Origin of the sequence: Allotabrizicola aquatica (SeqCode) (assembly GCF_965194375.1) — a bacterium.
GTDB classification, from domain to species: Bacteria; Pseudomonadota; Alphaproteobacteria; order Rhodobacterales; family Rhodobacteraceae; genus Tabrizicola_A; species Tabrizicola_A aquatica.
Genome location: NZ_CBDAEL010000001.1, coordinates 56,584 through 113,432, shown reverse-complemented (window position 1 = coordinate 113,432; position 56,849 = coordinate 56,584). Strand labels below are relative to the sequence as shown.

Annotated in this window: 54 protein-coding genes (2 of these 54 only partly in view); 41 read left to right on the top strand and 13 right to left on the bottom strand. The window is 60.6% G+C overall.

All coding sequences use genetic code 11. From position 1 onward, the window contains the following. Positions 1 to 136, top strand: the final stretch of a protein-coding gene (gene secB / locus AC72UB_RS00540; RefSeq protein WP_505188052.1) for a protein-export chaperone SecB. It extends 347 nt beyond the left edge of the window; only the last 136 of its 483 coding nucleotides appear in the window; its start codon lies beyond the left edge, outside the window; the stop codon is at positions 134 to 136. 37 nt (positions 137 to 173) lie between these two features. On the opposite strand, the gene dnaQ is transcribed toward secB, so the two are convergent. The 4 genes from dnaQ to AC72UB_RS00520 are packed head-to-tail and all read right to left on the bottom strand — an operon-like array spanning position 174 to position 2,893. After that, entirely contained in the window at positions 174 to 872 is a 699-nt protein-coding gene (gene dnaQ / locus AC72UB_RS00535) for a DNA polymerase III subunit epsilon (RefSeq protein ID WP_505188051.1), read from the bottom strand. Then, a complete protein-coding gene (coaE, locus tag AC72UB_RS00530; protein WP_505188050.1) occupies positions 865 to 1,461 on the bottom strand; it encodes a dephospho-CoA kinase in 597 nt (198 codons plus the stop codon). The genes dnaQ and coaE overlap by 8 nt, the downstream gene beginning before the upstream one ends. Then, a complete protein-coding gene (locus AC72UB_RS00525; protein ID WP_505188049.1) occupies positions 1,458 to 2,297 on the bottom strand; it encodes a shikimate dehydrogenase in 840 nt (279 codons plus the stop codon). The genes coaE and AC72UB_RS00525 overlap by 4 nt, the downstream gene beginning before the upstream one ends. Continuing rightward, positions 2,294 to 2,893, bottom strand: coding sequence for a Maf family protein (locus AC72UB_RS00520; protein WP_505188048.1), 600 nt, complete (start codon positions 2,891 to 2,893; stop codon positions 2,294 to 2,296). The genes AC72UB_RS00525 and AC72UB_RS00520 overlap by 4 nt, the downstream gene beginning before the upstream one ends. A gap of 388 nt (positions 2,894 to 3,281) precedes the next feature. On the opposite strand from AC72UB_RS00520, the gene AC72UB_RS00515 reads away from it, so the two are divergent. The 7 genes from AC72UB_RS00515 to AC72UB_RS00485 all read left to right on the top strand — a co-directional run bounded on the left by AC72UB_RS00515 (position 3,282) and on the right by AC72UB_RS00485 (position 10,693). After that, on the top strand, positions 3,282 to 3,746 hold the full coding sequence (locus AC72UB_RS00515; RefSeq protein ID WP_505188391.1) for a CopD family protein: 465 nt from the start codon (positions 3,282 to 3,284) through the stop codon (positions 3,744 to 3,746). A gap of 121 nt (positions 3,747 to 3,867) precedes the next feature. Next, positions 3,868 to 5,139, top strand: coding sequence for a transcription termination factor Rho (gene rho / locus AC72UB_RS00510; protein WP_463290815.1), 1,272 nt, complete (start codon positions 3,868 to 3,870; stop codon positions 5,137 to 5,139). Positions 5,140 to 5,167: 28 nt separating this feature from the next. Further along, positions 5,168 to 6,448, top strand: a complete 1,281-nt coding sequence (gene mnmE / locus AC72UB_RS00505; RefSeq protein ID WP_505188047.1) for a tRNA uridine-5-carboxymethylaminomethyl(34) synthesis GTPase MnmE — start codon at positions 5,168 to 5,170, stop codon at positions 6,446 to 6,448. Positions 6,449 to 6,459: 11 nt separating this feature from the next. Continuing rightward, the gene (gene mnmG / locus AC72UB_RS00500) at positions 6,460 to 8,325 is read left to right on the top strand and encodes a tRNA uridine-5-carboxymethylaminomethyl(34) synthesis enzyme MnmG (protein WP_505188390.1); all 1,866 of its coding nucleotides are present in this window, start codon (positions 6,460 to 6,462) and stop codon (positions 8,323 to 8,325) included. Further along, entirely contained in the window at positions 8,325 to 8,957 is a 633-nt protein-coding gene (gene rsmG / locus AC72UB_RS00495) for a 16S rRNA (guanine(527)-N(7))-methyltransferase RsmG (protein WP_505188046.1), read from the top strand. Before mnmG ends, rsmG begins: the two co-directional genes overlap by 1 nt. After that, on the top strand, positions 8,950 to 9,795 hold the full coding sequence (locus AC72UB_RS00490; RefSeq protein ID WP_505188045.1) for a ParA family protein: 846 nt from the start codon (positions 8,950 to 8,952) through the stop codon (positions 9,793 to 9,795). The genes rsmG and AC72UB_RS00490 overlap by 8 nt, the downstream gene beginning before the upstream one ends. After that, positions 9,779 to 10,693, top strand: coding sequence for a ParB/RepB/Spo0J family partition protein (locus AC72UB_RS00485; RefSeq protein ID WP_505188044.1), 915 nt, complete (start codon positions 9,779 to 9,781; stop codon positions 10,691 to 10,693). Before AC72UB_RS00490 ends, AC72UB_RS00485 begins: the two co-directional genes overlap by 17 nt. Positions 10,694 to 10,711: 18 nt before the next feature. On the opposite strand, the gene hemW is transcribed toward AC72UB_RS00485, so the two are convergent. The 3 genes from hemW to rph form a co-directional block, all read right to left on the bottom strand. Continuing rightward, positions 10,712 to 11,875, bottom strand: a complete 1,164-nt coding sequence (hemW, locus tag AC72UB_RS00480) for a radical SAM family heme chaperone HemW (RefSeq protein WP_505188389.1) — start codon at positions 11,873 to 11,875, stop codon at positions 10,712 to 10,714. A 168-nt stretch (positions 11,876 to 12,043) separates the two neighbouring features. Continuing rightward, positions 12,044 to 12,658, bottom strand: coding sequence for an RdgB/HAM1 family non-canonical purine NTP pyrophosphatase (gene rdgB / locus AC72UB_RS00475; protein ID WP_505188043.1), 615 nt, complete (start codon positions 12,656 to 12,658; stop codon positions 12,044 to 12,046). Beyond that, positions 12,655 to 13,371, bottom strand: a complete 717-nt coding sequence (gene rph / locus AC72UB_RS00470; RefSeq protein WP_463290834.1) for a ribonuclease PH — start codon at positions 13,369 to 13,371, stop codon at positions 12,655 to 12,657. The genes rdgB and rph overlap by 4 nt, the downstream gene beginning before the upstream one ends. Positions 13,372 to 13,470: 99 nt before the next feature. Here rph and hrcA point away from each other — a divergent pair, with 99 nt between their 5' ends. Further along, positions 13,471 to 14,541, top strand: coding sequence for a heat-inducible transcriptional repressor HrcA (gene hrcA, locus AC72UB_RS00465; RefSeq protein ID WP_463290809.1), 1,071 nt, complete (start codon positions 13,471 to 13,473; stop codon positions 14,539 to 14,541). A 30-nt stretch (positions 14,542 to 14,571) separates the two neighbouring features. After that, entirely contained in the window at positions 14,572 to 15,120 is a 549-nt protein-coding gene (locus AC72UB_RS00460; RefSeq protein WP_505188042.1) for a nucleotide exchange factor GrpE, read from the top strand. A 3-nt stretch (positions 15,121 to 15,123) separates the two neighbouring features. Here the strand turns inward: AC72UB_RS00460 and mutS are convergent, their stop codons facing one another. Then, positions 15,124 to 17,793, bottom strand: coding sequence for a DNA mismatch repair protein MutS (gene mutS, locus AC72UB_RS00455; RefSeq protein WP_505188041.1), 2,670 nt, complete (start codon positions 17,791 to 17,793; stop codon positions 15,124 to 15,126). Positions 17,794 to 17,919: 126 nt separating this feature from the next. Between mutS and AC72UB_RS00450 the strand changes: the two genes are divergently transcribed. Then, positions 17,920 to 20,175, top strand: coding sequence for an NADP-dependent malic enzyme (locus AC72UB_RS00450; RefSeq protein ID WP_505188040.1), 2,256 nt, complete (start codon positions 17,920 to 17,922; stop codon positions 20,173 to 20,175). 42 nt (positions 20,176 to 20,217) lie between these two features. Here the strand turns inward: AC72UB_RS00450 and msrA are convergent, their stop codons facing one another. Further along, positions 20,218 to 20,841, bottom strand: coding sequence for a peptide-methionine (S)-S-oxide reductase MsrA (gene msrA, locus AC72UB_RS00445; RefSeq protein WP_505188039.1), 624 nt, complete (start codon positions 20,839 to 20,841; stop codon positions 20,218 to 20,220). A gap of 151 nt (positions 20,842 to 20,992) precedes the next feature. Between msrA and AC72UB_RS00440 the strand changes: the two genes are divergently transcribed. Then, entirely contained in the window at positions 20,993 to 21,892 is a 900-nt protein-coding gene (locus AC72UB_RS00440) for a D-amino acid aminotransferase (protein ID WP_505188038.1), read from the top strand. Continuing rightward, positions 21,889 to 22,620, top strand: coding sequence for a sulfotransferase-like domain-containing protein (locus AC72UB_RS00435; protein ID WP_505188037.1), 732 nt, complete (start codon positions 21,889 to 21,891; stop codon positions 22,618 to 22,620). Before AC72UB_RS00440 ends, AC72UB_RS00435 begins: the two co-directional genes overlap by 4 nt. 53 nt (positions 22,621 to 22,673) lie before the next feature. On the opposite strand, the gene AC72UB_RS00430 is transcribed toward AC72UB_RS00435, so the two are convergent. Continuing rightward, complete coding sequence (locus AC72UB_RS00430; protein WP_505188036.1) at positions 22,674 to 23,906, bottom strand: argininosuccinate synthase; 1,233 nt, start codon at positions 23,904 to 23,906, stop codon at positions 22,674 to 22,676. 118 nt (positions 23,907 to 24,024) lie between these two features. On the opposite strand from AC72UB_RS00430, the gene ilvA reads away from it, so the two are divergent. Then, entirely contained in the window at positions 24,025 to 25,272 is a 1,248-nt protein-coding gene (gene ilvA, locus AC72UB_RS00425; RefSeq protein ID WP_505188035.1) for a threonine ammonia-lyase IlvA, read from the top strand. 10 nt (positions 25,273 to 25,282) lie between these two features. Next, positions 25,283 to 26,338 carry a DmpA family aminopeptidase gene (locus AC72UB_RS00420; RefSeq protein WP_505188034.1) on the top strand — a complete coding sequence of 352 codons (1,056 nt, stop codon included), beginning with the start codon at positions 25,283 to 25,285 and terminating at the stop codon, positions 26,336 to 26,338. 31 nt (positions 26,339 to 26,369) lie between these two features. Here the strand turns inward: AC72UB_RS00420 and AC72UB_RS00415 are convergent, their stop codons facing one another. Next, complete coding sequence (locus AC72UB_RS00415) at positions 26,370 to 27,050, bottom strand: type 1 glutamine amidotransferase (protein ID WP_505188033.1); 681 nt, start codon at positions 27,048 to 27,050, stop codon at positions 26,370 to 26,372. A gap of 73 nt (positions 27,051 to 27,123) precedes the next feature. Here AC72UB_RS00415 and AC72UB_RS00410 point away from each other — a divergent pair, with 73 nt between their 5' ends. From AC72UB_RS00410 to AC72UB_RS00385, 6 genes are all read left to right on the top strand, one after another. Beyond that, positions 27,124 to 28,383: a cytochrome P450 gene (locus AC72UB_RS00410; RefSeq protein ID WP_505188032.1), complete on the top strand. Its 1,260-nt coding sequence runs from the start codon at positions 27,124 to 27,126 to the stop codon at positions 28,381 to 28,383. Between the two features lie 31 nt (positions 28,384 to 28,414). Beyond that, positions 28,415 to 29,716 carry a type I glutamate--ammonia ligase gene (locus tag AC72UB_RS00405; RefSeq protein ID WP_505188031.1) on the top strand — a complete coding sequence of 434 codons (1,302 nt, stop codon included), beginning with the start codon at positions 28,415 to 28,417 and terminating at the stop codon, positions 29,714 to 29,716. Between the two features lie 7 nt (positions 29,717 to 29,723). After that, on the top strand, positions 29,724 to 30,035 hold the full coding sequence (locus tag AC72UB_RS00400) for a 2Fe-2S iron-sulfur cluster-binding protein (RefSeq protein ID WP_463289935.1): 312 nt from the start codon (positions 29,724 to 29,726) through the stop codon (positions 30,033 to 30,035). Between the two features lie 108 nt (positions 30,036 to 30,143). Then, the gene (locus AC72UB_RS00395; RefSeq protein ID WP_505188030.1) at positions 30,144 to 31,106 is read left to right on the top strand and encodes a DMT family transporter; all 963 of its coding nucleotides are present in this window, start codon (positions 30,144 to 30,146) and stop codon (positions 31,104 to 31,106) included. After that, on the top strand, positions 31,078 to 31,704 hold the full coding sequence (locus AC72UB_RS00390; RefSeq protein WP_505188029.1) for an HAD family hydrolase: 627 nt from the start codon (positions 31,078 to 31,080) through the stop codon (positions 31,702 to 31,704). The genes AC72UB_RS00395 and AC72UB_RS00390 overlap by 29 nt, the downstream gene beginning before the upstream one ends. Further along, entirely contained in the window at positions 31,701 to 32,600 is a 900-nt protein-coding gene (locus AC72UB_RS00385) for an ornithine cyclodeaminase family protein (RefSeq protein WP_505188028.1), read from the top strand. Before AC72UB_RS00390 ends, AC72UB_RS00385 begins: the two co-directional genes overlap by 4 nt. 110 nt (positions 32,601 to 32,710) lie before the next feature. Here AC72UB_RS00385 and AC72UB_RS00380 read toward each other — a convergent pair whose 3' ends face one another. Then, positions 32,711 to 33,955, bottom strand: a complete 1,245-nt coding sequence (locus tag AC72UB_RS00380) for a flavin-dependent oxidoreductase (protein WP_505188027.1) — start codon at positions 33,953 to 33,955, stop codon at positions 32,711 to 32,713. Positions 33,956 to 34,018: 63 nt separating this feature from the next. Between AC72UB_RS00380 and AC72UB_RS00375 the strand changes: the two genes are divergently transcribed. From AC72UB_RS00375 to AC72UB_RS00365, 3 genes are all read left to right on the top strand, one after another. After that, positions 34,019 to 34,498, top strand: a complete 480-nt coding sequence (locus AC72UB_RS00375) for a DUF3237 domain-containing protein (RefSeq protein WP_505188026.1) — start codon at positions 34,019 to 34,021, stop codon at positions 34,496 to 34,498. 87 nt (positions 34,499 to 34,585) lie between these two features. Further along, on the top strand, positions 34,586 to 36,427 hold the full coding sequence (gene ilvD, locus AC72UB_RS00370; RefSeq protein ID WP_505188025.1) for a dihydroxy-acid dehydratase: 1,842 nt from the start codon (positions 34,586 to 34,588) through the stop codon (positions 36,425 to 36,427). A gap of 171 nt (positions 36,428 to 36,598) precedes the next feature. Then, positions 36,599 to 37,318 carry a GntR family transcriptional regulator gene (locus tag AC72UB_RS00365; RefSeq protein WP_505188024.1) on the top strand — a complete coding sequence of 240 codons (720 nt, stop codon included), beginning with the start codon at positions 36,599 to 36,601 and terminating at the stop codon, positions 37,316 to 37,318. 86 nt (positions 37,319 to 37,404) lie between these two features. On the opposite strand, the gene AC72UB_RS00360 is transcribed toward AC72UB_RS00365, so the two are convergent. Continuing rightward, complete coding sequence (locus AC72UB_RS00360; protein ID WP_505188023.1) at positions 37,405 to 39,393, bottom strand: polysaccharide biosynthesis protein; 1,989 nt, start codon at positions 39,391 to 39,393, stop codon at positions 37,405 to 37,407. A 579-nt stretch (positions 39,394 to 39,972) separates the two neighbouring features. On the opposite strand from AC72UB_RS00360, the gene AC72UB_RS00355 reads away from it, so the two are divergent. The 17 genes from AC72UB_RS00355 to AC72UB_RS00275 all read left to right on the top strand — a co-directional run. Then, positions 39,973 to 41,040 carry a polysaccharide biosynthesis/export family protein gene (locus AC72UB_RS00355; RefSeq protein ID WP_505188022.1) on the top strand — a complete coding sequence of 356 codons (1,068 nt, stop codon included), beginning with the start codon at positions 39,973 to 39,975 and terminating at the stop codon, positions 41,038 to 41,040. 15 nt (positions 41,041 to 41,055) lie between these two features. Then, the gene (locus AC72UB_RS00350; protein ID WP_505188021.1) at positions 41,056 to 41,502 is read left to right on the top strand and encodes an arsenate reductase/protein-tyrosine-phosphatase family protein; all 447 of its coding nucleotides are present in this window, start codon (positions 41,056 to 41,058) and stop codon (positions 41,500 to 41,502) included. A 1-nt stretch (position 41,503) separates the two neighbouring features. After that, positions 41,504 to 43,699 carry a polysaccharide biosynthesis tyrosine autokinase gene (locus tag AC72UB_RS00345; RefSeq protein ID WP_505188020.1) on the top strand — a complete coding sequence of 732 codons (2,196 nt, stop codon included), beginning with the start codon at positions 41,504 to 41,506 and terminating at the stop codon, positions 43,697 to 43,699. Positions 43,700 to 43,945: 246 nt separating this feature from the next. Further along, positions 43,946 to 45,250, top strand: coding sequence for a nucleotide sugar dehydrogenase (locus AC72UB_RS00340; protein WP_505188388.1), 1,305 nt, complete (start codon positions 43,946 to 43,948; stop codon positions 45,248 to 45,250). A gap of 4 nt (positions 45,251 to 45,254) precedes the next feature. Beyond that, complete coding sequence (locus AC72UB_RS00335; RefSeq protein ID WP_505188019.1) at positions 45,255 to 46,199, top strand: Gfo/Idh/MocA family oxidoreductase; 945 nt, start codon at positions 45,255 to 45,257, stop codon at positions 46,197 to 46,199. Then, complete coding sequence (locus AC72UB_RS00330; protein ID WP_505188018.1) at positions 46,196 to 46,780, top strand: acyltransferase; 585 nt, start codon at positions 46,196 to 46,198, stop codon at positions 46,778 to 46,780. Before AC72UB_RS00335 ends, AC72UB_RS00330 begins: the two co-directional genes overlap by 4 nt. Next, positions 46,780 to 47,898: a DegT/DnrJ/EryC1/StrS family aminotransferase gene (locus AC72UB_RS00325; RefSeq protein WP_505188017.1), complete on the top strand. Its 1,119-nt coding sequence runs from the start codon at positions 46,780 to 46,782 to the stop codon at positions 47,896 to 47,898. Before AC72UB_RS00330 ends, AC72UB_RS00325 begins: the two co-directional genes overlap by 1 nt. Then, positions 47,895 to 48,479 carry an acyltransferase gene (locus AC72UB_RS00320; RefSeq protein WP_505188016.1) on the top strand — a complete coding sequence of 195 codons (585 nt, stop codon included), beginning with the start codon at positions 47,895 to 47,897 and terminating at the stop codon, positions 48,477 to 48,479. The genes AC72UB_RS00325 and AC72UB_RS00320 overlap by 4 nt, the downstream gene beginning before the upstream one ends. Continuing rightward, complete coding sequence (locus AC72UB_RS00315; RefSeq protein ID WP_505188015.1) at positions 48,479 to 49,501, top strand: FkbM family methyltransferase; 1,023 nt, start codon at positions 48,479 to 48,481, stop codon at positions 49,499 to 49,501. The genes AC72UB_RS00320 and AC72UB_RS00315 overlap by 1 nt, the downstream gene beginning before the upstream one ends. Positions 49,502 to 49,533: 32 nt before the next feature. Next, a complete protein-coding gene (locus tag AC72UB_RS00310) occupies positions 49,534 to 50,148 on the top strand; it encodes a hypothetical protein (protein ID WP_505188014.1) in 615 nt (204 codons plus the stop codon). Then, positions 50,148 to 51,440: a hypothetical protein gene (locus AC72UB_RS00305; RefSeq protein ID WP_505188013.1), complete on the top strand. Its 1,293-nt coding sequence runs from the start codon at positions 50,148 to 50,150 to the stop codon at positions 51,438 to 51,440. Before AC72UB_RS00310 ends, AC72UB_RS00305 begins: the two co-directional genes overlap by 1 nt. Next, the gene (locus tag AC72UB_RS00300; protein WP_505188012.1) at positions 51,437 to 52,657 is read left to right on the top strand and encodes a hypothetical protein; all 1,221 of its coding nucleotides are present in this window, start codon (positions 51,437 to 51,439) and stop codon (positions 52,655 to 52,657) included. Before AC72UB_RS00305 ends, AC72UB_RS00300 begins: the two co-directional genes overlap by 4 nt. Before the next feature lie 57 nt (positions 52,658 to 52,714). Continuing rightward, positions 52,715 to 53,842, top strand: coding sequence for a glycosyltransferase (locus AC72UB_RS00295; protein ID WP_505188011.1), 1,128 nt, complete (start codon positions 52,715 to 52,717; stop codon positions 53,840 to 53,842). After that, entirely contained in the window at positions 53,826 to 54,812 is a 987-nt protein-coding gene (locus AC72UB_RS00290; RefSeq protein ID WP_463289913.1) for a hypothetical protein, read from the top strand. The genes AC72UB_RS00295 and AC72UB_RS00290 overlap by 17 nt, the downstream gene beginning before the upstream one ends. Before the next feature lie 11 nt (positions 54,813 to 54,823). Beyond that, a complete protein-coding gene (locus AC72UB_RS00285; protein WP_505188010.1) occupies positions 54,824 to 55,756 on the top strand; it encodes a glycosyltransferase in 933 nt (310 codons plus the stop codon). A 48-nt stretch (positions 55,757 to 55,804) separates the two neighbouring features. After that, positions 55,805 to 56,650 (top strand): sulfotransferase family protein, encoded by an 846-nt coding sequence (locus AC72UB_RS00280; RefSeq protein ID WP_505188009.1) that lies wholly within the window; start codon positions 55,805 to 55,807, stop codon positions 56,648 to 56,650. A gap of 4 nt (positions 56,651 to 56,654) precedes the next feature. Then, a protein-coding gene (locus tag AC72UB_RS00275; RefSeq protein WP_505188008.1) for a DegT/DnrJ/EryC1/StrS family aminotransferase crosses the window boundary here: on the top strand, positions 56,655 to 56,849 show its 5' end (the start). Its footprint extends 972 nt past the window's final position; the window shows 195 of its 1,167 coding nt (coding positions 1–195); the start codon lies at positions 56,655 to 56,657; its stop codon lies off the right edge, out of view.

The window sequence follows — 56,849 nt, the reverse complement described above, 5'->3', positions numbered from 1 at the left end:
GCGGCGCATCATTTCGGACGTCACCCGTGATGGTGGCTTCCCGCCGTTGAACATCGATACCGTCGATTTTCTGGCGCTGTATCGTCAGGAAATGGCACGTCGCGCCCAGGCGCAGGCGCAGGCCGTTCCGAACTAAGGCTTTTGAAAAGGCTGGCCCCTTAGCGGGCTGGTCTTTACGCCCGCTTTGTCCAAAGCGCCGCCGCGCCCAGCTTCGCCACCAAAGCTGAGTGCGCTGCGGCTTCATCGGCGGTGATCCGGCGCGCCAGCGGTTCGGGGCGCGGACGGGGTCGCCAATCATCGCTTTGCGCTGATCCGGATGCGTCGTTTTTCGCAGGCTGGCTGGCGAGTGCGAAGTCAGGTTGGCGGCCGCCGATCAGTTCCAGATAAACCTCGGCCAAAATCTCGCTGTCCAAAAGCGCGCCGTGCTTTTCGCGCGCGGAATTGTCGACACCAAAGCGGCGGCAGAGTGCATCAAGCGAGGCCGGAGAACCCGGGAACTTTTGGCGCGAGATTGCCAGCGTATCGATGGCGCGGGGCCAGTCGATGGGGGGCAGGCCAATCAGTTTCAGCTCAAAATTCAGGAACTTGATGTCGAAGGCGGCGTTGTGAATGACCAGCTTGGCGTCGCCGATGAAGTCAAGAAAGGCGCGGCCGATGTCGCGAAAGACCGGCTTGTCGCGCAGGAAGTCATCGCCCAGCCCATGAACTTCGAACGCCTCTTTCGGCATGGAGCGTTCGGGGTTGATATATTGGTGATAGGTGCGGCCGGTGGGCATGTGGTTGAAGAGCTCTACCGCGCCGATTTCCACGATGCGGTGGCCTTCGGAGGGTTCAAAGCCGGTGGTTTCGGTATCCAGAACGATTTCACGCATGGCGGCGGCCTTCGCGGATATGGGTGATAAGCGCGCGAACATAGGCGCGGGTGCTGTCGAGGGACAGAGTTTCCACGATATGCGTGGCGCGGGCGCGCTTTTCGGAATCGGGCATCTGGCGGGCGAGGATGGTTTGAAACTGGTCCTCGGTCAGGGTGCCGCGCGCCATGACGCGGGCCTTTTGCAGCGCGAGGGGCGCGGTGCAGAGAAGCGTGGCGTCCATCTGCGCCTCGGTGCCTTTTTCGAAGAGAAGCGGGATGTCGAGGACGATGATATCGGCCTGGGCCGAGGCAATGAAGGCGTCGCGGTCGGCGGCGACGAGCGGATGAACGATGGATTCAAGCTGTGCCAGCGCGGATGCGTCGGTGCTGATCCAGCGTTTCAGGGCGTTGCGATCAAGCCCGCTGGCGGTTTGGGCCTCAGGGCAAAGTGCCGCAATCGGGGCCACGGCGGCGCCGTTTGGGCCGTAAAGCCGGTGGACGGCGGCATCAGCATCCCAGACGGGCAGCCCTTCCTCGGCAAACATGGCGGCGGTGGTGGATTTGCCCATCCCGATGGAGCCGGTCAATCCAAGGCGAAAGGCTGTCATGCGCTGAGCACGGCTTGGCGGGTGGCCTCATCGACTGCCGGGGTGGGGCCGAACCAGCGTTCAAAGCCGGGGGCCGCCTGATGCAAAAGCATTCCAAGGCCGTCGACGATGGTGGCACCGCGCTGTTCGGCCTCGGCCAGAAAGGTGGTTTTGAGGGGGTTGTAGACCAGATCATTCACCACGGCGCCGGGTTCGATCGCATCAAGCGGCACGCGGAATTCAGGTTTGCCAGCCATGCCCAGAGAGGTGGTGTTGATGACGGTGGCGGCCCCTTCGAGCATATTGGCGGCCTGAACCCAGTCATAAACCACCAGCTTGGCGCCGAAATCTGCGCGGAGCGCCTCGGCTCGCGGGCGAGAGCGATTAGAAATCCGAATTTCCGGCACGCCCACCTCGATCAGCGCGGCGACCACGGCGCGGGCGGCACCGCCCGCCCCAAAGACGGCGGCGGGGCCCGCGGCGGGCACCCAGTGCGGGGCGTTTTGGCGCAGATTGGCGACAAATCCCGCGCCATCGGTGTTGTCGGCGTGGATTTTGCCATCCTTGCGGAAGATCAGCGTGTTGGCCGCCCCGATCAAGGCGGCGCGGTCACTGATGACGTCGGCGATCTTGAGAATGGCCTCTTTGTGCGGAAGGGTGACGTTCAGGCCGACAAAGCCGATCTTAGGCAGATGGCGCAGCGTGGTTTCAAGGTCTGCCGGGGCGACGTCCATGGGGATGTAATGGCCCTTGACCCCATAGCGATGCAGCCAGAACCCATGCAGGGCCGGGGATCGGCTGTGGGCGATGGGGTGGCCGATGACACCGGCGAGGGGGATTTTGGCAAGCTCTGTCATGCCGGAATAAAACCCCGGGTCGCGAGATAGGACAAGAGGGGAAGCAGCGGCAGACCAAGGATGGTGAAATAATCGCCATCGATCCGGCTAAAGAGCCGCACGCCTTCGGCTTCGAGCATGTAGGCACCGACGGAGTGGCTGATGTCGGGCCAGTTTCTGGCGAGGTAATCGTCAAGGTAGGCTTCGCTGAAGTCACGCATGGTAAGGCGGGCTTGGCCGACATGTCGCCAGATCGGCTCACCCCCGTCATAAAGCACGGCAGCGGAGAGGAGGCTGTGGGTCTGGCCGCGCAAAGACAGAAGTTGGGTGCGCGCTTGATATGGAGAGGTGGGTTTGGCGAAGGCTGTCCCTTTGAAATCAAGCACTTGATCGCAGCCAAGGACCAAGCTGCCGGGGGTGCGGCTGGCGATCCGGGCGGCCTTCATCTCGGCCAAGGCATCGGCGATGTCGCGGGGGGTGGCGCCTTCGGCTTCAAGGCTTTGGCGGATGGTCTCCTCATCGACGCGCGCAGCCTGAGCCGTGACGTCAAGCCCCGCGTTGCGCAGGAGCTGGAGGCGGATGGACGAGGTGGAGGCGAGGATCAGGGGGCGGGACATGGCTGTGGATAAGTTACAACGGGATTTGGGGATGAGTGGCAGCTGCGGGGCGCTTGGACGACAAGGTGTTGGCAACTGCGGTCTTGTCAAGATGAATGACAGGGATTGTCCACATGAGGACAACAGGCCAGCCGGGGTTGGGATAGGGCGTTATCCAAGGGCGATGCAATGCCTCTCTGTGGGTAGAAATTTCTGTTAATTATTTGACTTATATGGCATATTTTGCTTGGAACAGACTTTGTCAATTGTTTTCCACAGGGTTTTGCTTGTGGGCATATTTGGGGATGATGTCAGCTGTTCCGATACCCACAGCCCCTACATCTTCATCTTCCATTAAGACTCTATTTCTTTAAGAAGAAGAAAAGCACAGAGAATGGGTAGGGATCAGATGGGCGGGTTTTTGGCGGACTGGTATCTTTGGACCAAGGCGTTGCATGTCGTGTCTGTCATCTCGTGGATGGCGGGCCTGTTTTACCTGCCCCGGCTGTATGTCTACCATGTTGAGGGCCTGAAGAAGCAAGGTGTGGTGGCTGGCAGCGAGATGGATCAGTTGTTCCAGCATCAGGAACGGTTGCTTCTGCGCGCGATCATGAACCCTGCGATGATTGCGACCTGGGTTTTTGGATTGGCACTGGTGGTGACGCCGGGGATTGTGGTCTGGAGCGAGGCTTGGGTTTGGGTCAAGGCGATCTCGGTTGTGGCCATGACGGTGTTTCACATGTGGCTCGCGGCGCGTCGCAAGGCGTTTTTGGCGGGTGAGAACCTGCTATCGGGGCGGCAGTACCGCATGATGAACGAGGTTCCGACGGTCTTTATGCTGTTGATCGTCTTTGCGGTGATCCTTAAGTTCTGAAAACTTGACTCGAGCCGGTTGCCGCCGTATGGCCGGATCATGCGTGGGCCGTCCGGCCGGAAGCGCTTTCCTGTATACCGATATGCTGATCGCCTGATTTGGGCGAGCCGAGGGGACTTCGATGACTGTCGAGCATTTGAATCTTGCTGATCTGAAGGCAAAGACGCCGGCTGAGTTGCTGGCGATGGCCGAAGAATGGGAGATTGAGAACGCGCCTTCGATGCGCAAGGGCGAGATGATGTTCTCGATCTTGAAAGAGCATGCCGAGGAAGGTTGGGAAATCGGCGGCGACGGTGTGTTGGAAGTGTTGCAGGACGGGTTTGGGTTCTTGCGCAGCCCCTCGGCCAACTATCTGCCGGGACCAGATGATATCTATGTGGGTCCCGAGATGATCCGGCAGTTTTCGCTGCGGACGGGGGATTCCATTGAGGGCGTCATTCAGGCGCCGCGCGAGAATGAGCGCTATTTCAGCCTGATCAAGGCGACGAAGATCAACTTTGATGATCCGGAAAAGGCGCGCCACAAGGTGCACTTCGACAACCTGACGCCGCTTTATCCGGATGAGCGGCTGAAGATGGAGATTGAAGACCCGACGGTGAAGGACCGCTCGGCCCGGATCATTGATCTGGTCTGCCCGATCGGGAAGGGCCAGCGCGCCTTGATCGTGGCACCGCCGCGGACGGGTAAGACGGTGCTGTTGCAAAACATCGCCCATTCGATCGCGACCAATCACCCGGAGTGCTATCTGATCGTGCTGTTGATCGACGAACGGCCCGAAGAAGTGACCGATATGCAGCGCAGTGTGCGCGGTGAAGTGGTGTCCTCGACCTTTGACGAACCGGCGACGCGCCACGTGGCCGTGGCGGAGATGGTGATTGAGAAGGCCAAGCGTCTGGTCGAGCACAAGCGCGATGTGGTGATCTTGCTGGATTCGATCACCCGGCTTGGGCGCGCGTTCAACACGGTGGTGCCGTCGAGCGGCAAGGTTCTGACCGGTGGTGTGGATGCCAACGCGTTGCAGCGGCCCAAGCGGTTCTTTGGTGCGGCACGGAACATCGAAGAAGGCGGGTCGCTTACGATTATTGCGACGGCCTTGATCGACACCGGAAGCCGGATGGACGAGGTGATCTTTGAAGAATTCAAGGGCACCGGCAACAGCGAGATCGTGTTGGACCGCAAGGTTGCGGACAAGCGCGTGTTCCCGGCGATTGATATTCTGAAATCCGGGACCCGGAAGGAAGATCTGTTGGTCGATAAGCTGGATCTGCAGAAGACCTATGTCTTGCGGCGGATTCTAAACCCGATGGGGACCACGGATGCGATTGAATTCCTGATCTCGAAGCTGAAGCAGACCAAGTCGAACGGTGAGTTCTTCGAGTCTATGAACGCCTGATCCTCGTTTACTTTCAAGGGGTTGAATGATGGATACAGTATTCGCCCTGGCAAGCGCCCGGGGGAAAGCGGGCGTTGCCGTCATTCGGGTGTCTGGTGATCAAGCTTGGGTCGCCGCCGAGGCGCTGTGTGGTGGATTGCCCGCACCCCGCAAGGCTGGGGTTCGCCGGGTTCGCCATGAGGGGCGGGTGCTGGACGAGGCGCTTGTGCTGGTGTTTGAGGCCGGGGCGAGCTTTACCGGGGAACCCTGCGTTGAGTTGCAGATTCATGGCGGCACGGCGACGGTTCGGGCGGTGTTGCGGGCTTTGGCCGTGCAACCGGGTTTGCGCCTTGCGGAGCCGGGCGAATTCAGCCGACGCGCGCTTGAAAATGGGCGGATGGATCTGACGCAGATTGAAGGTCTGGCTGATCTGATCGACGCGGAGACCGAAGCCCAGCGGCGCCAAGCCATCGCGGTAATGTCGGGTGATTTGGGGCGGAAAGCCCAGCTTTGGCGCGCGGATCTGGTGCGGGCTTCGGCGCTCTTGGCTGTGACCATCGATTTTTCTGATGAAGATGTGCCAGAAGAGGTGTCGGACGAGGTTGTCCGGCTTTTGAGTGGTGTTCGGGATGGAGTTGGCCGGGAGTTGGCTGGGGCCTTGGCTGCGGAGCGCATCAAAGACGGCTTTGAGGTGGCGATTGTGGGTGCGCCAAATGTCGGCAAGTCGACGCTGCTGAATGCTCTGGCTGGGCGGGAGGCTGCGATTACATCGGACATTGCGGGTACGACGCGGGATGTGATCGAGGTGCGCATGGAGATCCACGGCTTGGCGGTCACTTTGTTGGATACGGCGGGGTTGCGCTTGTCTGACGACCGGGTGGAGCAGATTGGGATTGCGCGCGGGCTGGACCGTGCGCGCGGGGCCGACTTGCGGATTTTCCTTAAGGAGGGCGATGAGGCGTTGCCGCTTTTGCCGGAAAAGGGTGATATTGTGGTTCTTGCGAAGGGGGATCTTCGGTCTTCCGAGGGCCTTGCGGTTTCGGGCAAGACGGGAGCGGGGATTGATGACTTGATCTCGCGGATTGGAAATGTACTTGGTGAGCGCGTATCCGGCTCGAGTCTTGTGATTCGAGAGCGTCAGCGCAGCGCCCTGCTTGGTGCGATGGCCTCTTTGGAGTCTGCTCAGGCTGTGCTGCGGGCTGATGCCGGGGTGGAGCTTGCTGCGGCGGAGATTCATGCGGCTTCGGTGTCGCTGGAAATGATGATTGGCAAGGTTGGTGTGGAAGATCTGCTTGAAGAGATTTTCTCGCGGTTCTGTATCGGAAAGTGAGGATGTTTCACGTGAAACATTTTGATGTCATCGTCATTGGGGGCGGGCATGCCGGCACGGAAGCGGCTGCGGCAGCTGCCCGCATCGGCGCGTCGACTGCGCTGATCTCTTTGCGTCGTGCGGCTATCGGCGTGATGTCCTGTAATCCGGCGATTGGGGGCCTGGGAAAGGGCCACCTCGTGCGTGAGATAGACGCCCTTGATGGCGTTATGGCGCGCGCTGCAGATCGCGCCGGGATTCAGTTCAGACTGTTGAACCGGCGAAAGGGACCGGCCGTTCAAGGGCCGCGGGCGCAAACAGATCGCAAACTGTACCGCGAGGCGATTCAAGGGCTTCTTGCCAAAGAAGAGAACCTGACGGTGATTGAGGGGGAGGTGACGGGCCTCACGCTCGACTCCGGTCGGTTTGCGGGTGTTGAGTTGGCGGATGGGAGCGTTATTTCTGGCCGGTCTGGAATTCTGACGGCTGGGACGTTTCTTCACGGCCTGATTCATATTGGAACCAGCCGTACCTCTGGTGGCAGGATGGGAGATTTGCCCTCGATCAAGCTTGCTGATCAGATGGGCGATCTCGGCTTGAAGACCGGGCGATTGAAGACGGGGACCCCGCCCAGGCTCGATGGCAAGACCATTGACTGGTCGCGGACCGAAGAGCAGCCCGGTGATGACGAGCCGTCGTTGTTTTCCTTTATGAGCGCTGGGCCGGTGGTTCGGCAGGTGTCGTGTGGTGTGACCCATACCAATGAGGCCACCCATGAAATCATCCGCAAGAACATCCACCTCTCCGCCATGTACGGCGGTCATATCGAAGGTGTTGGACCGCGGTACTGCCCGTCGATCGAAGACAAGGTCGTTCGATTTGCCGACAAGACATCGCATCAGATCTTTCTGGAGCCAGAAGGACTGGATGACGACACGATTTACCCCAATGGTATTTCCTCTTCCTTGCCGCTGGAGGTCCAAGAGGCCTATGTGAGATCGATTGTGGGCCTTGAGGATGTCAAAATCCTCCAGCCAGCCTATGCGATCGAATATGATTTCTTTGATCCTCGCGATCTGACCCAGACGCTCATGACGCGTGACTTGGAGGGCCTGTTTTTTGCGGGTCAAATCAATGGCACAACGGGTTATGAAGAGGCGGCTGCGCAGGGTTTGGTCGCTGGACTTAACGCAGCCAGTTATGCGCGGGGCGGTGAGAAGATCCTGTTTGGGCGCGCAGACAGCTATATTGGCGTGTTGATCGATGATCTTATTCATCGCGGCGTGACCGAACCCTATCGCATGTTTACATCGCGGGCTGAGTTCAGGCTTGCCCTGCGGGCGGATAATGCGGATCAGCGCCTGACACCTATGGGCGTTGGGCTGGGCTGCGTACGACCAGATCGCATGGCGGCCTTCGAGCAAAAGATCACGGCACTTGAGGCTGGCCGGGAGATTCTGTCGAACAGCAGCTTTAGCCCTAAAGAACTTCGTGCGGCGGGTATCAACGTCAACATGGACAGCGGGCGTCGCACCTTGCTGCGTTTGTTGTCGATGCCCGAGGTGACGCGTGAGCAAATCAATGCGCTGCAGCCCGAAGCCGCCAAGATCGATCCGGCAATCCGCACGCAGATTGAGAATGATGCGCTTTATCAGCAGTACCTTGACCGGCAAGAGAATGACATTGCCGCCATGCGCCGTGAGGAAGAGACGCTGATCCCACCAGATCTGGAGTATCGCGGCCTTCCAGGTCTTTCGGGGGAGCTGGCTGGTAAGCTGTTCTTGCGGCGACCCGAAACTCTGGCGCAGGCGTCGCGCATCGAAGGCATGACGCCGGCGGCGCTCGCCCTTATCCTTGCGCATATCAAGAAGGCCAGACGTGCGGCCGCCGGGCGATGATGCGTCTTCATGAAATAGAGCACGCAATTGGCGTGCAGGGCGGCGTCTCGGATATTAGCCTTGACCGGCTCGTCCAGTTCGAACGGCTTGTAGAAAAGTGGAATCCGTCGATCAATGTCGTCGCCAAGTCGACAATCGGTGACATTTGGCACCGGCATATCCTTGATTCCATTCAGCTCTTTCAGATTGCAAGGCCTGACCAGAGAACTTGGCTTGATTTGGGGAGCGGGGGCGGTTTCCCGGGCATAGTCGTTGCGATTTTGGCCGCCGAGGCGATGCCAGAAATGCGGGTTTCTCTGGTGGAAAGCGACCGTCGGAAGGGCGTGTTTCTGGGCGAATGCATTCGTCAGCTGGGACTTTCTGCGGCTGTCTACCCGTCACGGATCGAAGATCTCGCAGCGCAGAACGCTTGCGTCGTGTCAGCGAGAGCGCTCGCGCCGTTGCAATCTCTATGTGCTTTTGGCTTCAGACATGTTCGCCCGGGCGGCATCTGCGCCTTTATGAAGGGCGCCACAGTGGAGGCCGAGATTGTCGAGGCTGAGAAGGCATGGCGATTTGACCTTGACCGCGTCACAAGTGTTACCGATAGCCGGTCTTCGATCCTGTTTCTGAGGGGCCTTCGTCATGTCTGAATTTGTTGCCCCATCAACGCCTCGCATTCTTGCGGTGGTCAATCAAAAGGGCGGGGTCGGCAAGACAACGACAGCGATCAATCTGGCGGCTGCCTTTGTTGAATGCGGCGCGAGGGTGCTTCTTGTTGATCTCGACCCGCAGGGGAACGCGTCGACTGGGCTTGGCATCGCGCCCGCGCAGCGGAAGCTCTCGACGTTTGATTTGCTTGTGGACGAGGTTGCGATTGGTGAGGTTGTGCAAGAGACGGCGATCTCGGGCCTTTATCTTTGCCCAGCGTCCTCGGATCTGTCATCGGCGGACATAGAGCTTGTTTCTAGGGAAAAGCGCAGCTTCCTTTTGCACGACGCGCTGCGGCAGCCGGATGTTTCATCCTTTAATCTTGACTACATCCTTATCGATTGCCCGCCATCGCTTAATGTGTTGACGGTGAATGGGTTGGTGGCAAGCCATGCTGTTCTGGTGCCGCTTCAGACTGAGTTTTTTGCTTTGGAAGGGTTGTCGCAGTTGATGCTGACGATCCGCGAGGTGCGTCAGGCCGCAAATCCGACGCTGCGCATTGAGGGCGTGCTTTTAACGATGCATGATCTGCGGAACCGCTTGGCGCAACAGGTGGAATACGATGCGCGAGATGCGCTTGGAGAGCTTGTTTTTAAGACAACAATACCGCGCAATGTGCGTGTCAGCGAAGCCCCGTCCTATGCGCAGCCCGTGTTGACCTATGATGGGTCATCCAAGGGCTCGGTGGCCTATCGGGCGCTGGCGAAAGAGATTCTGGCAAGACACCCACTGGTCGGTAAAGTTAACGTTAAGGGGCAGGGCGATGGACAAGAAAAGTGATCGGCGCGGGCTTGGGCGTGGTCTCTCGGCGCTTATGGCTGATATCAACTTGACGCATGACGACCAAGACGCCGCCCCCACGCGGCGCCCTGATCTTATGGTTGCGGTCGAGGATATTCAGCCAAACCCGCATCAGCCCCGTCGCCATTTTGATGATGCCTCTTTGAAGGATCTGGCGGATTCAATCCGACGTAAGGGGATCATCCAGCCCTTGATTCTGCGCCCAATCTCTGGACCGACGAAGTTTGAGATCGTTGCGGGTGAGCGGAGATGGCGTGCGGCGCAACTTGCTCAGCTGCACGCTGTCCCTGCAATTCTTCGCGATTTTTCGGATTCCGAGGTTTTGGAGATTGCGATTATTGAGAATATTCAGCGCGCTGAGTTGAACCCGATTGAGGAGGCGCTGGCTTATCGGCAGTTGATGGATCGGTTTGGCCATACGCAAGAAAAGGTCGCTGAGGCGCTTTCAAGAAGTCGGAGCCACATCGCCAATCTTTTGCGGCTTCTTTCGCTGCCTGAGGAGGTTCAGTCTATGGTGGCCGCTGGCGGTTTGTCTGCCGGACATGCGCGGGCGCTGATCACGCTGCCGAATCCGCTTGAACTCGCGCTCAAGGTTGTTGGGAAAGGCCTTTCCGTTCGCGAAACGGAAGCGTTGGTCAGAAAATCGGCCGTCCCTGGTTCTCGCTCCAGAAAGGGATCAGGCCCGAATGAGAAGGATGCCGATACGCGCGCACTCGAGGCAGATCTTTCTGCTGGCCTTGAGATGGGCGTCCGTATTGATCACGATCTCTCCGGTGGTGGCCGGCTAACGATCACCTACGGTAACCTTGATCAGCTTGATCTGTTGTGCGGCGCGCTTTCTGCCGCGGCGCTGGATGCCAGCCTGCGCAAGATTTGAGGCCTGGGGGCGGGTTTCTTAGTCTGCCGCAAGGTCTTTTAGGATTCCGTTCAACACAAGTCTTCCTGATCTGGTTGTTTTGAGCCAGCCTTCGTCCCGTGAGATTAGGCCGAGATCAATGAGGGGGACGAGTCTGTGTTCGGGAATCTGTCTTTCGGCCATCTTGGCGTAACGCTCAAGGTTTAAGCCTTCGTTTGTTCGAAGCGACATCAGCAAATACTCGAGCGCGACATCCTCACGCGAGAGCTTTTCCCAGGGGCGATCACCACCTTTTTCAGACGACACGGCGCTGAGCCAAGCCGTTGGGTCCCTGAAGGCCTCGGTTGCGAAACGGCCATCATCGCGTGTCACGCGCCCATGCGCGCCCGGGCCGACCCCTATGTAGTCGCCACCGCGCCAATAGATCATGTTGTGGCGTGACTCTGATCCCGGCGTGGCGTGGTTTGACACCTCATAGGCAGGTAATCCTGCAGCGCCACAAAGGTCTTGGGTAAGGTCATACATATCCGCTGAAAGGTCTTCGCTCGGCAATCCCGCCAGCTTTCCCCGCGCTGCGCGTGCCGCGAAAGCTGTGCCGTCCTCGATCGTCAGTTGATAAAGCGAGAGATGGTCGCCTGCGAAGTTTAGCGCTTCGCTGAGCTCTGATTGCCACTCGGTAAGCGACTGAAACTGGCGTGCGTAGATGAGATCAAAGCTCACTCGATCGAACGTGCTTTTCGCAATCTCAAGCGCCTTGAGTGCTTGCTGCTTGGAGTGCATGCGTCCGAGCGCCCGAAGCGCCGCGTCATCCAGTGCTTGGACGCCGAGAGAGACCCGATTAACACCCGCGCGACGATATCCTTCGAACCTCGCCGCCTCGACGGAGCCGGGATTGGCCTCGAGTGTGATCTCAAGGTCGTTCACTGTCCGCCAGTTATCGCGAACGCATTCGATGATCCCCGCGACCACGTCCTGCGTCATCAGGGATGGGGTTCCACCGCCAAAGTAAACCGTTTGCAGCACGCGCCCGTGCGTTTTGGCCGCTTGTCGGCTAATCTCCGAGCGGTAAGCCTCAAGCCAGGCGTACTGATCGACCCGCTCAGCGACATGGCTGTTGAAATCGCAATAGGGACACTTGGATTCACAAAACGGCCAATGGATGTAAAGACCGAAGCCGCCAGCTTGCCAGTCATGGGCAGTCATGTTGGGCGCGGCAGGGGTCTGCACGGTGTCACCTCTTGGTTTCGGTTCGTCTAAGGTGGCGCCCCAGCTCGGATCCGCAGTTAGGGCGCAGCTTGCCTGGGTGGCCTGGGCACCGCGAAGCGGGCGTATGTAGACTCGGGCCGCCCGTAAGTATGGGCCTGGAATGTTTCACGTGAAACATTCGGAGGTCATCTGACGGAAGGCCGCAGCGCGATGGCTTAACTGGTTTTTTTGCGGACCACTCATTTCCGCAAAGGTCAGGTCATGCCCCTGAGGCTGAAACATCGGGTCATACCCATGCCCCAGTGCGCCACGCAGCGGCCAAACCAACTGACCCTCCGCCGCACCCTCAAACACCTCTTCATGCCCATCCGGCCAGGCCAAAACCAAAGCGCAGCGAAACCGTGCCGAGAATGGCGGCGCGGCACCCGTCTCTACGATCAGCCCCCACGCCTTCTCCATGGCCCGCAGAAAGTCGCGCCCGCCCGGACCCTCGGCCCAATCAGCTGTGTAAACCCCTGGAGCCCCACCTAGAACGTCAATCTCAATCCCCGAATCGTCGGCCAACGCCGGCAATCCGGTTGCCTGCGCAACATGATGCGCCTTGAGCCGCGCATTCCCGACAAAGCTCGTTTCGGTCTCCTCCGGCGCATCCAGACCGAAGTCAGATGCCGACGTCACAGACACCCCAAACGGCGCCAGCAGCGCGACAAGCTCATCAACCTTCCCTTGGTTGTGCGTTGCAAGAACCAACGTGCCGCCCGTAAACCGTCGCCCGGTCATAGCCCCAGCGCAGCCTTCTGCGCCGCCACCAGATCAGCGCAGCCGGTCTTCGCAAGCGCCAACAGCGACAGCATGTCATCATGCGAAAAGCTGCTTCCCTCGGCAGACATCTGAACCTCAACCAGCCTGCCGCGCCCGGTTAGCACAAAATTGCCGTCCGTTCCCGCGTTGGAATCCTCGGGATAGTCCAGATCCAACACGGGCTGACCCGCATAAATACCGCAAGAGACCGCCGACACATGGTCGATAATCGGATCGCTGCTGATGGCGCCCGCGGCCAAAAGCCGATTAACCGCCAACCGCAAAGCCACCCACCCGCCGGTGATAGACGCACAGCGCGTCCCGCCATCAGCCTGAATCACATCGCAGTCAATCACGATCTGACGCTCACCCAGCGCGGCGCGATCCACACACGCCCGGAGCGACCTACCAATAAGTCTTTGAATTTCCTGGGTTCTTCCAGATTGCTTGCCTGCTGCGGCCTCACGCTTTGTCCGAGAGTTTGTTGCCCTGGGCAACATCCCATACTCTGCAGTCACCCAGCCAAGCCCGGTGTTCTTCAAGAAAGGCGGGGTCTTTTCTTCAAGCGATGCCGAGCACAAGACATGGGTCTCCCCCATCTTGATAAGACAGGACCCCTCGGCATGCCGCATCGGGTTGATCTCGATCACCACATTGCGCAATTCGTCTAGCTTCCGGCCCGATGGACGCATCATTCTTCTCCTGAACTGTCTTATGCCAAATAGGCCGGAGCGTCCTTGTGATGCAACCCTCATTGACGCTGGCCGCATCCCGTCCATACTCATTGTGCCATGACCTACAGCGAAAACCTTCTCTCAGAACTCAACGACCGCTCCCGAGAGGTCTTTCGCCGTGTGGTCGAAAGCTATCTCTCCTCGGGCGGCCCCGTCGGTTCGCGCACCTTGACCCGCAGCATGACCGAGCGCCTCTCAGCCGCCACAGTGCGCAACGTGATGCAGGATCTTGAACATCTGGGCCTGCTCGACAGCCCCCACATCTCCGCAGGGCGCATTCCCACACAGCAGGGCCTGCGGCTCTTCGTCGACAGCCTGCTTGAGGTCGGCTCTGTGGCCTCCGAAGACCGCGAAATCATGGATGCCGCTTTGTCCACGGGCGAAAAAGACGTCACAACCCTTCTCGATCAGGTCAGCACAACCCTTTCAGCGATCACCAATGGCGCCAGCCTTGTCCTGTCGCCCAAACAAGATGCGGTCATCAAGCACATCGAGTTCGTCAGCCTCGCCCCCGACCGCGCCCTCGTGGTTCTCGTCTTTGCCAACGGACACGTCGAAAACCGGATGATCGTGCCGCCCACCGGCCAAACCCCGTCCTCGATGCGTGAGGCCGCAAACTTCCTTAACGCCCTGGTCGAAGGCAGAACCCTCGCCGAGCTGCGGCTCAACATCGGTCAAGAAATCACCCAACGCCGTCAGGAGGTTGATTCGCTGGCCCGTGAGCTTGTCGAAAGCGGTCTTGCCGTCTGGCAGCCTCAAGACGACCAACCCGATCGGTTGATCGTGCGCGGCCGCTCGAATCTCCTCAGCGATACGAACGAAGTCCATGACATCGAACGCATTCGCCGCCTTTTCGATGACCTCGAACGCAAGCGTGACATCGCCGAATTCCTAGATCTGACTGAGGGCGGCGAAGGCGTGCGCATTTTTATCGGTTCTGAGAACAAGCTTTTTTCACTTTCGGGTTCCTCTCTGGTCGTCTCTCCCTATATGAACGCTGATCGACAGATCATCGGCGCCGTCGGCGTGATCGGACCGACGCGGCTCAACTATGGCCGCATCGTTCCGATCGTCGATTATACGGCGCAGCTGGTCGGCAAACTCCTGTCAGAACGCGGCAGGGGCTAGCCCAAAGCAGGACAAAGAAGGAAGCAGACCATGGCGCAAGACAATTTGCCCCCCGAAGAGACCAACGCCACCGATCCCGCTGCCAATGACGTTGCAGACTTCATCACCGCAGATGAGCTTGACGCCCTGCGGGCCGAGCGTGATGAGCTGCGCGACCGCTTCATGCGCGCGCTGGCGGATGCTGAAAACTCCCGCAAGCGTGCCGAACGCGATCGGCGCGAGGCTGAACAATACGGCGGCTCCCGCCTTGCCCGCGACCTTCTGCCGGTGTTTGACAACCTCAAGCGCGCGCTTGATGCCGCCAGCGACGAAACCCGCACCAGCGCTTCCGCGCTGATCGAAGGGGTTGAGCTGACTCTGCGCGAGCTGACGAATGTCCTGACAAAACATGGCGTTGCCCCGATTGAACCGGCCATTGGCGACAGCTTTGATCCCCAACAGCACGAAGCGATGTTCGAGGCCCCCCTTCCGGGAACCAAGGCCGGTCAGATTATTCAGGTCATGTCGGTTGGCTTCCTCCTACACGACCGGCTGTTGCGTCCGGCTCAGGTCGGCGTGTCGTCCAACACCGCTGGCTAAGCGTCAGCTTTGCTTTGGGGGGCCAAGGCCCCCTTTTACCATCTCTGCCAGTTCATAAATCAGGGCCAAAGCCTCTTTCGGCGTCAGCTCATCCGGGTGAACCGCCTTCAGCCGCGCTTCGACCTGTGACTCGCGGCTCGCGGCCTTTGCAGGGGCCGATGGCGGGGCGGCCCGGAACAAGGGCAGATCGTCAATCAGCGCCTTCTGCCGCCCCGCGCCCTCCCGCTCCCCCGATTCCAGCGCCTCCAGAACCGAACGGGCCCGGTCAATCACGGCCGGCGGCAGTCCGGCCAGCCGGGCGACCTGAACCCCATAGCTGCGGTCCGCAGCCCCCTTCCTGACCTCGTGCAGAAAGACCAGATCGCCCTCCCACTCCTTCACCGCAACCGTGGCATTCTCCACCCCGTCTAGTTTCGAGGCGAGATTGGTCATCTCATGATAATGCGTTGCAAAGAGAGCGCGACAGCGGTTCGCGCCGTGCAGATGCTCCAGCGTCGCCCAGGCAATCGACAGCCCGTCATAGGTTGCGGTTCCCCGGCCAATCTCGTCCAGAATCACCAGCGCCCGATCGTCCGCTTGGTTCAAGATCGCGGCCGTCTCGACCATCTCCACCATAAAGGTCGACCGGCCCCGGGCAAGATCATCACTCGCCCCCACGCGGCTGAAAAGCTGGCTGACCACCCCGATATGCGCCCGCCGGGCGGGCACAAAGCTCCCTGCCTGCGCCAAAAGCGCGATCAGGGCGTTCTGGCGCAGAAAGGTTGATTTCCCTGCCATGTTCGGCCCGGTCAACAGCCAGATCGCCGGGGTCGTTTCCTCGGTCAAAGCGCAGTCATTGGCCACAAAGGGCCCAGCACCCTGCCGCCGCAAGGCGCGCTCCACCACTGGATGCCGCCCGCCCTGCACCACAAAGGCATGGCTTGCATCCACCTCCGGCTCCACCCAGTCCTCTGCCGCAGCCAGATCGGCCAAGGCGGCGGCCAAATCAATCTCCGCCAAGGCCCGCGCCGCGCCCGAGATCGGGCCGCTCTCTTGCAAAACTGCGACTCTAAACGCCTCATAGTGACGCTTTTCGATCTCGACCGCATGGTTTCCAGCATTCAGAATCCGCGTCTCGATCTCGCTCAAGGGCAAGGTGGTGAACCGCACCTGATTGGCCGTGGTTTGCCGATGAATGAAGGTTTCTGACAGGGGTGGGGCGAACATCTTATCGGCGTGGGTTGTCGTCGTCTCGATGAAATAGCCCAGCACATTGTTGTGCTTGATCTTCAGGCTCTGAATCCCGGTCGCCGCAATATAATCGGCCTGCATTCCGGCAACCACGCCGCGCCCCTCGTCGCGCAACTGCCGCGTCTCATCCAGCTCTGCATCGAAACCTGTTGCGACAAAGCCCCCGTCTCGCACCAGCAGCGGCGGTTCCGCGACCAGCGCCTCCTCCAGAAGCGCGCTCAGCACCTCATGCCCCACAAGCGCCCGCGCCGCTGTCGCGAGGAGCGGCGGCACGCCGACGACGAGCATGTCTGACACCCTGAGCGCGCCAGAAATCCCGGCGCGGATCGCCGTCAAATCGCGCGGCCCACCGCGATCCAAGGCCAATCGTGACAGGGCCCGGTCCATATCCGGCACCCGCCGCAGCTCTGCCCGCAAAGCCTCACGAAGGCTGGGTTGATCCTTCAAAAACCGCACCGCTTCCAGCCGTGCGCTAATCACGCCCAAGTCGCGCGACGGCCCCGACAGCCGCCGCTCCAGCAATCGCGCGCCCGCCGCCGTGACCGTGCGATCCACCGCCGCCAAAAGCGACCCCTCTCGTCCGCCAGACAGCGCCTGCGTGATCTCCAGATTGCGCCGCGTTGCTGCGTCGATCTGCATCAACCCGCCCGGCGCCTCTTTCTGCGGCGCGCGCAAGAGCGGCAGTTTGCCCCTTTGCGTCAGATCCAGATACTCAACCAGCGCCCCCATGGCCGAGATTTCGGCCCGGTCAAAGCTGCCGAAGGCGTCGAGAGATGCGACACCAAACAGCCCACAGAGCCGCTTTTCGGCCGACGTCGAATCCAGACTGCCCCGCGCCAAGGCGGTCACCGCAGCGCCGGACTCTTCGATCAGGGCGTAAAGGTCGCGCTCTCGCGCCTCGCTCACCAAAACCTCACGCGGGGCCAGCCGCGCCAGCTCCGGTGCCAGCCGGACCTGCGGGCAAACCATCACCCGCAACTCCCCGGTCGAGATATCGGCCCAGGCCAGCGCCGCCTCATCCCGAACCTCGGCCCAAGCAGCCAGGTAATTGTGCCGCCGCGCCTCCAGCAGGGAATCCTCAGTCAGCGTTCCGGGCGTGACCAACCGCACCACATCACGCCGGACCACCGACTTCGACCCGCGCTTCTTCGCTTCGGCCGGGTCTTCCATCTGCTCGGCGATCGCCACACGAAAGCCCTTGCGGATCAGGGACAAAAGATACCCCTCAGCCGCATGTACCGGCACGCCGCACATCGCAATCGGTTCCCCCAGATGAAAACCGCGCTTGGTCAGCGCAATGTCCAGCGCCTCAGCGGCGGCCACAGCATCGTCAAAGAACATCTCGTAGAAATCGCCCATCCGGTAGAACAAGAGCGCGCCGGGGTTCTGCGCCTTGATCTCCAGATACTGCGCCATCATCGGCGTGACGGTGTCATCGCTCACGGTGTTCTCCCCTTGGTGGCCACGACCCTACAAAAGCCCAACTGTGGCGAAAAGCCCGAATGCGCCGTCTATGCAGATCGCTCTGCGGGCGCTAAGAGCTTTGGGCGTGCAAAAAGATGGCCTCTGATGACAAAGACCAAGATTACCCCCGAAGAAGCGCTTGCCTATCATCTGGAGCCGCGCCCCGGCAAATATGACGTCGTCGCCTCAACGCCTATGGCCACGCAGCGCGATTTGTCGCTCGCCTATTCCCCTGGCGTCGCCGTTCCGGTGCAGGCCATCGCCGACAATCCGGCCACTGCCTATGACTATACGGTGAAGGGGAATATGGTTGCCGTCATCTCGAACGGGACCGCCATTCTGGGCTTGGGGAACCTTGGGGCGCTCGCGTCCAAACCGGTGATGGAAGGCAAGGCGGTCCTGTTCAAGCGCTTTGCCGACATCAACGCGATTGATATCGAGCTGGATACCGAAGACGCTGATGAGATCATCAAGGCGATCTCTCTGATGGGGCCAACCTTTGGCGGCGTCAACCTTGAGGACATCAAGGCGCCAGAATGCTTCATCATCGAACAGCGCTTGAAGGAAATCATGGACATTCCGGTGTTCCACGATGATCAGCATGGCACAGCGGTGATTTGTGCGGCAGGCTTGATCAACGCCCTCGAAATGACCGGCAAGAAGATTGAGGACTGTAAGATCGTTCTAAACGGGGCAGGGGCTGCGGGCATTGCTTGTCTCGAACTGCTGAAAACCATGGGCGCGCGGCATGACAACTGCATCATGTGTGACACCAAAGGCGTGATCTATCAGGGCCGCACCGAGGGGATGAACCAGTGGAAATCCGCCCACGCCGCGCGTACCGATCACCGCTCTCTGGAAGAGGCGATGGTGGGCGCTGATGTGTTTTTGGGCGTGTCGGTCAAGGGCGCCGTGACGCCCGAGATGGTCGCCTCCATGGCCGACAACCCGGTGATCTTTGCCATGGCCAACCCTGACCCGGAAATCACCCCCGAAGAGGCACATGCCGTCCGCGCCGATGCCATCGTGGCCACCGGGCGCAGTGATTACCCAAATCAGGTCAACAATGTGCTGGGCTTCCCCTATCTGTTCCGGGGCGCCCTCGACATCCACGCCCGCGCCATCAACGACGAGATGAAAATCGCCTGCGCCCGCGCTTTGGCCGCCCTTGCCCGCGAAGATGTGCCGGATGAGGTGGCGATGGCCTATGGCCGCAAGCTTTCGTTCGGGCGCGATTACATCATTCCCACACCCTTTGATCCGCGGCTGATCTACGTCATCCCGCCCGCCGTTGCCAAGGCTGGCATGGATACTGGCGTCGCGCGTCGCCCGATCGTGGACCTGAAAGCCTATGAGCAAACGCTCAAGGCGCGGATGGACCCGACCGCGTCTATCCTTCAAGGCATCCATGCCCGCGCCAAGCAGGCGCAAGCCCGGATGATTTTTGCCGAAGGTGACGACCCCCGCGTGCTGCGCGCCGCCGTGGCCTATCAACGCGCTGGGCTTGGCAAAGCGCTCGTCGTGGGGCGTGATGCGGATGTGAAGGAAAAGCTGGAAATCGCGGGCCTTGGCGACGCGATGCGCGAGTTGGAAATCGTGAACGCGGCCAATTCTCGCCATCTCGATCAGTACAAGGATTTTCTTTACCAACGCCTGCAGCGCAACGGGTTTGATCGCCATGACGTGCACCGCCTTGCCGCGAGGGACCGGCATGTGTTCTCGGCGTTGATGCTGCAACACGGCCATGGTGACGGGCTTATCACCGGGGTCACGCGCAAATCGGCCCATGTCTTAAGCCTGATCAACCATGTTTTCGATGCCAAGGCGTCCGATGGGGCAGTGGGTGTGACGGCGCTTTTGAACAAGGGCCGGATCGTGCTGATCGCCGATACGCTTGTGCATGAATGGCCTGATGAGAATGACTTGGCCACCATCGCCATCAAGGCGGCTGGCGTGGCGCGCAACCTTGGGCTTGAGCCGCGGGTTGCCTTCGTTTCCTTCTCGACCTTTGGATATCCGGTGTCCGAGCGCGCCACCAAGATGCATGTCGCGCCCAAGGTTCTGGATCGGATGGGGGTCGATTTCGAATACGAAGGCGAAATGACCGTCGATGTGGCGCTGAATGCCGATGTGATGGCGCAGTATCCGTTTTGCCGCCTGACCGGGCCCGCCAATATTCTGGTGGTTCCGGCGCGGCACTCAGCTTCGATCTCGGTCAAGTTGATGCAGGAAATGGCGGGCGCCACGGTGATTGGCCCCATTCTGACGGGCGTGACAAAGCCCATTCAGATCTGTTCCACCAATTCGACGGTGAATGACATTCTGAACATGGCCGTCATGGCCGCCTGCAAGGTGGGCTGACATCGGGGCAGGGTGGGCGCGCGGGCGAAGCCGCGCGCCGGATCACTTGGTAAAAGCCTGATCGCCCCAAACTTGCCGAACCCGCGCGTCACGGCCACAGGACTCGCGGTAGAACTTGTAGGCGTTTGACTGCTTTTTCGGCCCGGCGCGCGTCAGGATCAGGTTTGTGCCCTTGTAGTAATCTTGATGGTAGTCCTCGGCGATCCAGAACGTGCCCGCCGCAAGCACCGGCGTCACCACAGCCGCGCCCAGAACCGCCTCGGCCTCTGCAATCGCGGCCTTGGCAGATGCTTCCTGTGCCGCATTGCCCGCGAAAATCGCCGTGCGATAGGCGCTGCCCCGGTCGCAGAATTGCCCGCCATCATCGGTCACATCAACCGAGCGCAGGAATTTGGCGATCAACTCGTCATAGCTGATCTTGGAGGAATCAAAGGTGATCTCGACCGCCTCATAATGACCCTCGTGGTTCTCATAGGTCGGATTGGCCAGATCGCCGCCGGTATAGCCCGAGACAACGTCGATCACCCCGGCAACCGGCTCGAAATCCGACTCAACGCACCAAAAACAGCCGCCCGCGACGATTGCCTTTTCGGTCTTAGCGCTGGCGGCGCTGGCAATGCCCAGCCCGACAAGCGCAACCGCTGCCAAAATCTTCCACCGCTGCATGAGCGCTCTCCTTTGTCATCACGTCCGCCACGGTTGCCGCCTTTGGCCTTTGGCGCAACTCACCCCCGCGTGAGGTCACGCACAGGTGATGCGCCCCCTTGGCCTTTGCGCGCCGTCCCCTTAGCCTGCCGCCAAACATAAGGAGGCTTTGATGACAGACCATGTCTCAACCCATCAGGCAGAAGATGATGCCCGCAATGAGAAAATCCAGATCTGGGTGAATGGCCGTATCGTGCCGAAGGCCGAAGCCATGGTGTCGGTCTATGACTCCGGCTTCATGTTGGGTGATGGCGTCTGGGAAGGCATCCGGCTTTACAATGGCCGTTGGTCCTTTGTGGACGAACATATGGATCGGCTGTTCGAGGCGGCAAAGGCCATTGATCTTGATATCGGCATGACCAAGGAAAGCGTCACTAACGCCTTGTTAGAGACACAAAAAGCCAATGGCATGACCAATGATGCCCATGCCCGGCTGATGGTCACGCGGGGCGTCAAGACCCGGCCTTTCCAGCACCCGAAACTCAGCCAGCGCGGCCCGACCATGGTGATCATCATGGAGCACAGCCGCCAAAAGCTGCCGCGCCCGATCAAGCTGGCGACTGTTCCCCATCTTCGCGGCCTGCCGATGACGCAGGACCCGAAGCTGAACTCGCATTCTAAGCTGAACTGCATCCTTGCCTGCATTGCCGCCGAAAAGGCGGGCGCGGATGAGGCGCTGATGCTGGATGTGCATGGCTTTGTGAACACCACCAACGCCTGCAACTTCTTTATCGTGAAGAAAGGGCAGGTTTGGACCAGCACGGGTGATTATTGCATGAACGGAATCACCCGGCAGAAGGTGATCGACCTGTGCCGCGCCAATGACATCCCGGTCTTTGAGCGGAACTTCTCGCTGGTCGACACCTATTCGGCGGATGAGGCGTTCTTGACAGGCACCTTCGGCGCGCAAACCCCGGTTGGCATGATTGACGGGCGGGTCATTGGCACGGGCCAGATGGGCCCAATGACCGAACGGCTGCGCGGGCTTTACAAGAAACTGGTGGGCGCATGACCCCGGATCCTCAGCGCATTGCCATGTGGTCAGGCCCGCGCAACCTGTCCACTGCCATGATGTATTCCTTTGCGGCGCGGGGCGATTGTCAGGTCTGGGACGAGCCGTTTTACGCCGCCTATCTGCACAAGACTGGCATGGATCACCCGATGCGCGATGAGGTCATTGCAGCTGGTTTGGCTGACCCTCGGGCGGTTGCTGAGGCCTGCCTTGCGCCTCTATACGCCGAACACAGCCTGTTTTACCAAAAGCACATGACCCTGCACATGGTCCCCGAGTTTGACCGGGGATTCATGCGCGGGCTGACCAATGTGTTCCTCATCCGCCATCCGGCGCGGGTGATCGCTAGCTATGCCAAAAAGCGTGAAGCACCAGAATTGGCTGACATTGGCTTTGTCCAGCAGGCGGAACTGTTTGATGAGGTCGCCGATTGGCTGGGCCATGCCCCGCTTGTCATCGACAGCGCCGACATCCGCGCCACCCCGCGTGAAACCCTCTCGCGCCTATGCGCGTCGCTGAACATTCCCTTCACCGACCGCATGTTGCGCTGGCCCGCCGGGCCAAAACCGTTCGACGGGGTCTGGGCGCCGCATTGGTACAATGCGGTTCACGCCTCCACCGGGTTTGATGATCCTGAGGGCGATTTGCCTGCGCTGTCGCCAGAGTTTCAGCGGCTGTGCGACCAAGCCCTGCCGCATTACAAACGGCTGGAACGGCTGAAGCTTTAACGAAAAGGGGCCAGCCAACGGCTGACCCCCCCTCAAAATCGCTGTGGGCGGTCTCAGCCCTTTTTCGCCACCCGCGCATTGCGGCTGGCGATCAGGCGCAGGCGCAGGGCATTCAGGGTGATGAAGCCCTGCGCGTCCTTCTGGTCATAGGCGCCCGCATCTTCCTCGAACGTCACGTGCTTTTCGGAATAAAGCGAATGGTCCGACCAGCGTGCCACGGTACGGGCCGATCCTTTGTAAAGCTTCACGCGCACGGTGCCGGTCACATGTTCCTGCGTCTTGTCGATCAGCGCCTGCAGCGCCTCACGCTCGGGCGAGAACCAGAAACCGTTGTAGATCAATTCGGCATAGCGCGGCATGATCGAATCTTTCAGATGGCCCGCGCCGCTGTCGAGCGTGATCTGCTCAATCCCACGGTGCGCCTCCAGCAGAATGGTGCCGCCGGGGGTTTCATAAAGGCCGCGGCTTTTCATGCCGACAAAGCGGTTTTCCACCAGGTCCAAGAGACCCACCCCATGCTTGCCGCCGATCTCGTTCAATCGGGCCAAGATCGTGGCCGGCGACAAAGCCTCGCCATTGATCGAGACCGCATCGCCGCGTTCAAATCCGATTTCCACATAGTCCGGGGTATCGGGCGCCTGTTCCACCGGGGTGACGCGCTGATAGACAAACTCGGGCGCTTCCTCTGCCGGGTTCTCCAGCACTTTGCCCTCTGACGATGTGTGCAGCAGGTTCGCATCCACCGAGAAGGGCGCTTCGCCGCGCTTGTCCTTGGCGATTGGAATCTGGTTCGCCTCGGCGAATTCCAAGAGCTTGGTGCGCGAGGTCAGGTCCCACAGACGCCAAGGCGCGATGACCTTGATCGCCGGGTCCAGTGCGGCAGCCGAGAGTTCGAACCGCACCTGATCGTTGCCCTTGCCGGTCGCGCCATGGGCCACGGCATCGGCGCCGGTCTCATGCGCAATCCGTACCAGATGATGCGAGATCAGCGGCCGGGCGATCGAGGTGCCCAGAAGATAAAGCCCCTCATACAGCGCATTGGCGCGGAACATCGGGAACACAAAGTCACGCACGAACTCTTCGCGCACGTCGACGATGTGGATGTTCTTTGCCTCAATCCCCATCAACAGCGCCTTTTGGCGCGCCGGTTCCAGCTCCTCGCCCTGACCCAGATCGGCGGTAAAGGTGATGACCTCGCAGCCATATTCGGTCTGCAGCCATTTCAGGATGATCGAGGTGTCCAGACCGCCCGAATAGGCGAGAACGACTTTCTTCGGCTTTTGCATGGGGGCCTCCTAATGCGCGCCCTGCGCTTAGCGGGAAATCCCAAAAAGGGCAAGCCAAGCAAGGCCGAGCGCGCGGGTGGGCCTTGCGCAAAGCCTGCGGCTTCGTCACATCTTGCACATGACCGATTTTGCCGATGCCGCCCGCCAGACCACCCGCGCCTTGCGCGACCTCTTTCCGCGCACGCCGATGCAGCGGAATGACTTTCTGTCGCGCAAATACGGGGCCGAAATCTGGCTCAAGCGCGAGGATCTCTCGCCGGTGCGCAGCTACAAGCTGCGGGGCGCCTACAATGCCATGCGAAAGGTCCGGACCAGCCACCCCGACCAAGGCCATTTCGTCTGCGCCTCGGCGGGCAACCATGCCCAAGGTGTCGCCTTTGCTTGCCGCCATTTCGGCGTGCAGGGCACGATTTTCATGCCGGTGACCACGCCGCAGCAAAAGATCGACAAAACCCGCGCCTTTGGGGCTGACCATGTGCGCATCGTTCTGACGGGCGACTATTTTGACCAAACGCTTGCCGCCTCGCAGCGGTTTTGTGCCGAAGAGGGCGCGCATTTCCTGTCGCCCTTTGACGATGAGGATGTGATCGAAGGTCAGGCCTCGGTTGCGGTTGAGCTGTTGGATCAGCTTGGTCGCTCGCCCGATCTTGTCATTCTTCCCGTGGGCGGCGGCGGGCTGTCATCGGGCGTGACGCGCTATTTGCGCAGCGAGTCGCCGGGCACGGAGTATCGTTTTGTCGAGCCCAAAGGCGGGGCCAGCCTGACGGCCGCCTTGGCCGCGCATGAGCCTGTCACGCTCAAGCGTGTCGACAACTTCGTCGATGGGGCGGCGGTGGCCCGGGTTGGCGACCGGACCTTTGCGGCGCTGTCTTGGGTGAACCCGGCCGAAGTTCTGATCGCCCCCGAAGACCGCATCTGCACCACCATGCTGATGATGCTGAACACCGAAGGCATCGTGCTGGAACCCGCAGGTGCCTTGGCGATTGACGTGCTGGCCGACCTCGCGGGCGAGATTGCGGGCAAGACCGTGGTCTGTGTGAGCTCGGGTGGCAATTTCGATTTCGAACGCCTGCCCGAAGTGAAAGAACGCGCCCAGCGCTATTCTGGCGTGAAGAAGTACTTCATCCTGCGCATGCCGCAGCGTCCCGGTGCGCTGCGGGAGTTTCTGGAAATGCTGGGGCCAGATGACGACATCGCCCGCTTTGAATACCTGAAGAAGTCGGCGCGCAATTTCGGGTCTGTGCTGATCGGGATCGAGACCAAAGAGGCGGCGAATTTTCAAAAGCTGTTCGATCAGCTGGATGCTGCGGCCTTTCAGTATCGCGACATCACGCAGGACGAGATTCTGTCCGAGTTTCTGATCTAAAGGAGACGCAATGCCCCGCGCGCGTGATCTTGGCTTGCCCTTTCCCGGCACCCCCGGCCCGCTCAACGCCATCACTGATGTGGCGGGGGTCAGCGTGGGCTTTTGCACCCTGCAAGACCCCGACCGCCACATGCGCACGGGCGTCACCGCCATTATTCCCCGGATGGATGCAGGCAACCCCGAGCCGGTTCGCGCCGGTCAAGCCACCCTGAATGGCAATGGCGAGATGACCGGGACGCATTGGATCAAGGACGGCGGTTATTTCCTTGGGCCGGTTCTGGTCACCAACACCCATGGCATCGGGGCCTGCCACACGGGTGCTACCCGTTGGATGATTGACCGCTATCCCGACCATTTCCGCAACGGCATCGCATGGGCCATGCCCGTGGTCGCCGAAACCTATGACGGCATCCTGAACGACATCAACGCGATGTTCGTGCAGCCCGAACATGCTGTCGAAGCGCTGAACAGTGCCACATCTGGCCCGGTGGCCGAAGGGGCGGTGGGCGGCGGCACGGGCATGATCGCTTATGAGTTCAAGGCAGGCACTGGCACCGCCTCGCGTCGCGTCACAGTTGGGGGTGAAACCTATACTGTCGGCGTTTTGGTGCAGGCCAATCACGGCAAACGCCCGTGGTTCAACGTGTTGGGCCAACCTGTTGGCCGCCTGATGCCGTTCGAAGGGCTGGTGCCCAAGGAAACCGGGTCGATCATCGTGGTGATCGCCACCGATGCGCCCTTGTCCACCATTTCGCTGACCCACCTTGCCCGTCGCGCGGGCCTTGGCCTTGGTCGCGGTGGCACCCCGGGTGGCAACTCCTCGGGTGACATCTTTTTGGCCTTTTCCACAGCGCCTTTCGGCGCAATGCCCCAGTCCGCGGCCGCCCTGATCCCGCAGGTCGAGCTGAACGCCGAGCTGATTGATCCGGTCTATCTGGCCGCCGTCGAAGCGGTGGAGGAATCGGTGGTCAACGCCATTGTGGCCGGAACCGACACCCCAACCTTCAAGTTCCCCGGCAAGACCATCCCCGGCATCGACCGCGCCGCACTCGCAGCCCTGTTCTAGCGAAGAGTGCCCGGTACGGGCTCGATGAGCGTTAGCGCTGGCCTTCAAAGAACCGGACGATCCGTTCCGCGATTGCGTCACTATCCGCCTTGTTGGTCAATGAATCACGCGCCCGCGCCACCACCTCAGGCGGCAGGTCGCTCGCATATTCCTCCACCAGATCGCTTATGAAACCGTGGCTCATTTCCGGGTGATACTGCGTCGTCATCACCCGCCCCGGAATGGCAAAACTGCCCACCGGGCATTCTGCCGTGCCCCCCAGAACCACCGCGCCCTGCGGCAGCCGCAAGACCTGCTCCAGATGGCTGCCATAAAGACGAATCGGTTGGCCCTCGATCTCTGTCTCAACCAGCCCGAAAACCCAGCCTCCGGGGTTCTTTCCCACCTCTCCACCCAAGGCCATCGCAATGGCCTGATGTCCGAAACAGGCCCCAAAGATCGGCTGCCCCTCGGCCACCAACCGCCGGATCAGCGCGAACAACTGCCCCACCCAAGGGTCAGAATCATGCACCGAAGCCGGGCTTCCCCCGATCAGCCAGCCATCGAATCGCGCATCCTCCGCCGGGAAAACCCCGTCCTTCACCGCAAAGACCGTCACCCGCCAATCCGGCCGCACTGACTGGACCATGGTGGTGAATTTCTCACCGTCCTTGGGGCGGGCTTGGGCAAACTCCGACTCGTCGGTGTTGGTCATCAAGAGCGCGATGTGCATGATCTTCCCGCTTTACATATTTATGAACCTGTTTAGTATATTTTTAAATCGGCATTGCGCAAGGGAAAGCCACATGACCGTCTGGACCCCCACCGACACGGGCCATGCCGATCTTGGCAGCCATGACAGCTTTCTTGCCGGCCCCCCGCACAACACCTTCAAACGCCTGCGCGATGAAGACCCGATGCATTGGTCTGACTGGTCGGGCGGCAAGGGCTATTGGTCGGTCACTCGGCATGAAGACATCCTGTTCCTCAATGGCAAGCCCGATCTTATCTCCTCGGCGCGCGGCATCCGGATGGAGGATCAGACCTATGAGGAATACCTCGCGCGCCGCACCTTTCAGGAAACCGACGCACCCGAACACATGCAGACCCGGATCAAGGTGGCCAAAGCCTTCTCAAAACCGGTGATCGCCCAGTTCGAACCCGTGATCCGCGAACTTTGCGGCCCAATCCTCGATGAAGCGCTGGAAAAGGGCACCTTCGACGCCACCAAGGACATCGCCCGCCAACTGCCAATGCGGATGCTGGGCCGTATCCTTGGCACGCCCGAGGCGGACCTGCCTTGGCTGGTGGAAAAGGGCGATACGCTGATTGCAAACACCGACCCCGACTTCACCCAGCATGTGCTGGACAAGATGACCACGGACGAATTCCGCATGATGCCCTTCAACTCTCCCGCCGGGGCCGAGTTGTTCGTCTATGCCAAAGAGCTTTTGCGCCAAAAGGAAGCCTCGGGCGATACCTCAGGCATCCTGCATCTTATTCTGCAGCCCGGCCCGGATGGCTCGGTCATGCCGGAACATGAGTTTCGCAATTTCTTCTGCCTTCTGGTCGCCGCCGGAAACGACACCACCCGCTATTCCATCGCTGCCGGAATTCAGGCGCTGGCCCACCAACCCGAGCTCTTGGCCCAGATGCAGGCGGGCGGTCCGGTCTGGGACACGGCGGCGGATGAGATCATCCGCTGGGGCAGCGCGACCACCTATTTCCGCCGCACCGCCACCCGCGATTTTGAATTCCACGACCGTCAGGTCAAAGAGGGCGACAAGGTCCTTCTGTGGTGGGCCTCTGGCAACCGCGACGAGCGCGCGTTTGATGACCCCTTCCGCGTCAACCTGTTCCGCACCCCAAACCGCCATGTCTCCTTCGGCCAAGGCGGCCCGCATGTCTGCCTTGGCATGTGGCTCGCGCGGCTCGAAGTGCGGGTGCTGTTCGAAGAGCTTGCCAAACGCATAAAGTCCATCGAACCTGCCGGAGAGCAGAAGTTTCTCAGATCGAATTTCATCGGCGGCATCAAAGAGCTGCCGGTGCGTGTGACACTGCAATAGGCGGCATCAGACCGCACCCAGGGAGAGTTCCATGACCAGCCAAAGCCCGCGCCTGCGCGCGATGTTCTGCGATCATCTGTCGATCATGCGGGGCAAATACCTGCCCGCCTCCAAGATGAAAGACGACGAAAGCCGTTTCGCGCGGCCCACCTTCTCGGTGCATTACGACAAGGATCTGTTGATCGAAGCGCCCGGCACTATGTGCCTTGAGGGCATTCCCGATATGGCGCTGCGCTGGCAAGCCGATGAGATCCGCGCCGGATGGGAGCCGAACACAATGGTTGTGACGGGCGACCTTTACGCAGGCGATGGCAGCCCTATTCCCATGTGCCCCCGCAGCGCGCTGAAACGCGCCGTTGCCGCTTGGGGTGCGCTGGGCCTGACGCCCAAGGTCGGGATCGAATTGGAAGCCTATGCCTTTGTCCGCAACGAAGATGGCACGATCGTGCCTTATGACACCCCCGGCGGTGTGGTGTACGGCACCGGCAACTTTGCCGACCCGCGCCGCTTTACCGATGCGATCTGGAACAAGGCGCAGGAAATCGGCCTGCCGCTGGACCTGATCACCAACGAATATGACACCCCGCAGTATGAATTCACCCTGACCTTCGACACAGCCGTTGAACATGTTGATAACGTCGTTCTCTTCCGCCAGATGGCGCGCGAGATCGCCTTTGACCACGGCATCATCCTGACCTTCTTGCCCAAACCGATCCTGACCAAGGGCGGGTCTGGCATGCATGTGAACCTGTCATTCACGGACGCCAAAGATCACAACGCGCTGGCCAATGGTGACCGTGGTGATCCGGCCAATATGAACGATCTGGCCAAAGGCTGCATCTCGGGTTGGATGCACCATCACAAGGGCATGGCGGGTCTCATCGCCCCGAACGCCCTGTCCTATAACCGCCTGCAACCGGCCAGCCTTTCGGGCTACTGGTGCAATTGGGGCGGCGACAACCGCAACGTCACCGTGCGCCTGTCGGCCGAGGGCGGCAAAAAGGCCCGGCTGGAACATCGCATGGCCGATGCCGCGTCAAACCCCTACACCGCTGTGGCGACGGTTCTGCAGGCCGCCCTTCTGGGCGTGCAGAACAAATACCCCCTGCAGCCCTTGGAAACCGGCGACGGCTTTACCAGCAATGACGCCACCCACGGCGTCGCCGCCTCCCTGACCGAGGCGCTGGATGATCTGCAGGCCGATACCGCCCTGACCAATGCCGTCGGCGCCGGGTTGGTTGAAAACCACATCTACATGAAACGCGCCGAGGTTGACAAAACCTCCGCCCTTGAGGGCGATGCGCTGCGCGATTGGTACATCTGGTACATATGAGGACCCTATGAAAGCCCACTGGATCCTGCCCGACGGCAGCACCATCACCGCCGAGGTCCGCGAAGGCCAAAACCTGATGGAGGCCGCCGTCGCGGCCAATGTCCCCCGCGTGATCGGCGAATGTGGGGGATCACTGTCCTGCGCCACCTGCCACGTCTTTGTTGCCCCCGATTGGGCGACCAAGACCGGCGCTGTCGGTGAATTCGAAGATGCCATGCTAGACGTGGCCGAGGCCGAGCGTCAGCCAACCTCGCGCCTGTCCTGCCAGATCAAGATGTCGCCTGCCTTGGATGGGCTCACCCTGATCGTGCCAGCCTGACGCGCCAAGCGCCTATCTGTACGAAAATCTCGGCAGGCCGGCCCTTTGCGGGCTGGTCATGTCGCCCGCAGGATAGAAACCACCGAGCGCTTTGGTGTTTATGAAGCCATGCAAACGGCTTCGAACAGCAACACGACCGGAATACTTCTTGCCCTCGGCGGCGGGGTCGTCCTGTCGTTGAACGATCTGGCGATCAAGGCGCTGTCGGGGGCCTATGCGCTGCATCAGGTCATCCTGATCCGCGCCATTGTCGGCATTACGCTGGTGCTCGGCGTGATGTGGGTCTCAAAGGCTGGGCTGCAGCAGATGCGCACCCGCCGGGTCGGCGCGCATGTTTTCCGGGTCTGCATCGTGATGGTGTCGAACATCACCTATTTCGTCGGCCTGTCGCTGATGCCCTTGGCCGATGCCGTGGCCGTCGCCTTTGTCTCGCCGCTCTTTGTCACGCTGATGTCGGCCGTGGTCTTGCGCGAATACGTCGGCCCCCGGCGCTGGGCGGCGGTGGCGGTTGGCCTTCTCGGCGTGGTCATCATGACCCGCCCCGGCGAAGGCGTGATTCAGCCCGCCGCCATTCTCGTCCTGATCTCGGCCTTTTGCTATGCCGCCAGCCACATGATGACCCGCCGCATGCGCGACACCGAAAGCGCGATGACGCTGAACTTTTACGTGCAGGTTGGCTTTATCTGCGTGTCCTGCAGCTTTGGCCTTCTGGTGGGTGACGGCCACATGGCCCAAGCGCCCGGCAGCACGTGGGAATTCCTGTTCCGCCCCTGGCACGTCCCCCCCGTCACCGATTGGTGGGCCTTCTTGGCCACCGGCGTCGCGGTGGGCGTCGGCGGGCTGATGATGAGCCAAGCCTACCGCACCACCGAGGCCGCCCTTGTCGCGCCCTTCGAATATATCGGCATGCCAATGGCGATTTTCTGGGGCGTGGTGGTGTTTGGCACCTGGCCTGACGCCACCGCTTGGGCAGGCATTGCGCTGATCTGCGGCGCAGGGCTTTATACGCTTTGGCGCGAAACGGTCAGAAGGAAAGTGCAAGATGTCGCAGCCCCAAGCGGTGATCTTTGATATCGGCAATGTGCTGACGCGCTGGCAGCCCGAGGCTTTCTATGACCGGGTGATCGGCGAGGACCGCCGCCGTGCCCTGTTTGCCGAGGTCGATCTGCACCGCATGAACGACATCGTCGACGAAGGCGCGCTGTTTCGCGAGACCATCTATGACTGGGCCGACCGCACCCCGCATTGGCAGGCCGAAATCCGCCTCTGGTATGACCGCTGGATCGAACTTGCCTCTCCCCGCATCGAAGGCTCCATCGCCTTGCAGCGCGCGCTTCGGGCCAAAGGGGTTCCGGTCTTTGCCCTGACCAATTTCGGCAAATATTCGTTCGAGGAAGCCCTGCCCAAGATGGACTTTCTCACCGATTTCGACAGGCTCTATGTCTCGGGCCGGATGGGCGTCATCAAACCCGATCCGCGCATCTATGAGATGGTCGAGGATGATTGCGGCTTGCCGCCGGCAAGCCTGCTCTTTACCGATGACCGCGCCGACAACATCACCGCCGCCGCCCGCCGGGGCTGGCGCACCCATCAGTTCGAAAGCTGGCAAGGCTGGGCCGCCCGACTGGTGGCCGAAGGATTGCTGACCGCAAAGGAGGCCGGGCTATGACCCTGACGATTGTCCCGAAAGACGCCGAAGCGCTGCTGACATGGCCCGGGCTGCTGGACGCCTTCGAGGCGGGCCACCGCCTGCCCAAGCCCGACATCAAAGACCTCTTCGTCTATCGCGGTCCCGACACCGTGCTGGACCGCGCCACTTGGATCGACGGGCTTGGCGCTTTGGTCAAAGTGGCCACGGTCATTCCCAGCAACGCCCAGCGCGGGCTGCCCACGGTGAACGGTTCGGTCACGCTTTATGATGACAAGACCGGAGAATTGACCGCCTTGGTCGATTTCCATCTGGTGACCAAATGGAAAACTGCCGGGGACAGCCTCCTTTCGGCCCGCCGTCTGGCGCGGAAGGATGCGAAGAACTTTCTTCTGGTCGGCGCAGGCACCGTCGCCAAATCCATGGTTCAGGCCTATTCCAGTCTCTTCCCCGACGCCCGCTTCACCGTCTGGAGCCGCTCACGCGCCAGCGCCGCAGCGATGGGTCTCCCCGTGGCCGATGATCTGGAACAGGCGGTCAAATCCGCCGATGTGATCTGCACCGCCACCATGGCCACCGAACCGCTGATCCGCGGCGAATGGTTGCAACCCGGCCAGCACCTTGACCTGATCGGCGCTTACAAGCCAAGCATGCGCGAGGTGGATGACACCGCCATGGCCCGCGCGCGCCTGTTTGTCGACGCCCGCGCCACCACGGTCCACCACATCGGTGAGCTGATCGACCCGTTGAAATCCGGTGCCATCACCGAAAGCCACATCATCGCCGATTTCTACGACGACCCCGCGAGCTACACCCGCCGCTCTGATGATGAGATCACCATCGCCAAGAACGGCGGCGGCGCGCATCTTGATCTGATGACCGCCAGCTACATCGCCTCGATGTGGGGCCAACGCTAAACATTAGCTAAAATTTGCCTTTCATCTTGGCAAAAACACTCTCCGGGGGACGCGGGCTTGGTCACAAGCCCGCGTGGGGGTGGAAAACCCCCACTCCGCCCGATCCAGCCTCAGACCGCGCCCAGAATCGGCGGCTGGCCGTTCAGCACATCCACGGAAAAGCCTGACAGCTGCTTGTAATGCTCCGCATGGGCGGCAAGCTCGGCGCGGGGAATGACGGTGTTGATGTCATCATACCGCGCGCCCCCCGTGCGATCCTCGACCATCTGCATCACCGCATCCGGCCCTTTGCCCCGATTGGCGCGCAAGATGCGCTCTACCCGCGGCCGCATCTCGGCCTCATAGGCCAAAAGCGCCGCCCGACTGATCCCATGGGCGCGCAGCGCCGCGCCAATCTTGCGCGCATCAATGATGGCCAAAGACGCCCCATTGGACCCCACAGGATAGGTGGCATGCGCGGCATCGCCCATTAGGGTCACGCAGCCATGGGTCCAACTCGGCAAAGGCTCGCGGTCCACCATCGGGTATTCGTAGACCAGCCCAGATCCCGCGATCAGCGCCGGGCAATCCACCCATCCGAAATCCCACCCCTCAAAAGCGGGCGCGAAATCACCCTTGTCGGCGGGGCGGTTCCAGTCGCCCTTGGACATCGCGCGCGCCGGGTCCACGCGCAACTCGGCAATCCAGTTGATCTCGGACAGCCCGGTCTCGGGGTCCGGCCCCGAGATCGGATAGGCCACAAAGCGCTGGCTGTCATGTCCCGCCAGACACATCGCATTTCCACCCAGAAACTGCGCCGCCCGCGTCGTGCCGCGCCACATGATCGCACCGTTCCAGATCGGCTCACCTTCCTCCGGCACCATCTGCCGACGAATGGCCGAATGGATGCCATCGGCGGCAATCGCCAGATCCCCCGTCACGCGCCGCCCATCGCTCAAGATCAGCGTGGCCCCCTGATCGGTGCTTTCAAACCCCACCACGCCTGCGCCGGTGACCACACACTCCGCCCCGGCCCGCGCTCGCAGCACGCGCAGCAGCATCATCTGGAAATGCCCCCGGTGCACCGAAAACTGCGGCCAGTGATAGCCCGCATGCAGCCCGCGCGGCTCGACCCAGATTTCCTGCCCGTGTTTGGAATAGAACCCATATTGCCGTGTCCGCACGCCCAGCGCGCCCAACTCGGCCTCCAGCCCCAGATCAAACAACTCCCGCACCGAGTTCGGTTGCAGGTTGATCCCCACGCCTAAGGGGCGCGGCTCGGCCACACGCTCATAAACCCGAAACGGCAGCCCCAACTGGTGCAGCGTCAGCCCCATGACCAACCCGGCAATGCCGCCGCCTGCAATCAAAATCATGGCTTTTCCCTTGCCTTGCTGGTGCAGTTCTGCACCCTTGGCCCGCAGAATACGGAGGGAAGCATGACAACGACAAGCCTTGATGCGCGCAGCCTTGGCGCCAGCCTGTCACCGGGCCAGCCCTCATTGCGCTTTGCCCTTGCCATTCGCGCCGATCTTGGCCCGGCGCTCGAATTTGACACCGCGCAGGGCACCCGCCGCGCCATGTTCCCGATCACCGGCGGTGCCGTCACAGGTCCCGGCATCTGCGGGCATATCCTGCCCGGCGGGGCGGACTTTGCCCAGCGCCTTCCGGACGGCGCCTATGCGATCGAAGCGCGCTATTGCCTGATGCTGGACGACGGCACGCCGCTGATGATCACCAACGCTGGCCGCATGCAGCCAATGCCTGACGACAGCTTCCAAGGCCGCACCCGCGCAGTGATCGAGGCCCCGGCAGGCCCGCATGGTTGGCTGTCGGATGCCGTGCTCTTCGGCACAGCTTGGGCAGAGCCCGGAGATGAAGCGCACGTGTTTATCGAGCTGTGGCAGGCCGTGATTTAAGCATTCTGCGCTTATCTTTTGCACAGGCACCTTGACCCATAAGACTGCCGATGCCACTTGATGCCTGACAAAGCCCGGAGGATACCCATGCCCGTCTATCGTTCCCGCACCACCACCCACGGCCGCAACAACGCCGGTGCCCGAGGTCTGTGGCGCGCCACCGGCATGAAAGACGGCGATTTTGGCAAGCCGATCATCGCGATCGTCAACTCGTTCACCCAGTTCGTGCCCGGTCACGTCCACCTGAAAGACCTCGGCCAAATGGTCGCGCGCGAGGTTGAGGCGGCGGGCGGTGTGGCCAAGGAATTCTCCACGATTGCCGTCGATGACGGCATCGCCATGGGCCATGATGGCATGCTCTATTCGCTGCCCTCGCGCGAAATCATTGCTGACTCGGTCGAGTACATGGTCAACGCCCATTGCGCCGACGCCATGGTCTGTATCTCCAACTGCGATAAAATCACCCCCGGTATGTTGATGGCGGCCATGCGGCTGAACATTCCGGCCGTGTTCGTCTCGGGCGGCCCGATGGAGGCTGGTAAGGCGGTCATCAAGGGCAAGGAAATCGCGCTCGATCTGGTCGACGCGATGGTTGTCGCAGCTGATGACAAATACACCGACGAAGAAGTCGACGAGATCGAAAAGGCCGCCTGTCCGACCTGCGGGTCGTGCAGCGGCATGTTCACCGCCAATTCGATGAACTGCCTGACCGAAGCGCTGGGCTTGTCGCTGCCCGGCAACGGCTCCACCCTTGCGACCCACGGCGACCGCAAGCGGCTGTTCATCGAGGCCGGTCACCTGATCGTCGACATCACCAAGCGCTATTACGAACAGAACGACGACTCTGTTCTGCCGCGCAATGTCGCCAACAAGAAGGCGTTCGAAAACGCCATGGCGCTGGACATCGCGATGGGCGGGTCCACCAACACCGTGCTGCACGTTTTGGCCGCCGCGCATGAGGGCGGGATTGATTTCACCATGGACGACATCGACGCCATGTCGCGCCGCGTGCCCTGCCTGTCGAAGGTCGCGCCCGCCAAGCAAGACGTGCATATGGAAGACGTCCACCGCGCCGGTGGCATCATGGCGATCTTGGGCCAGCTGGACAACGCGGGCCTTCTGAACCGCGACTGTGTCACGGTTCATTCGCCCACGATGAAAGACGCGCTGGATCGTTGGGACATCAGCCGCACCACCCAAGACAATGTGCGTGAATTCTTCAAAGCCGCGCCGGGCAATGTCCGCAGTGCCACCGCGTTCAGCCAGAACAAGCGCTATGCCGAACTGGACCTTGACCGCGAAAAGGGCGTCATTCGCTCGGCCAAACACGCGTTTTCCCAAGATGGCGGTCTGGCTGTTCTGAAAGGCAACATCGCCCCCGACGGCTGCATCGTGAAAACCGCTGGCGTGGACGAATCCATCCTGAAATTCTCTGGCCCTGCCCGCGTGTTTGAATCGCAAAACGCTTCGGTTGAGGCGATCTTGTCGAACAAGATCAAAGAGGGTGACGTCGTCGTCATCCGCTACGAAGGGCCAAAGGGCGGGCCGGGCATGCAGGAAATGCTCTATCCGACCAGCTATCTGAAATCCAAAGGTCTGGGCAAAGCCTGCGCGCTTCTCACCGACGGGCGCTTCTCTGGCGGCACTTCGGGCCTGTCCATCGGCCACGCCTCTCCCGAGGCGGCGGCGGGTGGCGCAATCGGTTTGGTCCGCGAAGGTGACATGATCGACATCGACATTCCGAACCGCACTATTAGCCTGCGGGTGCCTGAGGCAGAGTTGGCCCAGCGCCGCGCCGAACAGGACAAGAAAGGCTGGAAGCCGGAAAAAGCCCGTCCGCGCAAAGTCAGCCAAGCGCTGAAAGCCTATGCGCTCTTTGCCACCTCGGCCGACAAGGGTGCGGTGCGGAAACTCCCCGACGAGGCGTGATCGTTCGACATGAACCAAAAGGCCCGGCCTCAGCGCCGGGCCTTTTTTCATGCCCGCCTAAAGAGGCGGCCTGACCCCCAAACCTCCCGCGCCAATCGGCCCCTTCCAGAATGTTCCGTGTCGACACGTTGCAGCGAACTGGCTAGTGATAGGGAGGGAACGGGGGGCAAGATGGACGGCGACACCGAGACGAGACGCCTGAAAGGCACCGGCGCGCGCTTTGCCTATGAAACCCTGCGCGATGAGATTCTGTCACTTGCCCTCTCGCCCGGCCAGCTTTTGGACGAAACCACCTTCGCCGAGCGTTTCGCCATGTCCCGTTCCCCCGTGCGTGAGGCGTTCATTCGGCTGGCAGGTGACGGGCTAGTCGTGACGCTGGCCAATCGCTCCACCATCGTCGCCCCGATTGATGTGCAAAGCTTCCCGAAATATGTCGAAGCGCTGGACATCGCTCAGCGGATGAACACCCGCCTTGCCGCAGAATTGCGGACCGAAGACGACCTCCTCCGCATCGCCCGCGCACAAGCGGCGTTTGAAGCCGCCGTAAAGGGTGGCAACCACCTGAACATGTCCGAGGCCAACAAGAAGTTTCACATGGCCATCGCCGTGGCGGGCCGCAATCCCTACCTGTCGGGCTTTTACGAACGGCTTCTCGATCAGGGCCGCCGGATGCTGCACCTGCATTTCGACTATCTTGAACGCACCCATGACGGCATCTTGCTGACCGAAGAGCATGCGGCCATGCTAGACGCGATCCGCGCGCGGGATGTTGAACGCGCCGACGCGCTGGCCCATTCCCACACTTGCCAGTTCCGCGACAACTTCCTGCGCTTTCTGCAGGAAAACCACGGCTCCACCATAGCGCTTGGCGGCCCGGCTCGGCCGCTCTGACGCGTGACGCTTGCCAACGAGACCGGCGGCGCCGGGTCGCCCACTGTTCTGTACGCTCGCTGCTGTTGTCATCCAAAAGAAGCCCATCAGGGCGCTATTTCGGCTGCCACCGGTGTCTGCAATGGCAATGGTTGGGCCGTCTCGATCGCTCCCCTCGCCAGCCAGGTGAGATCATGGATGGCGTTTCCACTTGGTTGGAAAGCCAAAGGTGCCTCTAGGAAAATGGCTTTGATCTTTTCCAGATCGAAATCGAGGCATGCGGCGTTCAAATGCTGGAGCATTGGGTGAAGCTTGCTCCAAGGCAATGACATCTCGGTTGCGGTCATGATTCTGGGGTGTGCGGTGGGCATCGGATTTTCGCCGATCAGAAGCTCCTCGAAAAGCTTCTCGCCCTTGTTCAGGCCAACAAAGCGAATTCCGATATCGCCGCTCAGCTTGTCGTTGGGGCCATCCTCATCCAGCAGATATGGCTTGAGCCCGTGCAGCCGGATCATGCTTTCCGCGAGATCAAGGATCTTGACGGGATCACCCATGTCCAAAACAAACACGTCCCCACCTCGTGCCATCGCACCCGCTTGGATGACCAGCTGGGCCGCTTCGGGAATGGTCATGAAGTATCGTGTGATATCGGGATGGGTGACCGTGACAGGTCCGCCCTTCTCGATTTGCGACCGAAAACGCGGCAAGACCGAGCCGGATGAGCCCAAGACATTGCCGAAACGCACCATCGAGAACGTGGTGTGGCCCTTGCGTTGGGCAAACGCCTGGCAGACCAGCTCTGCCATCCGCTTCGACGCCCCCATGAAGTTCGTCGGGCGCACCGCCTTATCGGTCGAGATCAGGATAAAGCTCTCAACCCCCAGATCAGCCGCGGCCTCAGCCAAGACCAACGTGCCAAAGACGTTGTTGCGAATGCCTTCGGTAACGTTTTCCTCAACCAAGACGACATGCTTGTAGGCGGCCGCATGATAAACCGTCTGAACGCCAAAGCTCTTCATCACATCCCGCACGCGGCGTGCGTTTTGGACCGATCCGAGAACCCCGCGTACTGTCGCCTCTCGACCACTGACCGACAGGGTTTCGCGCAGCTCATGGGTGATCGAGTACAGCGCGAATTCTGACAGCTCGAACAGGATGATTTCGGTGGGTGCGAATTGCACGATCTGGCGGCAAAGCTCGCTGCCAATCGATCCACCAGCGCCTGTCACCATGACGACCTTGCCGGTGATGTTGCGCTGCATCAGGTCTTCGCGTGGCGGCACGGCATCACGACCAAGCAGGTCTTCGGGGCTGATCTGGCGCAGCTCGCTCACCGTTGCGCGGCCCGAGACAATGTCGGCGATTCCGGGGATCGTCTTCACCTGAAGACCAAGCTTGCCAACCTCTTCGACGATCTCGCGCCGCCGCAACCGCGACGCGCTCGGGACAGCCAAGAGAATCGACGCCACGCCCATATCCTCCACCACCTGCGCGATCTGATCCGGCGCAAAGACGGTACGACCACTGATCACAGCGCCGTGCAGCGTCGGATCGTCATCAAAGAACGCCAACGGCAGGTAGTCCCGCCCATTCTGCAACGCGTCCTTCAATTGGCGTCCCGCTTCGCCTGCACCATAGATGGCGACAGGTATGCGCGCGCTTTTTGCAAGCGACTGAAACATGGCCCGGGCAACAAAACGCAGCCCGCCAGCCGATACGAACAGCAAAAGCGCATAGATTCCCGGAACAGACCGGGGCAACGGGGCCGAAAGCAGCGCGGCCAACAGGAACAGGAATGCGGCCGAAAAGATCACGCCGCAGCCGATCGCGCGCAGGACCTGCCCACTGATAAACCGCAGGATCGAGCGATAAAGTCCAAAGGCCAGAAACATCAGAATGGTGGCTGGCACGCAGATCAGGGCCATAAGCCAGACGGAAGAGTTCCCAAGGAATGCAAAGCTCTCAAGGCGCAACGCCATAGCGGCGCCGAAACAGACGATGACGAGAACACTGTCCGCGCACATCTGCAAAAGCCGTTTCTCGGTGCGACCCAGCCGCAGAAGCCGCGCGAACGAGGGCGAAACGGTGTCAGTCATGTCTGGCATGACCATGGCTGCGTTCGGGAACACACCGACCATGCACCAACGCAGACAGATACAAGCGGTTTGCGCCTTGCGGGCACAGGCCACAATGACAAGGCGGCATGACCGCATACCGCTGAATCACAGCGGAAAAAATTCCGATAAGAAATAAAAGCATGAAAAAATTTGAAATATCTTGATTCGAATAACGCGATCTATACCGGCAATCGTGCCCCTGGTTAAGGGGAAGCGGAAGCAGATTCTTCTTGGCAGACGGAACGAGCGGGCTCCGAGATGCCCAAAGCGCGAGGAAGACGCGTCAGCCGGTGGGTGGTTTGCGCCTGTTGCAGCCGCACGATACGCTTTGGATCTTTGGGGCTGCTTTCTGCAATCGGTGCAACCCGGGTGTGGTGCTTTTGGCGTCCAGCCTTAGCGGCCTTTGGTTGCAGCATGTTGAACAAAAGCGCAGAACTGAGCATAGACATGACCGAACGGATGGATTAAACGCCAAACGAATTGTTAAGCCTGATTTTGTGGGTTGCCGTCGATTTCTATGGCCCCCCAACCACTATTGATACAGCCGCTTGGGTGCGGATGGAGCGCAAACTGATTTTCATGCCCCGCGTTTTCTCATCACTTCTTTTTGCCTTGGCTCTCAGCGCTTGCGGCGACGCCGCGATGAACTTCCCCGTCACAAAAGCCGGGCAGGCTCAACTGGACGGCGTGACAATCATCAGGTTGGATCAAACCTATTCCGGTGGTGCTGACACTCTGCACAGCGGGCATGCTGTAACCAACCTGCCCGCCGTACGTCGCAGTGAGTACCGCATAGGTGCCGGTGATGTGATCTCGATCTTTGTCTTCGACCAACCAGAACTGGCGGTCCCGACCGGTGCCGATACGATAACAACGGGCTATCTCGTGCGATCAGACGGGAACCTGACCTTCCCATTCATCGGCACAGTCGAAGCCCGCGGCCGTGCAGTCGAGGATCTGCGTCTGGAGCTTGTCCGCCGCCTGAGTGAGTTCTTCCCCGAGCCTCAGGTCGATGTTCGCGTGGCGGAATTTGCCTCACAGAAAGTCGTCGTCGGCGGTGAGGTCGCTAAGCCAAATACGCAATTTGTCCAGACCTCTTCATTGACCTTGCTTGAGGCGATCAACGCCGCTGGTGGCCTGAAGAAAGACGCCGACACGCAGGCGATTTCCATTCGCCGCGGCGGTCAGAACTACCGCGTTGATCTCGAAGGTTTTCTGTCTGGATCTGTTGCGCAGAATAATCCTGTTCTCGCGGGCGGGGACGTGGTGTCGGTGCCCCGGAAAACCATCCGCGAAGCCTATCTCTTGGGCGAAATTTCCAAGCCATCCACGGTCGATCTGACCGAAACGCCCCTCTCGCTTACGCAAGCCCTGTCCCGGCAAGGTGGCCTTGATGATTTGCGCGCCGATGCCCGGGGCGTCTTTGTCTTCCGCGAGATTGACGGCAAAACGACCGTCTTCCAGCTCGATACGTCCAACCCCGAAGGATACCTGATCGGTACGCGTTTTGCGTTGCGTCCAATGGACGTCATCTATGTGACGCGGGCGCCGATCCAGCGCTGGAATGACGCCATCAGCCGTTTCCTGCCATCTGTGAATGCAACTCGCGCGGTTCGGAATCTTTGAATGACGGGGCAAGCGATGTTCCAATCCATTCTTGTGGTCTGCATCGGAAACATCTGCAGATCGCCCGTTGGCGAACGGGCGCTGTCTGCCGCATTGCCCGGGCTGAAGATCGGCTCTGCCGGTCTTCACGCGATGACCGGCTGTCCAGCGGATGCAGAAGCAACGGAGGCCGCACGACGGCAAGGTGTCGAACTTGATGGCCATATCGCGCGCATGTTGACGCCGACGCTTGGGGCCGAGCATGATCTTATTCTCGTCATGGAACGGTCGCACCGCCGCGAAATTGCAGAGCGGTTCCCCCAACTTGTCGGGCGAACCATGCTTTATGGCCAATGGATTGACGGCGGAACAGACGTCCCGGACCCCTATCGCAAACCCGCCTTGGTACATGAACAGACTGTCTCGCTGATCCTTCGTGCAAGCGCAGCATGGGTTTCACGTCTGGGCGGGAAAGCAGGTTGAAATGATGATGAAGAAGCCTGAACTCGCCACGCGGGAGCCAGCGTCTGACGAGATCGACCTTGGTGATCTTTTCGCGACCCTTTGGGCGGGAAAGCCAACCATTGTCGCTGCGGTGACCGGCTGTTTTATGCTCTCGATGGCCTATCTGTGGCTCACGCCGCCGACCTATGAGGCGAATGCGATGCTTCAAATTCAGGCCGGCCAAGGCACGCTTGCTTTGCCCTCTTCGGTGGGGGCGCTGGTTGGGAATGAAAGCTCTAGCACCTTGGCAGAGCTTGAGATCATTCGTTCGCGGCAGGTTCTGGGGCGTGCCGCGGCTGACCTCAGGCTAGACTGGGTGGCGAAACCCATGCGCGCGCCGGTCATCGGCTATGCGATGGCCACCCGCGACTTACCTTGGCCAGACTGGGGCGTCTTGGCCGCCTATGCTCGCAAGGGCGACGCGATCACCCTGTCCTATCTGGAAGTCCCCCCCGAATGGGTGGATCAAGAGATGGTGATGGTAAAGACGTCTTCGGATGGCTTCTCCATGACCTTGCCTGACGGGACGGAAAAGCTCGGCACCGTTGGCGTGCTTTTGTCGGACAAAGAGCGCGGCATCGCAGTTCAGGTCGCACGATTGGACGGCGATGTGGGGCGGGCCTATTCAATCGTGCATCTGACAGAACTTGGCGCGATCTCTCGCCTGTCGAGCCGCTTGGGCGTCTCTGAACGTGGCCGCCAAACTGGGATCGTTACGGTCAATCTGCGCGGTCAGGACCGCGAGGATACGGCGACCCAACTGGCTGCAATCATCCGCGCCTATGCCGAGCAGAACATCACGCAAAGCGCAGCCGAGGCGCGTAAGGCGCTTGAATTTCTTGAAAGCCAGATTCCCGCAAGCGAGGTTGCCGTTGGGGTGGCCGAAAAAGCCCTGAACGAATATCGCGCGGCCCAGAATTCGGTCGATCTCGCATTTGAGACGCAAAGCCTCCTGACCGAGACGATGGGGATCGAAGCCGAGCTGCGCCTGCTTGTGCTGCGGGAAGAGGAAATCAAGGAAAAGTATACCCCGAACCATCCGATCTATCGCCAGCTCCTAGAGAAAAGGCAGGCGCTGCAAGGCCGTCTTGTTGAATTGCAGGCAGGGATCACGAACCTGCCGGAAACCCAGCGGGAAGTGGTCAACCTCACGCGCAATCTGGAACTGGCCCAAGCAAGCTACGTTGAGCTTATCAATCGCGCGCAAGAACTGCGCGTTCTCAGTGCAAGCCAGATCGGATCTGTGCGCGTCGTCGATCAAGCGGTGACAATGCTTGAACAAGTCGCTCCGCGGCGGCTTTCCATTATGGGAATCGCGCTTGTGGTTGGGGGTTTTCTAGGTGTTGGCATCGTTCTGCTGCGCAATTGGCTGCGGCGTGGCATCGACAGCGTCACCGAGATTGAACGCCTTGGGCTTCCCGTCTTTGCCACGGTCAACAGCTACTCAGGGCAGGTCAAGTATACGGCGGGACGTCTTGCGCTCATTGCCCGAGACGACCCCGAAGATGTTGTGGTCGAGGCGTTGCGTTCTTTGCGAACCAGCCTGCATTTTGGAATGCTGGATGCACGGTCAAAGTCGATCGTTGTGACCAGCGCCGCGCCGGGCGCGGGGAAGTCTTTCATCTCTGCAAACCTTGCCTGTGTCGCGGCGCAGGCCGGACAAAAGGTTTGCCTGATTGACGCCGACATGCGGCGGGGCACGCTGCGCAAGTATTTCGGCTTGCCGAAAAAGTTACTTGGTCTGACCGACTATCTATCTGATGCGGTTGAACTGGAATCGGTTTTGCGAGACAGCGAAATCAGCAATCTGTCATTGATCGTCACAGGGGCCTTTCCGCCAAACCCCTCAGAGCTTCTGATGCGCGACAGGCTGGCCGAACTCATCGCAGAGCTGGACCGCCGCTTCGATCTTGTCATTTTCGACGCCCCCCCGATGCTTGCCGTGACCGACGCGGCCATCATCGGGCGCAAGGCTGGATCCGTGATTGGGGTTGCTCGGCATCTGGTGACGCCGGTCGAGGAGCTGGAGGCGGTGCAAAAGACGCTTGAAGCGGCCGGCGTGTCATTGAAGGGAATTGTCTTCAACGGCTACGATCCCCGCCGGGCAAAGGGTGGGCGGAGTGGCTACAGCTATGGAAACCGCTATGCCTACAAGCGGTCCGAGCAAGGCGACTGATGCAAAAAATGCAGCCTGTGAGAGTGCATCTAGACAAGGGATGACCGGGGATGCGCCAAAACTCGGGAAACTTCGCGGTGGAAGTCAGCACCGGCTTGTGCCAATTTAAAGGCCGACGACATAGGCGTTGTTGAGACCCTGTTGAATACCAATCTGGGCCTGCTTATGGTGTCGTTTAGATTTTTGAGGGGGCAATATTGAGCCCTTTAAGGAAGATTTTGATAAATGAATTTGGACATTGGCCAAATGGCCACTCAACTGATTGGTCTGCTCGAAGACCGACGGGCTGTCATTGGCGTGTTGGGCATGGGCTATGTGGGCCAGCCACTCGCACTGCGCTACGCGGAGCTTGGCTACAAGGTTATCGGGTTCGACATTGACGCGGAAAAGGTCGCGGAGCTGAACGCAGGGCGCTCGCATATCGAGCACATCAGCGATGCGGATATCAGGCGTGCGAACGCAGCCGGTTTGGAATGCACCACAGATTTCAGCCGCGCCGCCGAGGCGGATGCGCTGATCCTCTGCGTGCCGACGCCCTTGAACAAATATCGTGAACCGGACCTGAGCTATGTCATTAACACGACCGAGTCCATCGTCCCCTATCTGCGCGCGGGGCAGGTGGTATCGTTGGAAAGCACGACCTATCCCGGCACGACCGAAGAGGAATTGTTGCCTCGCGTCACAGCAGGCGGGCTGACTGTCGGCCAGGACATTTTCCTCGTTTATTCGCCAGAACGTGAAGACCCCGGCAACGCGCATTTCACTACGCATACGATCCCTAAGGTCGTCGGTGGCCACACGCCCGTCTGTCTTGAGGTGGGTAAGGCACTTTACAGAAAAGCGATCGATCAGATTGTGCCCGTCAGTTCGACCAAGGTCGCCGAATTGACAAAGTTGCTGGAGAACATCCACCGCGCTGTGAACATCGGTTTGGTGAACGAGATGAAAATCGTGGCCGACCGGATGGGTATCGACATCTTTGAGGTCATCGACGCGGCCGCGACCAAGCCCTTTGGCTTCACCGCCTATTACCCCGGGCCCGGACTTGGTGGGCACTGCATCCCGATCGATCCCTTCTATCTGACATGGAAGGCGCGAGAATACGGGCTGCACACCCGCTTCATCGAGTTGTCGGGCGAGGTCAACCGCGCCATGCCAGAATATGTCGTCGGCAAGGTCACAAAGGCCCTGAATGACCGCTTTAAGTCGCTGAAGGGCAGCCGACTCCTTGTGCTTGGGATCGCCTACAAGAAGAACGTGGACGACATGCGCGAAAGCCCCGCCGTCGAGGTGATGGAGCTTTTGCGCGCCGCAGGCGCAGAAGTGGCCTATTCAGATCCGCATGTTCCGGTCTTCCCAAAGATGCGGGAACACCATTTCGACCTGGCCTCGGTCGCGCTGACGCCGCAAGCCGTGGCAAGTTACGATGCTGTCGTCCTCACCACCGACCACGCGAAGTTTGATTATGAGATGGTCCGCACGCATGCGCAGGTCATCATCGACAGCCGCGGAGTTTACCGCACAGCAGCTGATAACATCGTAAAGGCATAAGATTATGAAGAGATTTGCCCTCGTCGGTGCTGCCGGCTATATCGCGCCGCGGCATATGAAGGCGATCCGTGATACCGGAAATGACTTGGTCGTCGCCATGGATGTGAACGACTCGGTTGGCATCTTAGACAGCCATTTCCCCGACGCGCGGTTCTTCACGGATTTCGAACTTTTTGATGCGCACGTAAACGCTGAACGGCGTGCAGGAAGCGCGCTTGATTACGTTTCGATTGCCTCGCCGAATTTCCTGCATTCGGCCCATATGCAATGGGCGCTGCGCAGCGGCGCAGATGCGATTTGCGAAAAGCCACTTGTCCTGACCCCGGACCAGATCGACGAGTTAAAGACGGTTGAGACAGAGACTGGCCGCAAGATCCACACCATCCTGCAACTGCGCCTGCACCCCGCCATCCTTGCGCTGCGCGACCGTGTCGCCCAGATGCCCCAGAACCAGAAGGTGGATGTAGACCTGACCTACATCACCTCGCGCGGGAACTGGTATCTGAAAAGCTGGAAGGGCCTGACCGAAAAGTCCGGCGGCATCGCCACCAATATCGGCGTGCATTTCTACGACATGCTGCATTTCGTCTATGGCCGCGTGCAGGAAAACATCGTCCACCTGAACACCCCGACTAAGGCAGCGGGCTATCTCGAATATGAACGCGCCCGCGTCCGCTGGTTCCTGTCGGTCGACGTGGCCGACGTGCCGCAGGTGGAACGTGCCAAGGGAAAGCGCACCTACCGCGCCGTGACCGCCGATGGTGAAAACCTCGAATTCTCGGACGGATTCACCGAACTGCACACCAAGATCTACGAGGATATCCTGTCAGGCGGCGGCTTTGGAGTTGAGGAGAACCGCGTCGCCATCGAAACCGTCGCGACGATCCGCAACGCCCCAATCGTGCCGGTCGGCCCCTTGACCCATCCGTTTGTCGGGGCGCAGGGATGAGCCATTATCAGCACCCCAGCGCCATCGTTGATGATGGAGCGATTATTGGCGCGGGCAGCCGCATCTGGCATTTCGCCCATGTTTGCGGCGGCGCGCGGATCGGCGCGGGCGTTTCGTTGGGCCAGAACGTCTTTGTTGGCAACCGTGTCACCATCGGCGACCGCTGCAAGGTGCAAAACAACGTCTCGGTCTACGACAACGTCACGCTGGAGGAAGGCGTCTTCTGTGGTCCTTCGATGGTTTTCACCAATGTCCACAACCCGCGCGCGCTGATCGAACGCAAGGACCAATACCGCGATACGCTTGTGCAGCGCGGCGCCACATTAGGCGCGAATTGCACAATCGTCTGCGGCGTGACGGTCGGTGCGTTTGCCTTCGTGGGCGCGGGTGCCGTGGTGACGAAGGACGTGCCGGATTTTGCGCTGATGCTTGGCGTACCCGCCCGCCAGACCGGCTGGATGAGCGCCTTTGGCGAACAGCTCGACTTGCCAGTTTCAGGTGAGGGCCGGGCCATATGCCCCCACACGGGGGATGCCTACACGCTCGCGGGTGCGACCCTCAGCCGACAGGAGGTCTCGTGATGATCCCCTTTGTCGATCTGGCGGCACAGCAGGACCGCCTTCGCACCGAGATCGAGGCTGGGATTGCCGGTGTCCTTGCCCACGGAAAGTATATCCTCGGGCCCGAGGTGGACGAGCTTGAAGAACGGCTGTCTGCCTTTTCTGGGGCGGCCCATGCCATCACCGTCGCCAATGGCACCGATGCTTTGCAGATCGCGTTGATGGCACTGGGGATCGGCCCCGGGGATGAGGTCATTACCCCCGGCTTCAGCTATATTGCCGCCGCTGAGGCCGTGGCGGTGCTTGGTGCCAAGGTCGTTTATGTCGATATCGACCCCTCAAGCTACAACCTTGACCCCACGTTGCTGGACGCAGCGATCACCCCGCGCACCAAGGCGATCATCCCCGTTTCGCTCTATGGCCAGCCCGCCGAGTTCGACGCGATCAACGCTGTAGCCGCGCGCCACGGGCTGCCGGTGATCGAAGATGCGGCGCAAAGCTTTGGGGCGACCTATCGCGGCGCGCGCTCTTGCAACCTCACCACCATCGCCACCACCAGTTTCTTTCCGTCAAAGCCGCTGGGTTGCTATGGCGACGGCGGGGCCATCTTCACCTCCGACCCCGAGCTTGCCAAGGCGATCCGCCAGATCGCGCGCCATGGGCAGGAAAGCCGCTATTACCATGTCCGCACCGGCATGAACTCGCGGCTTGACACGTTGCAGGCGGCGATCCTGCTGCCGAAGCTTGCCATCCTTGACGACGAAATCGCGGCCCGCCAGCGTGTGGCCGATGCCTATACCACCGCGCTGTCGAACCACGACATCGCCACCCCGCGGATCGCCGCCCACAGCACCAGCGCATGGGCGCAATACACGATCCGCGTGGCTGAGCGTGCGCGGGTTCAGGCCGAACTCCAGTCTGTGGGCATCCCGACCGTGGTCCATTACCCCCTGCCGCTGAACCGCCAACCCGCCGTGGCCGATCCGGCGGCGCACCTACCGCATGGCGACAAAGCCGCACAAGAGGTGCTGAGCCTGCCGATGCATCCGTATCTGGCCCGCCACGACATCGACCGGATTGCCGAGGCCGTTGTGTCGGCAACCGGTCAGCATTCTTTGCGCACCGGGGGGCATCTATGAGCCGGATTGCAGTCGCCCTTTACTACCTGACGCGGGTTTGGGCCTTTCTGACACGCCGGTTCTGGCAATGGGTGATCGATGCCTACCTGCGCCGGAACTGCAAATCCTATGGCTCTATGAGCGTCTATGGCCACGGTCGTTTTGCCAATGTGAGCGGCCTGTCGGTTGGTCAGAACATACATGTCAATTTCGGCCCGAACTGGGTTTGCGACGGTGGCCTGACCATCGGAGACAATGTCCACATCAGTTCGAATTGCACGATCTACACCCGCAACCACAACACGCGTGGGCGGGCGCTGCCCTATGATGATGAAAGCATCCCACGTCCCGTGTCCATTGGGCGCAACACTTGGATCGGCGTGAACGTCACCATTCTGCCAGGCACCCAGATCGGCGAAGGCGTGATCGTCGGGGCAGGTGCGGTGGTGCACGGAACCGTTCCAGATTTCACAATCCTCGGTGCGTCAGCCCCCGTGAAGATCGGAGAGCGTGACCGCGCGCATTATGATGAGATCGACCATCTGGGTCATTATGGCGGTCCCGGTGGAAGAGTGTTCAGTACCAGTGCGAGGCGAAACTGATGTCGCAGAATTCGATCCGTTCGCGCCTGCGCCGTGCCGCCTGGCAAATCACCCCAGCGCCGATACTGCACCTTGTCTTTGGCGCGCGATTGCGCGGCATGGGCCGCCTGATCGACGCCGCCGCGATTAAGGGCGCGCGCAGGATTGATGTGCCGGGCGTTTCCATTGCCTGCTGTCAGCTTGACCTTGCCGACGGCACGGTAATTGTCAGCACGCCGCCCTCGCATAACAACGTCAAGATCACCCATGCGGCACGGCGCAAGCTGGGGCTTGGCCCTGAATATGCCAAAGCGCTGGTCGATCTGGTTGTGCGCTATTCATATCCCCATGCGATGGTGCCCGTTCTCCGCATTCCCGTGGTGGACCGTGAACGCGGCGGCTTCCATTTGCAGCACCGGAACCTGCCACAGGAAACCAGCGATTTCAGCGCTTCAACGCGCGCTTTTCTGGAAACCCATTTCACCCCACAGCCCGGCTGGAACATCCTCGACATCGGTTGCTATCTCGGTCACGGCACGACGCGTCTTGCACAGATCGTCGGGCCGCAGGGTCGCGTGATCGCGGTCGAGGCGATCCCAGAAAACGCGACCATCGCCGCATTTCAGATCGGCCAGAATGGTCTGCCCCAAGCCGAGGTTATCAACCGTGCGATCTGGCGCGAGGCGGGCGCAACCGTTGCCATGCACCGGACCGAAAATCAGGCCAACGCGATTGCGGGCGATGTCGTCGCCTCGTCGCAGACGATCGATCTGCCGACCACCTCCATTGCCGAATTGACAGGCATGTTGGGGCGGGCCGCCGATCTTGTGTCCCTGACCGTTAACGGGGCCGAGGTCGAGGCGATTGACAGTCTCGACACCATGCCCCCGGACCTGCGCCCATGGCGAATGGTCATGCCCGGATGGTATCCAAACGATGCAGGTCCACGGTCAAAACCCATCGTCGCCAAGTTGCAGGCGCTGGGCTACCAGACGCTGGTCACCTCGCACAATTTCGTCATCGCTTGGCGGATCGGCACATGACAACTGGAGCCGCCCGTTCGAGCGAGAGTCCGTTGAAGGTGGCCGTCCTGACAGCGGGTCGTTCGGGCTCGATGAGCCTTTACCGCGCTTGTCTGCATGTTCGGAACTACACGGCTGGCCATGACAGCGGCGAAGGTGCCCTTGCTGCCGAACGGTCCTTGCTGCGCGCGGGGCATATCGAGATCGACACCCGCTTTGCCTGGATGCTGGGGCGGCTCGCCGAAGCCAATGGCGACAAGGTGTATTTCGTTTTTCTAACACGGGATGCCGCGCAGATCGCGGCGTCCTACAACCGCCGCTGGACCAATCGCAAAGGGATTATGCGCGGTTATTGCGAAACGATCCTCCAGCGCGACAAGCCGGCCAAGGACATTGCCATTGCGCGCGACCTTGTCGGCACGGTGGAGGCGAACATCCGCACGTTTCTCTCCGGTCGTCCGCATTCGGTCATCCGGCTGGAACACTGGCGCGAGGACCTTCCCCGTTTCTTCATCGACATCGGTGCCGAGGTCGATCTTGAGGCCGCCCTGGGCTCGTTTGCCGAGGTGCACAACCCCTCGCGCCGGGGCTCGCCTTTGGTCCGTGGCAGGTACTGGGTGTCACGCCGCATCGATGCACTCGAAGCCCTTCTGAAACGGAAACGGTGATGGGGTCCGAAACTGACAGCCTTAGGGTCAATGCGGCGCGGGCCGATATCACGCCGTCCACGCTGCTACCGCTCTTCGGGCGCGCGCGTCGGTCCGGCGCTGCCCGCACCATCGCCTCGCGGCTTGAGGCGAACGTCCTCCTGTTTGATGCCCCCGATGGTCCGGCCGCGATTGTCGCGATCGACAGTCTATATGCCAGCCAGCAGCTTGAGGAAGAGGTACGCCGCCAAACGGCGGCCCGGGGGCTGAGCTTTTCGCAAGGGGCGCTTTTGTTCGTGGCGTCCCACACCCACAATGCCCCATCGCTTGACCCGACGAAGCCCCGACTTGGTCCGTTTGACGTGGGCTACCTCGATTTCGCTGCGGCGCGGATCACCGAGGCGCTTTTGGTCGCGCGCAGCCAGCACAACGGGGTGGCACGCGTTGCGCATGGGCAGGCCCTTTGCGCCGCATCCACGTTTCGCCGCCGCGCCGTTGTGGGGATCGACCTTGCGCGGCTGCGGGTGTCGAAGCGGGTGCTCATGGCACCTGATGCGCGCGTCGCGATCGACCAGCGGCTAAAGCTGCTGCTCCTCTCCGGCGCCGACCAAACCCCCCGCGCGGTGCTTTGGAGCTGGCCTTGTCACGCCGTATCGGAACCCGATGCGATGGCGCTGAGCGCAGATTTCCCGGGTGCGCTGCGGGGTCACATCCGCAATACGCTGGGTGTGGCTGACCTTCCGGTCCTCTATTTCCCTGGCTTCAGCGGCGACATCCGCCCGGCCTCGCGGCCCTTCGTCCCGCTGCATCGCTCGGCGACATGGATCGGTGTGGGCCCCCGTTTCGCCCCCGCCAGTGCCGCCGCCGCTGCGACCCTACACGCCGCCCTTGCCCGCGCCTTCGACGCCGCCTTTGCCCTGCGGCAAGACGCTGGCGGGCTTTCGCAGGCCATGGTTCGGCGGCAGCGGCGGCACCTTGCGCTTAACACGATCCGCACCGATGCGGGCAGCCTTGCACCTCTGACCTGCGACGATTGGGCCATCGGACCCATCCGCATCATGGCCGTTTCAGCCGAAGTGGCGGCGGCCTATGCCGCTCGTGGCGGCCGCGCTGACCCGCTGACCTTTGTCACCGGCTGTGCGGGGCAGGTCTTTGGCTACGTGCCGACCGACAGCCAAATCCATGAGGGCGGTTACGAGGTGAATGGGTTCGCGACCAACTTTTCGGTTCCCGGCCGTTTCCGTGACAAAATCGAACGCGCCGTGTTTGCCCTGATCGGGCAACAGGTGCAGGACGGCGGGCCAGAGGCATGAAACGTCTTCGTGGCGATAAGGCGAAGCTCGCCTATTCCAGCATCTTGATTCAAGTTGCGAGTTTCGCAGTGCTTCTGGTGGCGAAGATGGCTGTCCCGGCCCCCGACTTCGCTTTCATCCTGACCCAACTCGCCCTCGCAGGGATTGTTGGATCGGTTGCGAGCATGCGGCTCGAGGTGTTGATTTTTCACCAGAACGGACGGCTCAGCCGCGCGGCGATCCTTGTACCCATCGTGGCGATGTTTCTGGTCATCGGCCTTGCCTATGCACTCTACGGGTTGATGGCGGCGCTTTTTACCGGGATGGGCGATGCGTCGTTTCATGCCATTCCCATGATGGTTGGCCTGTCTCTCAGCGCGATCACCAACTTCACCTTTGTTCAAGTCCGTCAGTTGAACCCGCTTCTTGCCATGCGGGTTTGGCAGGGGCTGGCGCTGGCCGCACTGATGGCGGCGCTGGCATCCGGGTTTTGGGGCCTGACGGGTGAAGATGTGCTGCTGCTCATCGGCCTCGCATATGCCTTTCCGGCCATTGCCTACACGGCGCTCGCCTATCTGCGCCACCGGCCCGAAGCTCATGACCCACCGGCGCTTTACCTACCGGATGCGCGGACGCTCCGGCGCGCCCTGTCGCTTTCGGTGTCAACAGGTGTGAATTCTGTCTATATCAACATGCCGCTTCTCGCAGCGGCATCGACGCAGACGGCGTCCTATGTGGCAGATTTCGGCCTGATCCTGCGCGCATTTACGGCGCCAATCACCTTCATCGCACAGGTCATTGGCCGCTTTTTCCTTGCCGATGCGATCAACTGGTCGGGCGACCCCGAAAGGACGCCCGCCGCCCTGTGGCGCATGATCACACGCGCGATGGCGCAAAGTGTCGGCATTTTCGTCGTCGTCGCGGCAGCCCTTATTGGTCTTCTTTATCTTTTCAGCGAACCGCTCAACTTCACCCATCTGGGCATCGCGCCCTTCCTGTTCCTTGCCACGCTAGGCCAATGCGCGATCAACCCGGTGTCACAGGTCCGCATCCCGATAAATGACGAACACGTCTTCCTTCTCTTCGATGCGATGCGATTGGTGCTTCTGAGTGTTGGTCTTTTTGCACTTTCACAGGTGCTCCCTTTCGAAGTCGCCTTTGGCCTTACCGCGGTTGTCCTGTATACGGGCTACATTGGCTTTATCCGGCACCGGGTCGCACGTCTTGGTGTGCGATGATTATTTGCAAAGATTGTATGATGACCGTTTTGACGCACTGTCTGGGCTGACAGAACCATGAGCTCCAAGTCACGTCCTTTGATCGTTTTGGTGGCCAACAATCCTTATGGCCACCATCTGCTCACATCTCAACTTCTGGACACCTATGGCGCGCTTAATCTTGATGGGGCCGAGATCGTGCTGCTGTGCAACGGACGCATGCCAAGCGCAGATCCTCCCTCGATCCGTGTTGTCTCCTTTGCTTCGCGCTTCGGCGGCATGGCAAGCTCTTTGAACCTGATCCTAAAGCTCGTGCATCTGCGCTTTACACAGCCTAACGCGGTCTATCACTTGCGCGGCTTTGTGACGGGGTTTTTGTTCTGCATCAGCCGCCTGTGCATGCTCGGTGGGGCGCGCTTCATCTACGATCCACGCGGCGCTTTCTTCCTCGAATGGCGCGAGGCGGGGCGGTCCCGCATCCTCAGCCGCCTCTTCGGCTGTGTCGAGGCGCGGCTGATCCGCCATTCCGTTGCGACGATTGTGACATCGGACCGCTTCGCCCGTCTCTACCGGCGCCTCTTCGGTAATGCGGCAGACTTTGTCACGATCTACAACGCCACCAGTTTCGCCTATCACGACGCAGCAAGGCCATTGCCAAAGACGGGTCCGCTGCGACTTGTTTACCTTGGCACGTTCAACCACTGGCATAACATGGGCGAGGTCGCCCGCGTCATGGACAGTGCCGCCCGCCAAATCGGCCGCGACCGCACAGAGCTTTTCATCTTTTGTCCAGACCGCTTCCACACAGCTGTGCGACAGACCTTCGGCACCATCGATTGCTCGGCGCTGACGGTCGACTATGTCCGCTACCACGACATACCCGCCCGTCTGGCAAAGATGCATATCGGCGTGTCAGTCGTCCGTCCCACCCTGTCCACGCGGATCGCTTCGCCCATCAAGGTGGCGGATTACGTGGCCCTTGGATTGGTGCCACTCCTCAATCGCGGGATCGGAGATTTCGACGCCCATTTCACGGCGGAAGGCTCTGCGATCCTTTATGACTTTGGGTCAGAGGTGGATGTGTTGGGGCTTGCCGACATTCGCGCGGCCCCGAACCGGAGGATTTACGACGCGGTCTCGCGCGGCGAAGCCCGTGACAGGCTTTCCCCAGTGGTGGAGCGTCTCTGCGATGACAGAATTCGCTAAAACCCCGTTAGAGATTGCACTGGCCGTGGTGTACGCGATTTTGCTCGTTCAGCAGAAAAGCAACCGCTCGCTTCTGACGGCTGCGGCCTTCGTCGCCATCTCCCTGACCATCCGGCTGTCCATTGACGTCAGCGCTGTCAGGGACTTCCGGCCCTATTTCGACAGTTTCCAGCAGGTCAAATACGGTCTGCCCGCGCCGGAACTGGCGGGCGAACCCTACCGCTACCTTCTGTTTCGGGCCGCACTTTTGTTCGGCGATCTGCCGGATCGTTTGCAAATCGACGGTATCTATTACTTCCATTTCTTTGTGGTGACGGGCTTTTTCCTGTGGCTCGCCTATCTCCGCGATGTGGGGTTTGAGGTCAAACTCATCCTGTTTTTGGCGTTTTATCCCGTCTTTGCCTATGTCTGGATCCGTGCGGGCATGGCCTATGTGGTCGCTGGGGTGCTGTTCTACACGATCAACGCTGGAAAGTGGCGCATACTGCATTTCACCTTGCCGATGTTTCACTCCAGCTCGCTCGCCTTCCTGCTCATGATGAAGCTGAAACAAGCGCACCTGCAATGGAAGCTGGCGATCCTTCTGGCGGTGGCGGTGGTGCTTTATGTTGCGGTGGAGTCAGACTATGTCCGCTACCTGATCTACAAGCTCGAACGCTATGACGAGACAAGCGACGCGCGCAGTTCGAACGCGCTGTTTGTGTTCCACTTCATCAACATCGCCACGTTTTTGTACCTGTCGGCCATCAACGCCCGGTTCCGCAACAACTTTGCCATCCTCGGGATGATGGGAGCTTACATGCTGATGTTCTACTTCAACCCCGTCGTGGGGTTGCGGGTGTTTCCCTTCGTCCTGATCGCCTGTGTGGCAGAACGCATGCAGTTCACCCAGTACAAGCTCGTCTCGCTTCTCCTCATCGGTGGGTACGTTCCGGTCTATCTGGCACGTTTCAACCAAATCCTGTCGTGAGGGAGAGCGCCATGGCAACCCGCACAGCCCTCTCCTCCCGCCCGAGCGTCGGCATTTTGCTGACCACCTATAACGGAACCGAATTCCTCCCCGCGCAATTGGACAGCCTGCTTGCACAGACCGGGGTGTCCTTGCATGTCTATGTCTTCGACGACTGCAGCTCTGACGCGACAATGGATCTGTTGCGCCGCTACGCCGCCGATCACCCAGACCTGTTCAGCCTGACAGAAAACCGGCCCAATTCTGGTGGAACCGGGCTCAATATCCTGCGCAATCTTCCAACTGTGCCCGACAGTCACGACTTCTACGCGCTGGCCGATCAAGACGATGTTTGGCTCCCGCAGAAGCTTGCACGCGCCGTCGAGATCTTGTCGCAAGATGGCACCGGCCTTTATTTCTCGGACCTTCAGGCATGGGACGGCCAAGATGGCATGCTTGGCACGGTCCGCAAGGCAACACCCCTTGCGGCGCGTGACCATCTGCTCGGCGGCGGAAGTGCGGGTTGCACCTATGTGATGTCCGCCGCCTTCTTTGCCCATCTGAAGGCGCGGTTCGCGGCGGTTGACCTCGGCGGGGTCCGGCGCATCTCGCATGACTGGATCATCTATTTCCTTGCGCGCCATGACGGGTTCGGCGTCAGCTCGTCTCCCGATGCGCTGATCCACTACCGCATCCATCCCGACAGTCAGTATGGCGGCATGTCCCTTGGCGGGCTTGGCGCAATTCGGCGCAAGTTGAAGATGCTTCAGGCGGGTTTCTTGCGCGATCAGACGGCCAATACGCTGAAGTTCGCCCGCGAAGGGACCGAGGAACGCGCCATCCTCGTGGCTTTTCGGAAGGGGCGATTGCAGCGTCTTGGCATCTTGGCGCGTTACCGCTTCTCACTCGCGCGCAGCCGTTCCCGGCTGCTGTCGCTCTTGGTTGCCGCCCTATTCCTTTACTAGTCTTGCCGATCCCTTTTTGCCGTTGCCGACATTTAGAAAGCCAGACCTTTGTCACACAGCCCCATTTTCATCATCGGCGCCGCGCGGTCGGGCACGAAATTCCTGCGCGACTGCTTGCTTGGCGATCCGCGCATCTGCGCCGTCCCCTATGATGTGAACTACATCTGGCGCTACGGCGCAGCTACGGGAAGCGACGATGTCCTGACGCCCGAAGGGCTGGACCCCCGGCGCAGCGGCTTTATCCGCACGGCGATTGCGCGTCAGGCGCGGCTCAAGCCGGGCGGTATCCTGTTGGAAAAGACGGTGTCGAACTCGCTGCGGGTGCCCTTCGTCGATGCCATCTTTCCCGAGGCGCGTTACATCCATCTTGTGCGCGATGGCCGCGACGTGGCCACAAGCGCCATGAAAGAATGGGTGAGCCCGCCTGACTATGGCCGCCTCTTGAACAAGCTCTGGCGTATTCCGGTTGCAAGCATCCCCTATCTTTTTTGGTACGCCCGCAAATCCGTTCTGTCCCGCCGCAGGTCAGCGGGCGCGCGGGTCGCCGTCTGGGGGCCGCGCTATCCCGGGATCGAGGCGGATGTGAAGACCCGCTCCCTTGCTGAGGTCTGCGCTCTGCAATGGCAAAAATCGGTTGAACACGCGCTGGCCGATCTGGCGCGCCTACCTGCGGATCGCGTGCATACCATCCGCTACGAAGACCTTGTGGCCGACGGTGCCGAAATTGGCCGCCTTTCATCGGCGCTGGGTCTGGATGTGCAGGGGGTCACCGCAGCGTGGCAGGCGACCGTCAGTCCGGGTCGCAAGCGGGCCTTTTCGGCCGCCGAACAGGCCACCCGGGACGACATCGAGAAGGTTCAGTCCACCACATTAGGGACGCTTGGATATATTTAAGGGAGTGCATGATTTGATCAATTCCGTTCCATTTTTCCGGCCCTCCATCGGCGCGCGCGAGATCGAGGCGGTGACCGCCAGCCTGCGCTCCGGCTGGCTGACAACTGGCCCCGCCGCCAAAGCTTTCGAAGCCGAGTTCTGCCTAAAGATCGGTGGCGCCACAGCGGCCGCAGGGCTGCACGCCATCGCCGTGAACTCT

Coding starts and splice junctions, on each gene's coding strand:
- hemW (WP_505188389.1), bottom strand. CDS start 11,875: ATGACTGCCCATGACTGGCAAGCTGGCGGCTTCGGTCTTTACATCCAT.
- AC72UB_RS00285 (WP_505188010.1), top strand. CDS start 54,824: ATGGCAACCCGCACAGCCCTCTCCTCCCGCCCGAGCGTCGGCATTTTG.
- AC72UB_RS00435 (WP_505188037.1), top strand. CDS start 21,889: ATGACCCCGGATCCTCAGCGCATTGCCATGTGGTCAGGCCCGCGCAAC.
- AC72UB_RS00430 (WP_505188036.1), bottom strand. CDS start 23,906: ATGCAAAAGCCGAAGAAAGTCGTTCTCGCCTATTCGGGCGGTCTGGAC.
- AC72UB_RS00515 (WP_505188391.1), top strand. CDS start 3,282: ATGGGCGGGTTTTTGGCGGACTGGTATCTTTGGACCAAGGCGTTGCAT.
- msrA (WP_505188039.1), bottom strand. CDS start 20,841: ATGCAGCGGTGGAAGATTTTGGCAGCGGTTGCGCTTGTCGGGCTGGGC.
- AC72UB_RS00330 (WP_505188018.1), top strand. CDS start 46,196: ATGAGCCATTATCAGCACCCCAGCGCCATCGTTGATGATGGAGCGATT.
- rsmG (WP_505188046.1), top strand. CDS start 8,325: ATGCGTCTTCATGAAATAGAGCACGCAATTGGCGTGCAGGGCGGCGTC.
- coaE (WP_505188050.1), bottom strand. CDS start 1,461: ATGACAGCCTTTCGCCTTGGATTGACCGGCTCCATCGGGATGGGCAAA.
- AC72UB_RS00420 (WP_505188034.1), top strand. CDS start 25,283: ATGCCCCGCGCGCGTGATCTTGGCTTGCCCTTTCCCGGCACCCCCGGC.
- AC72UB_RS00410 (WP_505188032.1), top strand. CDS start 27,124: ATGACCGTCTGGACCCCCACCGACACGGGCCATGCCGATCTTGGCAGC.
- AC72UB_RS00380 (WP_505188027.1), bottom strand. CDS start 33,955: ATGATTTTGATTGCAGGCGGCGGCATTGCCGGGTTGGTCATGGGGCTG.
- ilvA (WP_505188035.1), top strand. CDS start 24,025: ATGACCGATTTTGCCGATGCCGCCCGCCAGACCACCCGCGCCTTGCGC.
- AC72UB_RS00355 (WP_505188022.1), top strand. CDS start 39,973: ATGGAGCGCAAACTGATTTTCATGCCCCGCGTTTTCTCATCACTTCTT.
- AC72UB_RS00290 (WP_463289913.1), top strand. CDS start 53,826: ATGACAGAATTCGCTAAAACCCCGTTAGAGATTGCACTGGCCGTGGTG.
- AC72UB_RS00340 (WP_505188388.1), top strand. CDS start 43,946: ATGGCCACTCAACTGATTGGTCTGCTCGAAGACCGACGGGCTGTCATT.
- AC72UB_RS00385 (WP_505188028.1), top strand. CDS start 31,701: ATGACCCTGACGATTGTCCCGAAAGACGCCGAAGCGCTGCTGACATGG.
- AC72UB_RS00390 (WP_505188029.1), top strand. CDS start 31,078: ATGTCGCAGCCCCAAGCGGTGATCTTTGATATCGGCAATGTGCTGACG.
- AC72UB_RS00395 (WP_505188030.1), top strand. CDS start 30,144: ATGCAAACGGCTTCGAACAGCAACACGACCGGAATACTTCTTGCCCTC.
- AC72UB_RS00360 (WP_505188023.1), bottom strand. CDS start 39,393: ATGACTGACACCGTTTCGCCCTCGTTCGCGCGGCTTCTGCGGCTGGGT.
- AC72UB_RS00375 (WP_505188026.1), top strand. CDS start 34,019: ATGACAACGACAAGCCTTGATGCGCGCAGCCTTGGCGCCAGCCTGTCA.
- AC72UB_RS00490 (WP_505188045.1), top strand. CDS start 8,950: ATGTCTGAATTTGTTGCCCCATCAACGCCTCGCATTCTTGCGGTGGTC.
- AC72UB_RS00405 (WP_505188031.1), top strand. CDS start 28,415: ATGACCAGCCAAAGCCCGCGCCTGCGCGCGATGTTCTGCGATCATCTG.
- rho (WP_463290815.1), top strand. CDS start 3,868: ATGACTGTCGAGCATTTGAATCTTGCTGATCTGAAGGCAAAGACGCCG.
- AC72UB_RS00525 (WP_505188049.1), bottom strand. CDS start 2,297: ATGACAGAGCTTGCCAAAATCCCCCTCGCCGGTGTCATCGGCCACCCC.
- AC72UB_RS00415 (WP_505188033.1), bottom strand. CDS start 27,050: ATGCACATCGCGCTCTTGATGACCAACACCGACGAGTCGGAGTTTGCC.
- rph (WP_463290834.1), bottom strand. CDS start 13,371: ATGCGTCCATCGGGCCGGAAGCTAGACGAATTGCGCAATGTGGTGATC.
- AC72UB_RS00335 (WP_505188019.1), top strand. CDS start 45,255: ATGAAGAGATTTGCCCTCGTCGGTGCTGCCGGCTATATCGCGCCGCGG.
- AC72UB_RS00365 (WP_505188024.1), top strand. CDS start 36,599: ATGGACGGCGACACCGAGACGAGACGCCTGAAAGGCACCGGCGCGCGC.
- AC72UB_RS00320 (WP_505188016.1), top strand. CDS start 47,895: ATGAGCCGGATTGCAGTCGCCCTTTACTACCTGACGCGGGTTTGGGCC.
- AC72UB_RS00350 (WP_505188021.1), top strand. CDS start 41,056: ATGTTCCAATCCATTCTTGTGGTCTGCATCGGAAACATCTGCAGATCG.
- mnmE (WP_505188047.1), top strand. CDS start 5,168: ATGGATACAGTATTCGCCCTGGCAAGCGCCCGGGGGAAAGCGGGCGTT.
- rdgB (WP_505188043.1), bottom strand. CDS start 12,658: ATGACCGGGCGACGGTTTACGGGCGGCACGTTGGTTCTTGCAACGCAC.
- AC72UB_RS00520 (WP_505188048.1), bottom strand. CDS start 2,893: ATGTCCCGCCCCCTGATCCTCGCCTCCACCTCGTCCATCCGCCTCCAG.
- AC72UB_RS00460 (WP_505188042.1), top strand. CDS start 14,572: ATGGCGCAAGACAATTTGCCCCCCGAAGAGACCAACGCCACCGATCCC.
- AC72UB_RS00305 (WP_505188013.1), top strand. CDS start 50,148: ATGGGGTCCGAAACTGACAGCCTTAGGGTCAATGCGGCGCGGGCCGAT.
- AC72UB_RS00450 (WP_505188040.1), top strand. CDS start 17,920: ATGACAAAGACCAAGATTACCCCCGAAGAAGCGCTTGCCTATCATCTG.
- hrcA (WP_463290809.1), top strand. CDS start 13,471: ATGACCTACAGCGAAAACCTTCTCTCAGAACTCAACGACCGCTCCCGA.
- AC72UB_RS00400 (WP_463289935.1), top strand. CDS start 29,724: ATGAAAGCCCACTGGATCCTGCCCGACGGCAGCACCATCACCGCCGAG.
- AC72UB_RS00315 (WP_505188015.1), top strand. CDS start 48,479: ATGTCGCAGAATTCGATCCGTTCGCGCCTGCGCCGTGCCGCCTGGCAA.
- AC72UB_RS00325 (WP_505188017.1), top strand. CDS start 46,780: ATGATCCCCTTTGTCGATCTGGCGGCACAGCAGGACCGCCTTCGCACC.
- AC72UB_RS00485 (WP_505188044.1), top strand. CDS start 9,779: ATGGACAAGAAAAGTGATCGGCGCGGGCTTGGGCGTGGTCTCTCGGCG.
- AC72UB_RS00345 (WP_505188020.1), top strand. CDS start 41,504: ATGATGATGAAGAAGCCTGAACTCGCCACGCGGGAGCCAGCGTCTGAC.
- AC72UB_RS00440 (WP_505188038.1), top strand. CDS start 20,993: ATGACAGACCATGTCTCAACCCATCAGGCAGAAGATGATGCCCGCAAT.
- dnaQ (WP_505188051.1), bottom strand. CDS start 872: ATGCGTGAAATCGTTCTGGATACCGAAACCACCGGCTTTGAACCCTCC.
- AC72UB_RS00295 (WP_505188011.1), top strand. CDS start 52,715: ATGAGCTCCAAGTCACGTCCTTTGATCGTTTTGGTGGCCAACAATCCT.
- ilvD (WP_505188025.1), top strand. CDS start 34,586: ATGCCCGTCTATCGTTCCCGCACCACCACCCACGGCCGCAACAACGCC.
- AC72UB_RS00300 (WP_505188012.1), top strand. CDS start 51,437: ATGAAACGTCTTCGTGGCGATAAGGCGAAGCTCGCCTATTCCAGCATC.